A 57,431-nucleotide genomic window follows, 5' to 3' on the forward strand; every position below is an offset into this window, starting at 1 on the left:
CCGAACCCGCAGGCCGCGCCCATGGTGTGCCCGATCATCGACTTGATCGAGCTCACTGGCGGCGGGTTGGACCCGAAGACCTCCAGGATCGCCCGGCCCTCGATCAGGTCGTTGGCCACCGTCCCGGTGCCGTGCGCGCTGATGTAATCGACCTCTTCCGGTTCGATGCCGGCGTTGCGGTGCGCCAACCGCATGCACTCGGTGATGCTCGCCTGGTCCGGCGAGACCGGGTGGTTGGCGTCGCAGTTGAGCCCGTAGCCCAGCAGCTCGGCGTAGATCCGCGCGCCACGCGCCTGGGCGTGCTCGAACGTCTCGAGCATCAGGACCGCGCCGCCCTCACCGGTGAGGATCCCCGAGCGGTCCCGGTCGAACGGGGCACAGGCGGTGCCGGTGAGCGCGCCCAGCCGGAAGAATCCCGCGTGAGCCCAACGGCAAACCGAATCGGCGCCGCCGGTGAACACCACGTCGGCCTCACCGGTGATCAGCAGGTCATAGCCGTAACCGATGGCGTAGTTGCTGGCCGAGCACGCGGTGGCGATCGTCAGCGACTCGCCCTGCAGGCCGAGTTCCTCGCTGACCGCGTTGGCCAGCCGGTTGGCCGACAGCTGCCTGAGCAACGCCGGATCCTGTGACTCGAACCCGCCGTTGACCAGCTGCGCGGTCAACGCCTCGGCCACCTGCGACTCGCCGCTGGTGGTGCCGATGACCGCGTGCGCCCGGCTGGGATCCACCTGGGACAGGTCCAGGCCGGAGTCGGCCAGCGCCAGCCGCGCCGCGCTGGCCGCGAACTGGCTGGAACGTCCCCACCGGCTCGGGTCGAGCTGGCGCAGGTACTCGGCGGGCTTGAAGTCCTGTACCTCCCCGGCGTTCTGGTGAGGAAAGCCCGTCGGATCGAAACTAGTGATCGCCGAGATGCCGGACCGGCCGGTTCGCAACCCTTCAGCAAACGCCGACACGCCAATTCCGATGCTCGACACGGGGCCGAGCCCGGTGACCGCGACGCGAACCATGTCGCTCAGCCCTGGACCGAGTGCCGGGTGAGGGCGGCGTGCACGGCTTTGAGGTTGCGCAGCTCGGGCAGCTCGGCCTGCGGGATCTCGACCTTGTACATCTTGTCGATGCGGGCCAGGATCTCGATGGCGCGCAACGAATCGGCCTCGTAGTCCTCCATGAAGTCGCCGGTGTCGCTCAGCTCTTCCGGCTCCACCTCGAGCACTTCGGCGACCATGGCGCGGAGATCCTCGAGCTGCTGCTCTTCCTGATTCATAGTGATCCTTCTCATCGGCAATTCGGTGACGGGACTGTCGGTGAAACGTGTGGTGGGAAGGTCAGGCCGGCTCGAGCACCGGCCCACCGGGCTCGGACGGGCGAACCGGGCGCCGGGTGGCGACCAGGGTGGCCACGGTGGCCAGCCGGCGATCGGCGACCCAGATCTCGCCCGAGGCGAAGGCGGTGTCGGCGATCACGGAGTCGATCCGGACCTCGTGCCGAAGGACGTCACCCGGATGGGCGGTGCCCTCGAAGCTGAAATCGGTGGCCCCCACGAACATCAGCACCTGATCGTCGCCGGGAGTAGGCAGCCGCCCGTCGAGCCACAGCAACGCCGCGCTCTGCCCGAACGATTCGACGATCAACGAGTACGGGTAGCTGTAATCCTGGTTCTGCGCGCCCTCGGGCAGGTCGGCGAAGCAGGCGTCGGTTCCGGTGACCGCCTTGATGGTGCTGATCCGGCGGCCCGACTCCAACTCCAGAACCCGGTCGACGAGCAGCAGCGGAAAGCGCTGCGGCAGCACCGCTCGAACATCGGCATGTTCACGCATCGCTGGCCCGGCCCGCCGCGAAGTCGGCCCGGATCCGGGCCGCGACGGTGCCGTCCAACCGGGTGCCCACTGCCTTGGCCGACCAGCCGCCACCGGCAGCCGGCGTCACGGTGACCCGCAGGGTGAGCTCGTCCCCGTCGAGCAGCGGCGCCAGGAACCGCACCGAACGCAGGGTGCGCAGCACCGGCCGGCCAGCGGCCTCCCATCCGAAGGCGTGCGCCATCGCCTGGCACAGCGACTCGATCACGAAGATGCCGGGAAAGATGGCCAATCCGGGAAAGTGACCGCGCAGGTTCGGGTCATCGCCGTGCACCCCCACCCGGGCGGTCAGCAGCATCGCGTCCCCGTCGGGCTCGCACTGCCACTGCTCGACGGCTCGTAGCGGCGCGGCAACCCCGACCGTGTCCGGTGTCCGCACCCACCCCGCTTCGGCGGTGCGGGTCACAGCGTGATGCCCCCGTCGACGTGAAAGACCTGCCCGGTGATGTAGGAGGCGTCTTCGGACAGCAGGAACGCCACCAGCTCGGCGACATCCTCGGGTTGGCCGAATCGGCGTAACGGAATGTTGGCCATGGCCTGTGACCGCAACTTCTTGCCGAGCGTATCGGTCATGTCGGTCTCGATGAAGCCGGGGGCCACCACGTTGACCCGGATGCCGTACGAGCCGACCTCCTTGGCCAGTGACTTGCTGAACCCGATGATGCCGGCCTTGCTGGCCGCGTAAGCGGTCTGACCGGCATTGCCGTAGACCCCGGAGACCGAGGACATGTTGACCACCGCGCCGCGGCGATTCTTCATGAACTGAAAGGTCATCGCACGGCAGAAGTTCCAGGTTCCGGACAGGTTGGTGCTGATCACCGCGTTCCAGACCTCCGGAGTGCCGAGCACCAACGGGTGATCCTTGGTGATGCCGGCGTTGTTGACCAGCAGATCGATCTGGCCGATAGCCTCCCCGGCGGCGTCGACGAACTCCTGCACCGCCTTCGGGTTCGCGACGTCGCACTGGGCGAAGTAGCACTCCACGTCCAGCTTGCGCAGGTCGGCCTCGGTCTGCCGGGACGCCTCGCTCTCGTTCTGGTAGCAGCCGGCGATGGCATACCCTTGCCGCGCAAGCCGAAGCGCGACCGCGCGGCCGATCCCGCGCGAGGCTCCCGTGACTAGGGCCCGGTGCTGCTCGGCCACGCGGCCCTCCTCATCGCGAGATCACTCGCGGATCGAATGTGGATTCGTGCGACATGCACTGCGAAAAACCCTAACCGCGGGCCGAGGGTTTGATTCACTCGTCACTTGCCGGGTGATCCGCCAGGGTGTCCGAGACGGCCAGGTCATCGAGGATTTCCGCGGTGTTCGCGCCCGGCGCCGGCGCGGCATGCCGGATCCGGGTCGGGGTGCGCGAGAACTTGACCGGCGGCCCGACCAGCGGAGCCGAGGAGCCGTCGCTGAGCACCGTCTGCTGCAACATCTCGCGAGCCGCCACGTGCGGGTCGGCGACCGCTTCGGCCAGCGTCCGCACCGGCGCCACCACCAACCCGCGCTCGGCGAGCGCCGCCACTGCCTCGGCCACCGGCCGGCCGGCGCACCAGCGCGCCACCAGGCTGTTGATCGCGCTCCGGTTGGCCAGCCGCTCGGCGTTGGTGCGGTATCCCGGCGCGCTGGCCAGCTCCGGCGTGCCGAGCACCTCGGTCAGCGCGCGCCAGTGCTTGCTCAACGCCACCGCGAGGTAGAGGTGGCCGTCCTGGCAGGCATAGACATTGGACGGAACCACGAAGTCGGTCTCGTTGCCCAGCCGGGGCGGTGGCGCGCCGGTCGCCGCCAAGGTCGGCAATCCGCTGCTGCTGAACAGCAACGCGTCCATCATCGACACGTCCACCTGCTGGCCCTGGCCGGTGCGGTCGCGGTGGGCCAGCGCCGCCAGCGCGCCGATCGCGGCATGCAGGCCGACCAGGTCGTCAGCCAGGAACGTCGGCGCCCGCAGCGGCGGCCCGTCCGGCTCGCCGTTGAGCGCCATCCAGCCGGCGGCCGCCTGGATCGCCGGGTCATAGGCCGGTAGGTGCTCGTTCGGACCGTACTGGCCCCAGCCCGAGATCGAGACGAACACCAGGTCCGGACGGACCTGCCGGCAGTCGGAGTAGCCGACCTGCCAGCCGTCCAGGGTGCCGGGCTTGTAGTTCTCCACCACCAGGTCAGCGGTCGCCACCAGCCGCAGAAAGTCCTGCCGGCCGGCCGGTTCCCGCAGGTCCAGCGCGACGCTGCGCTTGTTGCGGTGCACCGTCTCGCGAAACCAGGACAGTCCGGTGCCGGGGATGTTGGGCGGCACCGCCCCGTCCCGACCCGTCGGCAGCTCGATGTCGATGACGTCCGCGCCGAGGTCGGCCAGCACGCAGGTGGCCAGCGGCCCCGACCACACCTTGGTCACCCCGAGCACCCGGATGCCGGCGAGCGGGCCGTCCGAGCCGGGCTGGGCATCGCGGTAGAAGTCCTGCTTGCGCATCCGGCGGGACTAGATCCGCTGCAGCAGCGACGCGGTGCCCAGCGAGCCGCCGCAGCACATGGTGACCAGCGCGGTCTCGGTGCCGGTGCGCTCGAGCTCGTGCAGCGCGGTGACCAGCAGCCGGGTGCCGCTGGAGCCCAGCGGGTGGCCCAGCGCGATCGCCCCGCCATTGACGTTGACCCGCTCCGGATCGGCGTCGTGAGCCGCCATCCAGTTGAGCACCACACCGGCGAACGCCTCGTTCACCTCGGTGACATCGACATCGCCCAGCTTCATGCCGGCCCGGCGCAGGATGCGCTCGGTCGCCACCACCGGGCCGTCCAGCAGGTAGTACGGATCGGCGCCGGTGACGACCTGGTGGGCCAGCCGGGCCCGGGGTCGCAGGCCGAGCGCCCGGGCCCGCTCCCACGACATCCACAGGATGGCCGACGCGCCGTCGGACACCTGTGACGTGGTTCCAGCCGTGTGCACCGCGCCCTCGACGTTGGGACGCAGCCCGGCCAGGGTCTGCATGGTGGTCTCTCGCAGCCCCTGGTCGCGGCTGACGCGGCGCAGCTCGGTGGTGGCGGCGCCGTCCGGTCCGGGCACCGGCGCCAGCACGCTGGTCACCTCGCGGTCGAAGCGGCCCTCGGCCCACGCCAGCGCGGCGCGTTGCTGGGACTGGACGCCGTAGCTGTCGGCGTCGTCCCGGCTGATGCCCTGGCGCTCGGCGATCCGCTCCGCGCCACCGAACTGCGAGTGCGGCGGGTCCTGCCAGGGGTAGTCGGCGGTCTTGTAGTGGCCGGGTCCCTGGTAGAGGTTGGCCCCCATCGGCACCCGGCTCATCGACTCGACACCGCAGGCGATCCCGACGTCCAGGACGTCGGCGGCGATCAGCGCCGAGATCAAGTGGTTGGCCTGCTGCGCCGAGCCGCAGGAGACGTCCACCGTCGAGCAGCCGACGCCAGGGTCCAGGCCGGTGCTGAGCCAGGCGTTGCGGGTGATGTTGAGGCTCTGCTCACCGGTCTGGGTCACGCAGCCGCCGATGATCTGCTCCACCTGGTCAGGATCGATGCCCGCCCGGGCGATCACCTCGAGCTGGACGTGGCGCAGCAACTCGACCGCCTTCAGGCCGGCGAGCCAGCCGCCACGCTTGCCGATCGGGGTCCGGGTCGCGGCCACGATCACCGGGCTGCGGTCGGTCAGCGGCGCCGTCAAGGCAGGTCCCGCAAGGTGATCGCCAGCTTCGGGCAGGCTCGGGCCGCTTGCTCCAGCGGGCTCCAGTCAGCCAGCTCGGCCGCCTCGGCGTGCACCACCAGCTCGTCGCGCTCGGTCAGCTCGAAGACCTCGGGCGCGATCGCGCTGCACAGCCCGGTGCTGTCGCACAGTTGGGGGTCGACGATCACCCTCGTCATGGCGCACCTTTCCGTTGTGCCACCATGGTGTCCACCTACCGTCGCGGGGTGCGCCTCCTATCGTGCCGAACGGTAGAATCTGCTTTACGAATAAGGTTCTTATCCCGGCGTGCTGATTGTCATCCGCTATCGGGACTGGCTGATGGCGTTGGGTTAACGTGCCACTATGCGCTTGGGCGACAGTCAGGACGAGGGCGAGTTCCGGACCCGGCTACGTGACTGGCTGAGCGGGCAGATACCCGCCGGCGTGCCCCAGGAGTGGGACTCCGAGCGGTTGCGGGCCTGGAGCAAGTCGCTCTACCAAGCCGGCTACGCCGGTCTCAGCTGGCCGGTCGAGCACGGCGGCCGCGGCCTGCCCGCGGCGTACCAGGCCATCTACGCCGAAGAGAGCGCGCTGGCCGGGGCCCCCGACCACGTCAACGTGATCGGGCTCAACATGGTCGGGCCGACCATCATCAAGTACGGCACCCAGGCCCAGCTGGCGGAATTCCTGCCGGGGATCCTGTCCGGCGAGACGATCTTCTGCCAGGGCTTCTCCGAACCGGACGCGGGCTCTGACCTGGCCTCGGTGCGCACCCGGGCGCGAGCCCATCCGAAGGGTTACCAGGTCGACGGCGAGAAGGTGTGGTCCTCCTACGCCCACCTGGCCGACTACTGCCTGCTGCTGGTCCGGACCGATCCCGAGGCGGTCAAGCACCATGGCCTGACCTGCCTGCTGATGGACATGCGGGCGCCGGGCGTGCAGGTCCGGCCACTGCGCGAGCTGTCCGGCGACACCGACTTCAACCAGGTGATCCTCACCGACGTGGTGGTCGGGGCCGACAGCGTGCTGGGACCGGTGGGCCAGGGCTGGCGGGTGGCGATGACGACGCTGGCCCACGAGCGCGGTACCTTCGGCATCACCCTGACCTCCCGGCTGTCGGCCGAGCTGGACCGGCTGGTCCAGACCGTGCTGACCCTGGGCGCGGGCTCCGATCCTCTGGTGCGCAAGGAGATCGCCGAACTCCACGTGCAGCTGCAGGGCCTGCGATTCACCGGCTACCGGGCCCTTGCCGAGTTGCAGCGGACCGGCGAGCCGGGTGCGGAGAGCTCGATCCTGAAGCTGGGCTGGTCGCTGGCCAACCAGCGGTTGACCGCGCTGGCGCTGCGGGTTCTCGGCCCTGACGCCGCCTTCGACGGGCCGCAGGCCTTCTGGTCGGGCTACTGGCAGCAGCAGCACCTGCGCAGCCGCACCAACAGCATCGAGGGCGGCACCTCAGAGATCCTGCGCGGGATCGTCGCTGAGCGGGTGCTCGGCCTGCCGCGAACCCGCTGACCCCACAAAGGAAAAAGGACGGCGAATGGATTTCACCCTCAACCAGGACCAGCGTGAGCTGAAGGCGGCAGCCCGTCACTACCTGAGCCAGTCCTACCCGCTGACCCTGATCGCCGAACTGTCCGACGGCGTCGGCGCCGACGGCCAGGCCTGGCCGGAACTCCTACGGCAGGGCTGGCTGGATCCGGAGCTGGAGCTGCTGGAACTGGCGCTGCTGGCCGAGGAGGGCGGTCGCGCGCTGCACCCGGTTCCGTGGTGGGTCACGGTCGCGCTGGCGCTTCCGGTGTACCAGGCGGCCGGGCTGCCGCTGCCCGGGCCGGCCACCCTCGCCGACGGCTCGACCGGTTGCCAGGCGCGCCAGCAGGCGACCGGCTGGTCGCTGACAGGGCAGGTGCCGTCGGTGTCGCAGGCCGGATCGGTCACCGAGATCGTCCTAGCCGCCAGCACCCCTGCCGGAACCGCGCTGTTCGCCGTCGAACCCGATGGTGCGGGCGTCAGCCTGACCGAGCGGGCCGGCGTGGATCCGCTGCGGATCACCGCCGGGTTGCGCCTGGTCGGCGCGCCGGCCAGGCTGCTACTCGACGCGCCGGCCACCGGGCCGGTGCTGGCCGCGATCGAGCGGCGCTGGCAGGTGTTGCTGGCATGCGAGGCGGTGGGAGTCGCTGACCGGGTGCTGGAACTGGCGGTCGACTACGCCAAGACCCGGACGCAGTTCGGCCGTCCGATCGGCTCGTTCCAGGCGGTGGCCCATCAACTGGCCGACAGCTACGCCGCGGTGGAGCTTGCCCGTTCGCTTGCCTACCGGGCGGCCTGCGTGCTCGCCGACGAGCCGGACCAGGCCGCCGAGGCGATCGCGTGCGCGGTGCACGCCGGCATCCGTGCGGCGGTCAGCGGCTGCGAGGTCGCCATGCAGGTCACCGGCGGGCTCGGGGTCACCTGGGAGTACCCGCTGCACCGCTGGTACCGCCGAGCGCTGTCCTTGCAGGCCCGGGCCGCCGCGGGGCCCGACCCGCTGGAGGTCATCGCCGGCGAGCTCTTCACCCCAGCGGCAGCCGACCGGATCGAAGGAGCACTGGCCCCAGCGTGAACGCGACACCGAACCCGCCCCTGGAACTGCACTGGTTCCTGCCCTCGCACGGCGATGGCCGGGAACTGGCCAAACCGTCGGACGGTCCGCCCGTGCCCGGCGCCCGGCGCGAACCCGACATCGACTACCTGGGCCAGGTGGCGCTAGCGGTCGACCGGTTCGGTTTCACCGGCATGCTGACCCCGTTCGGGCTGTTCTGCGAGGATCCCTGGGTGGTGGCCGCGGCGCTGGTCGCCCGAACCCGCCGGGTGAAGTTCATGATCGCGCTGCGGCCGGGCTTCGTGTCGCCGGTGCTGGCCGCCCAGATGGCCGCCACCTTCCAGCGGATCTCCGGTGACCGGTTGCAGCTCAACATCGTCACCGGCGGCGACGCCGACGAGCAACGGCGCTACGGCGACTGGCTCGAGCACGACCAGCGTTACCAGCGCACCGGGGAGTTCCTCGAGGTCTTCTTGCGGGCCTGGTCGGGCGAGCGGTTCGACTTCACCGGTGAGCATTACCGGATCGCCGCCGGCCTGCTCAGCCGGCCGCACCCGGCCAGGCCGCTGATCTACCTCGGTGGCTCGTCGGCGGCCGCGCAGCAGGTGGCCGCCCAGCACGGCGATGTCTTTCTCAGCTGGGGTGAATCGCCGCCGGCGATGGCCGAGCTGATCGGCGCCACCCGGGAGCTGGCGGCGCGGCAGGGCCGGGAGTTGAGCTTCGGCACCCGGTTCCATGTGATCAGCCGGGACACCTCCGCCGAGGCCTGGCAGGTCGCCCGGCAGCTGGTGGAGGGCATGGACCCGATGCGGATCGCCCAGGCGCAGAAACGCTTTCGCAACACCGAGTCCGAGGGGCAACGGCGGATGGCCGCCCTGCACGGCGGCAACCTCGACGCCCTGGAGATCTACCCCAACGTCTGGGCCGGCTACGGCCTGGTCCGTCCGGGTGTCGGCACCGCGCTGGTCGGCAGCCACGAGGAGGTCGCCGAGCGGATCGAGGAGTACCACTCCCTCGGGCTCAGCCACCTGATCCTGTCCGCCCAGCCCCACCTGGAAGAGGCTTACGCCTTCGGTGAAGGGGTAATGCCCCTGCTGCGCAAGCGCGGCCTGCTGGCCGAGCCGGCCGGCAGCGACCTGCGGGACTAGCGATGCGGCTAGCCCTCAACCTCGGATACCACGTCGGCCGGGGGGCCGCGGCCAATCACCTGGCACTGGCCCGGGAGGCCGAGCGGCTGGGCTTCGACTCGGTCTGGGTTGCCGAAGCCTACGGCTCGGACGCGCCCAGCGCCCTGGGCTGGCTGGCCGGCCAGACCAGCACCATCGGCCTGGGCAGCGCCATCATGCAGGTACCGGCCCGCACCCCGGCGATGACGGCGATGACCGCCGCCACGCTGGACGTGCTGTCCCAGGGGCGGTTCCGGCTCGGGCTCGGGATCTCCGGCCCGCAGGTGTCCGAAGGCTGGCACGGCGTCCGGTTCGGCCAGCCGCTGGCCCGCACCCGCGAATACGTCGAGGTGGTCAGGCTGGCGCTGAGCCGGGAGCGGGTCGTCCACGAGGGGGCGCACTACCCGCTGCCGCTGCCGGACGGGCCCGGAAAGGCGTTGCGCCTGAGCCTGCGGCCGATCCGGGACCAGCTGCCGATCTACCTGGCGGCGGTCGGGCCGAAGAACCTCGAGCTGGCCGGTGAGATCGCCGACGGCTGGCTGGCGACGTTCTTCGCGCCCGACTACGCCGCCGAGCAGCTCAGCGCCATCGAGGCCGGTCGGATCCGGGCCGGGCAGAAGCTGGCCGGCTTCGACGTGGCGCCGACGGTGCCGGTGGCCTTCGGCGACGACGTCGAAGCGTGCGCGGCGGCGGTGCGCCCGTACGCCGCGCTCTACGTGGGCGGGATGGGCAGCCGGCAGCAGAACTTCTACAACGAGCTGGCGTCCCGGATGGGCTACCGGAGCCAGGCGCGGCAGGTGCAGGAGCTCTACCTGGCCGGCCACAAGCTCGCGGCGGCCGCCGCGGTGCCGCTCCAGCTGATCGACGACACCTCGCTGCTGGGGTCACCGCACCGGGTGACCGAGCGGTTGCGGGGCTTCGCCGCGGCCGGTGTGACGACCCTGGCGGTCGGCCTGCTCGGCCGCGACGTCAAGGCCGGGCTGCACACCCTTCGGCTGCTCGCCGAGGCCTTCGACCGCTCAGGAACGGCCACCTAGCACGATCGGCGCCCGGTTCCCGACCGGCACGGCCCCGCTCGGCGGGCGCGGTTCTCTCACAGGTACAGCCGGGCCACCGTGTCCGCGACGCAGCACGGCTTGGAGGCGCCGGCGACCTCGACGGTGACCCGGGTGACCACCTGCACCCCACCGGGGCACTCGGTCACCGAGCGCAACTCCACTGCGGCGCGCACCTGGCCGCCGGCGCGCAGGGCCGCCGGAAAGCGCACCCGGTCCAGGCCGTAGTTGACCGCCAGTCGGATGCCGCGCACCCGGTACACCTGATAGACCAGCGTGGGAATCAGTGACAGCACCAGGAAGCCGTGGGCGACGGTGCCGCCGAACGGGCCGGCAGCGGCTCGATCGGGATCGAGGTGAATCCACTGCCGGTCACCGGTCGTGTCGGCGAAGTTCTGTATGACGTCCTGGTCGACCATCAGCCACCGACTGGGGCCGAGATGGCGGCCGACCGCGGCCGTGAGCTCGCCGACCGAGGCGAAGACGATCCCCGCCCCGGCCGTCGGAGAGCCCGCGGGCGAGCTGCCGGGAGCGGCGCTCATCCGCCGGTGTCCGGGTCGGACGAGGCTCAGGCCGCCAGGTCGCGCGGGCAGTTCTGGTAGACCGCGAGCAGCCACTTGCGGCCGCGCTTGACCAGGATCCAGGACGCCCGGATGGCGGCTTCGTCGGGCAGCTTGGTCTGGCCGGCCGGAATCACGCCGCCCTGGCTGATCAGCGCCACCGCCCCCGCCCTCAGCGGCTTGATCTCGACCGGGGCGCCGGTGACCGTGGTGCCCTGGTAGGCGCCCGCATACTCCGCCGCCATGTAGGCCCGGATGGCGTCCTTGCCCTTCTTGTAGACGCCCGGCAGGATCAGCGTGCCGTCCTCGGTGAACAGGTCGGCGAAGGTGTCGCTGTCGTGCGCGGCCCAGGCCGCGATCATCCGCGCGGGCACAGCGGCGATGGCGGCGTAATCGGCAGCGGTGAGGCCGCCGCCGGCCGGTGCTGCCGGCTTGGCCGGCGGCGCGGACTTCGCTGCTGCCGGCTTCGCTGCTGCCGACTTGGCGGCTGCCGGCTTCGCTGCTGCCGGCTTCGATGCTGCCGACTTGGCGGCTGTCGACTTGGCGGCTGGCGTCGACTTGGTCGCGGTCATGGGCGTTCTCGCTTTCGTTGAGTCATCGGGAAGTCGCATGAGCGCGCGCCGAGCCCCGAAGGCCCATCCGCTGGCTGCTCCCCACGACCGTCGCATTATCAGGGCATCAGGCGCACCTTCGCTGTTGCGGGCCGGCCGGTCCGCCACCCGACGGACGGCGGCCGGGCAGCGTCGAAGAGTGCCTGCCCGCGCAGCCGGTGCCGGCCTGTTCTAGGCTGACCGCGCCAGGCCCCGAACGTCGCACTCGGCGACGGCTGGAGCGGAACCCCTGAGATCACAGGAGTAAATGGATGCGCAAGTTGAAAGCTGGATTGGCCATCACGTTGGACGGGGTCGTCGATGGGGCCGAGGACTGGGTGCGGCAGGGCGAGGAGATGAACGAGGTCATCGCGGCCGGCATGGCTGAGTCCGACGCCATCCTGATCGGCCGGCGCACCTACCTCGACTACGCCGAATTGTGGCCGAACATGGAGAGCAACCTGATGTCGGACTTCATGAACGGCTCGCACAAGTACGTGCTGTCCACCACGCTCACCGAGCCGCTGGACTGGGCCAACTCCGAGCTGGTCGCCGGCGAGCTGGCCGACGTGGTCGCGAAGCTGAAGGGCAAGCCGGGCAAGGACATTCAGATTCCCGGCAGTCCCACCGTGGTGCGGGCGCTGCTGCGCGCGGGCCTGCTCGACGAGCTGGATCTGATGGTGCATCCGATCGTGCTCGGCTCGGGAGACCGGCTGTTCCCCGACGAGTCCGAGCGGCTGGACCTCGAGCTGGCCGAGTCCAAGACGTTCAGCACCGGCGTGGTCTACACCGCCTACCGGGCGCAGTCGGAGTGAGCGACAGCCTGGCCGCGCTGGGCAAACCAGCGCGGCCGGCTGTCGGCCACCACAGCCAGGCGCCGCGGCTCAGATCGGCCGGGCCTCGATGATCGGCAACGTCCGGGTGCGGAGGACGCGTACCAGCTCCAGGTCGGCCTTGGCGAACAGCTCTTGCAAGGCCTCCAGGCTGCGGCCGCCGCCGCCGGACATCACCAGCAGCAACACGTCGTAGAGCTTGCCCCAATCGAATTCATTGCCCGGCTCCAGCAACGGCTCCATCAGCAGCAGGCGGCTGCCGGCGTGCATGCCGGCGCGGATGGCGCGCAGAATCGCCAGCGAATCGCCGTCGTCGAAGGCGTACATCACCCGCTTGAGCAGGTAGGCGTCGCCGCCGGCCGGCACGGTCTGGAGGATGTCACCGCCCACCGCCTCGCACCGGTCGGCGACGCCTCGGTCGGCCAGCACCTCGCGGGCGCCGGAGACCACGTGCGGCTGGTCGAACACGATGCCGCGCACCGAGGGAAAGGCCTCGAGGATGCCGGCCAGGAACGCGCCGTTGTTGCCACCGACGTCGACGATGGTGCCGAACACGCCCCAGTCGTAGGCCGACAGCATCGCGCGCAGCTCGCGGTGGGTGACCGATCGCTGCGAGGCGTTGAACAGCTCGTTGTCGCGTGGATGCTCGGCCATGTATTCCCAGTAGCCCTTGCCGTCATGCGCGTGCTCGAAAGCGGATTCACCGGTGCGCAGGGTGTGATCCATCGCGGCCCACGCACGCACGTCGGGGGCCAGCAGCGGATAGGCCTCGCGCAAGGACGCCGGGTGGTCGCTGCGCAGCGGCTGCGCCAGCGGGGTCAGCTCGAACACCCCCGGCTCGACCTCGGCGAAGATCTCCCGGCTGGCCAGCGCCCGCAGCGCCCGGTGCAACGACAGGGCGTGCGAACCGGTCAGCTCGGCCAGCTGCTCGACCGAGCGGGGACCGGCGGCCAGATGATCGGCAACCCTCAACCCGCAGATGGCGCGCAACGTGAAGGGCACGACGTAGTCGGCGAGGTCGGCAAGCCGCGCCGTTGAGACCGTGTCCTTCACCGGTGGTGACGGTGGGCCGCCGCCAGCCATCGGGGGCTGCGCCGGCGTCGCGCCGCCGGGCGGGGTTGACTGCGTCATAGTCGGATACCTTTCGGAGTAAGGGCTTGCCCATCGTGCGCAGCCGCCGGTGGCCGCGCATCTCTTGCTATGCGCACCGGCCCGCAACCGCCGGTCCGCGGGCGCCGATCCGGGTCAGCGACCGATGGCCGGCCGGGTCAGCGCCTGAACGTCGGTGTAGCCGTACAGGCCCCACAGGCCGTTCTCAACGCCGATGCCGCTTGCCTTGTGGCCGCTGAACGGCAGGTCCGGACGGACCGCGCCGGCGTGCACGTTCACCGACACCTGGCCGGCCTCCAGCCGGGCGGCCACCGCGGCGGCCCGCTCCAGGTCCGGTGACCACACCGAGGCGGTCAGCCCGTACTCGGTGCCGTTGGCCCGGCGCACCGCCTCGTCCACGTCGCGATACGCGATCACCGGCAGTACCGGGCCGAACTGCTCCTCATCGACCACCCGGACGCCGTCGGACACCCCGGCCAGGATCGTCGGCGCGAAGAAGTAGCCGGGCCGCTCCAGCGCCGCGCCGCCGGCGACAGCCACCGCGCCCCGCGCCAGCGCGTCCCGCACCAGTTCGGCGACCCGGTCGAACTGCGCCCGGTTGCTGACCGGGCCGAGCTGGCTGGCCTTCTCGCTGCCCTCGCCCACCCGGACCGTCCGGGCCCGCTCGGCCAGCGCGGCCACCACCTCGGGGTACCGGCGCTGGGCCACGTACACCCGCTTGACCGCCATGCACATCTGGCCGTTGTTGGCGAAGGCTCCCCAGAACAGCGCGTCGGCGATCGCCTCGGGGTCGGCGTCGTCCAGCACGATCGCCGGATCGTTGCCGCCCAGTTCGAGGGTCACCCGCTTCAGGTCCGCCGCGGCGGCCGCGGCCACCAGCCGGCCGGTCGCCGCCGACCCGGTGAAGCTGATCTTCCGGGGCGTCGGATGACCCACCAGCAGGGCTCCGAGCGGATCGGGTCCGCTGATCACGTTCAGCACGCCGGGCGGCAGCACCTCGCTCAGCAACCGGCCCAGCGCCAGCGTCGCCAGCGGGGTGTAGGGCGAGGGCTTGAGCACCATCGTGTTGCCGGCGCGCAGCGCGGGCGCGATCTTCCACAGCGCCAGCGCGATCGGGTAGTTCCACGGCGTGATCGCCGCGACCACCCCGAGCGGGCGGCGGCGCACCTCGGCGTGGCCGCGCCGGTCCTCCTGCACGAGCTCGCGCGGGATCTCCAGGTCGGCGTAGTACCGCAGCCAGGAGCCGGCGACCCGGACCTCGGTGGCCGCCTCCGAACGCGGCTTGCCCTGCTCGGCGGTGAGCAACGGAGCCAGCTCGCCGACCGAGGCCAGGATCGTCGCGGCGGCCCGGCGCAGCACCGCCCGCCGCTCCTCGTCGTCCCGCCGCCAGCTCTCATACGCCCGGGCTGCCGCGGCCACCGCCTGGTCCAGCTGCTCGGGCGTGCAGGCCGGCGCGTGGGCGAAGACCTCGGCGGTGGCCGGATTGAGCACCGGCAGGCGACCGCCGGTGACCGGTGACCCGTCGATGGTCATGGCGAACTCAGCCATCGACGGTCCTCTCGCCCAACGCTCAGCAGCCCTCTCCCAACCCGGCCGGGCCCCGGTCCGCGGGCCGTCCCCATGGTGTCCGGTCCCGCGCCGGCAGCGCAGCTTCGACCGTGCGGGGCGCACGTGACGCGCTGCGCGCCCGAACCGGCTGGGATACTGGACCGGTGAGCCGTCCCCAGCCGTACCCGGTGATTCCCGCCGAGCTGCTCCCCCGGGACGGCCGGTTCGGCTCGGGGCCGTCCAAGGTCCCCGCGGACACCCTGCGGAGCTTCGGCGAGCGGGCTCACCGGGTGCTGGGCACCTCGCACCGCCAGCCCCCGGTGAAGTCGCTGGTCGGCCGGATCCGGTTCGGCCTGAGCACCCTGTTCCGGCTGCCGCCCGGCTACCAGGTGGTGCTGGGCAACGGCGGCTCGACCGCTTTCTGGGACGCGGCCGCGTTCTGCCTCGTCCGGCGCCGCAGCCAGCACGTCACGATCGGGGAGTTCTCGGCCAAGTTCGCCGCCGTCACCCGCGGCGCGCCCTTCCTGGCCGAGCCGAGCCTGCGCCCGGCCGAACCCGGCGCGGCGGCCTACCCCGAGTGCGAGGAGGGCATCGACGCCTACGCCTGGCCGCAGAACGAGACCTCGACCGGGGTGATGCTCGACGTGCGTCGGGTGGCCGGCGCCGAGCCGGCAGCGCTGCACCTGGTGGACGCCACCTCGGCGGCGGCCGGCCTGCCGGTCGATGTGAGCCAGAGCGACGTCTACTACTTCGCGCCGCAGAAGGGCTTCGCCGGCGAGGGCGGGTTGTGGATCGCCTTCTTCTCTCCGGCGGCGCTGGACCGGGCCGCTGAGCTGAGGGCGTCCGGGCGCTGGATCCCGCCGTCGCTGGACCTGGTCACCGCCATCGACAACAGCGCCAAGGACCAGACCTACAACACCCCCGCCATCGCCACCCTGTGGCTGCTGGCCCACCAGATCGAGGACATGCTGGAACGTGGCGGGCTGGCCTACACCACCGGGCGCAGCGCCGAATCCGCCGCCCGGCTGTACTCCTGGGCCGCCGACTCGGCCTTCGCCAGCCCGTTCGTCACCGACCCGGCGGTGCGCAGCTCGGTGGTGGGCGTCCTCGACTTCGCCGCCGAGGTGCCCGCCGGCCGGCTGGCCAAGGCCCTGCGCGCCAACGGCATCGTCGACACCGAGCCCTACCGGGGGCTGGCGCGCAACCAGCTCAGGATCGGAATGTACCCGGCCGTGGACCCCGACGACATCTCGGCCCTGACGTCCTGCATCGACTGGCTGGTGCCGCGGCTCGACTGAGCCGGGGCCGGTTGTTGGGCCGGTTGTTGGACCGAGCCGGCTGTGCTGTCCATCTTCGGGGCGGCCACGGCGTGGACAATCAGTTTCCGGGGCCGGTCACCGTATCGTCGCGGGCATGCGAGTGCTGCGTCTGGTCGGTCCCGGTGAGGACGGCACGTCCCTGATCGTGGAAGCGGTCGAAGCCGGCAGCCTCGAGGGTGAGCGCTTCGCCCTGTCGCTGGACGACCGGCTGCGCACCATGGCCACGGTTCAACCAGATCAGCAGACCGAGACGCCGGAATCCACGCCGGCAGAAAGCAGCGGCCCGGTGCCGACTCCCCGTGAGATCCAGGTCCGGGTGCGATCCGGCGAGAGCGCCCAGGCGGTCGCCGACGAGGCCGGCATCCCGCTGGAGCGAGTGATGCGCTTCGCCTTCCCGGTGTTGCAGGAACGGGTTCGGGTCACCGACGAGGCCCGCCGGGCGCGGGCCCGGCGGGGCGGCGACGGGCTGCTGGTGCCGTTCGGTGAGCTGATCGACAGCCGGCTCGGGCGGCACGGCGTCGACCCGGCGTCGGTGCGTTGGGACGCCTACCGGCGCGAGGACGGCGGCTGGACGGTCACCTCGAAGTTCAGCTCGCACGAGCGCGACGTGCTGGCGAAGTTCTCCTTCGCGCTGGTGAACCGCACCGTCTCGGCGCTGGACGACATCGCCGCCGACCTGCTCTCGGACCGGCCGGTGCAGGCGCTGCTGCCCCCACCGCCGGCGCCCGAGCCGGTCGCGGACCCGGCTGAGTGGGCGCCGGACTGGGACGCCGCGCCGCCGCCGCGCCTGACCGCGGTGCCCAATCCCGGCCGGGCCGACGCGCCGGCGCGCCAGCAGGAGACCGGTGGGGCAGTCCGGCCCCCGTCACGCCGGCAGAAGGCCCACACCCGACCGGTTCCGATCCACACCGAGGACGAGCTGTTCGACCAGGACGCCTTCGAGCAGCAGCCCTGGCACGAGCCGCCGTTGCCGTTCGAGGCCGGCCGCGACAAGGCGGCGACCAGCACCCCGCCGCGGCACCGGGCTCAGCGGCCCAGCGGCGAGGCCCGCGACGGCGCGAGCTCCGAGATGGTCGCGCCGGGGAGCGGTCAGGCTCCGACCACCGCGCCCGAGCCGGCCGCGCCCGAGATCACGGACTCGCCCAGCTTCGAGCAGCCGGACTTCGAGCAGCCGGACTTCGTCCCCGCCGAGGAGCTGTTCAAGCCGGCGCCTTCCGGTCGGGGCAACACCGCCACGGCGATGCCCGCGGCCGAGGACCAGAGCGCCGAGGCTGAGGACGCGGGCGGCGACAGCGACCTGGTCAGCGCGCGGACGGGCGCCGGTGACGGGCAGAACAAGCGAGGCCGGCGATCCGGCGAGAAGCCCCGGATGCCGTCCTGGGACGACATCCTGCTCGGCGTTCGGCACAAATCAGACTGACCCTTTGACTGGCTCTCTGGCTGAGGGCGGCTGAGGGGGCCTGCCGGGCACCTGAACCGGGTCTAAAACCATTGGCCCGTTGTCAGGGCGCCGTCGTAGGGTGAGTCACCGTGACATCCGCGGCGAACGAGGCACCAGCGACCGGCCTTGAGGCCGCCTCGCACGCTTCGGTACGCGGCCTGCTGCGCCTGTGGCCCTGGCTGCGCCCCTACCGCGGCTACCTGATCTTCATGCTGGTCATCGCCACCATGGCAATGGTCGTCCAGTCGATCCTTCCGATCATCACCGCCGCCCTGATCGACGGCCCGATCGCCCGCGGCGAGCCGTCCGGGATGTACCCGCTGATCGGGCTGGCGCTGCTGTTCGGGGTGCTCGAGGCGGTGCTCTTCGGTGTCCGGCGGTGGGCGATGAACGTCTCGTCACTGGCCATCGAGACCGATCTGCGCCGTGACTTCTACCAGCACCTGCAGCGCCTTCCGGTCAGCTTCCACGACCGGTGGCCCTCGGGCCAGCTGCTGTCACGGGTGACCAGCGACCTGAGCATGCTGCGCCGGTTCGTCGGCTTCATGGCCGTCTTCGTGGTGGCCAACCTGGCCGTCATCGTGGTGGTGCTGGCGATGATGATCAAGCTGCACCCGCTGCTGGGCCTGGGCGTCTGCGTGGTGATGATGCCGCTGGCCGTGGTCACCCGGCACTACGAGCGGCGCTACAACATCGAGGCCCGCAAGGCACAGGACCTGACCGGTGACCTGGCCACCGGCGTCGAGGAGTCGGTGCTGGGAATCCGGGTGATCAAGTCCTTCGGCCGCCGCGGCCAGCTGCTGCGCACCTTCACCGGCGACGCCAGCCGGTTGCGCGAGGCCGAGCTGGGAAAGAACCGGACGCTGGCCACCCTGTGGACGATCATCGGCACCTACCCGCAGTTGGTGCTGGCCGGCGTGACCTGTTTCGGGATCCTGGCAGTCGGGCGCGGCTCGCTCAGCCAGGGCGACCTGGTGGCGTTCATCACCCTGCAGTTGCGGCTGAACTGGCCGCTGATGGCGATGGGCTGGCTGATCGCCGGCACCGAGGAGACCGTCGCGGCGACCGCCCGGCTGTTCGAGGTCTTCGACACCGCCAGCGACATCACCGACCCGGCGGAGCCGGCGCGTATCAGCGCGCCGTGGAGCCAGCCGGCCCAGCTGCGCTTCGACAACGTCTGCTTCCGGTTCCCGGGCGCGGCCGCCGACACCCTGCATGAGCTGAACCTCGACATCGCGCCGGGCGAGACGATGGCCCTGGTCGGTTCCACCGGATCGGGCAAGACCGTGCTGACCTCGCTGGTCTCCCGGCTGCACGACGTGACCGGCGGCGCGGTCCTGATCGACGGCGTGCCGGTGAGCCGGCTCCGGCTGGAGGAACTGCGCCGCACCGTCAGCACCGCCTTCGAAGAGGCCACCCTGTTCTCAGCCAGCGTGCGTGAGAACCTCAGCCTCGGCCGCCCCGAGGCCACCGACGACGAGATCGCCGAGGCCATCGAGATCGCGCAGGCCGGCTTCGTCCACGAGCTGCCCTACGGCCTGGAGACCCGGGTGGGCGAGCAGGGCCTGTCGCTGTCGGGTGGCCAGCGGCAACGCCTGGCGCTGGCCCGGGCCGTGCTCGGCCGGCCCCGGGTGCTGGTGCTCGATGACCCGCTGTCGGCGCTGGACGTGCACACCGAGGCCCAGGTCGAGAAGGCGCTGCGCCGGGTGCTGGGCGCGACCACTGCCCTGGTGGTGGCCCACCGCGCCTCGACGGTGCTGCTCGCCGACCGGGTCGCGCTGCTGGACGGCGGCCGGATCGCCGCGGTCGGCACCCACAGCGAGTTGATGGCCACCAACCGGACCTACCGCAGCCTGCTGTCCCAGGACGGCTCCGTCGACCTTCCCCCGGACGCCACCCAGCACGTCGAGGAGGCCCGGGTATGAGCACCGAGCCACCCGACGCCAAGCCACTCGACGCCAAGCTGTCCGGCGCGGCGGGCGTGGAGCTGTCCGGCGCGACGGGCGCGGAGCAGCCGGCGGCGGTGCCGGTCGTGCAGTGGCGCGGCAGGTATGACCGCAAGGAGGCCGAGGACGAGCAGGTCGAGGTGCCCGAGGGCCGGCCGCGCCTGAACCCCGAGGCCCGGCGGCTGCTGTTCGAGCTGATCCGGCCCTACCGGCGCCAGGTCATCATCCTGCTGATCCTGGTGATCGGCCAGGTGCTCACCACGATGGCGGCGCCGCTGCTGATCGGGATGGCGATCGACCACGGCCTGCCCGACGCGCTGGACGGCGACTACCGGACCCTGATGCAGCTGACCGGGGCGCTGGTCACCGCCGCCACCACGTCCGGGATCCTGCAGTGGATCTTCCTGCGCCGGACCGGCGTGGTCGGCCAGGCGGTCCTGTTCGACCTGCGCCGCCGGGTCTTCGACCACACCCAGCGCTTGAGCGTCTCCTGGCACGAGCGGTTCACCTCGGGCCGGGTGATCAGCCGGCTCACCTCTGACATCGACACCCTGCGCGAGCTGCTGGACTCCAGCCTGGACGGCCTGCTGCTCGCGCTGCTGAACATCGTGGTGATCTCGATCGTGATGCTGGTGCTCGACCCCTGGCTGGCCCTGATCGCCCTGGCCGCGCTGTTCCCGCTGCTGGTGCTGTTCCGGTGGTTCTCGGCGCACTCGACGGTGGCCTTCCGCCGCACCCGCGAGACCGTGGCGCTGCTGATCGTGCAGTTCGTCGAGACCCTCAACGGCATCCGGGCGGTGCAGGCGTTCCGCCGCGAGCCCCGTAACGACGCCATCTTCGAGGGCTTGAACACCGACTACCGCGACGCCAACCGCAAGGTCTTCGACCTGCACACGATCTTCATCCCCGGAGTCACCCTGATCGGCAACGTCGCCACCGTGACGGTGCTCTTCGCGGGCGGTTACCGGGTGGCTCAGGGCGGCCTGGCGCTCGGCGTGCTGACCGCGTTCCTGCTCTACCTGCGGGAGTTCTACGGCCCCATGGAAGACGTCGCGATCTTCTACAACTCGCTGCAGTCAGCGACCGCGGCGATGGAGAAGCTGGCGCTGGTGCTGGCCGAGGAGCCGGCGGTCCCCGAGCCCGTGACCCCGGCGCCGTTGCCCCACCCCACCGCCGGCGAGGTCCGCTTCGACTCGGTCAGGTTCAGCTACGACCCGGGGGCGGAGCGGCCGGTCACCGTGCTGCACGAGCTCGACCTGTGCATCGCCAGCGGCCAGACCGTGGCGCTGGTCGGCGCCACCGGCGCCGGCAAGACCACCATCGCCAAGCTGATCAGCCGGTTCTATGACCCCACCGAGGGTCAGGTGCTGCTGGACGGGGTGGCTCTGAACCAGCTGTCGGACCTCGACCTGCACACCGCGGTCGTGATGATCACCCAGGACGGCTTCCTGTTCTCGGGTTCGGTGGCCGACAACATCGCCTTCGGCCGGCCGGACGCGTCGCGGGCCGAGATCGAGCAGGCGGCCCGGGCGGTCGGAGCCGATGAGTTCATCCGGCGGCTGCCGGCCGGCTATGACACCGACGTCCGCAAGCGCGGCGGCCGGCTGTCGGCCGGCCAGCGGCAGCTGATCGCGTTCGCCCGCGCCTTTCTGGCCGATCCGGCGGTGCTGATCCTGGACGAGGCCACCTCCAGCCTCGACATCCCGACCGAGCGGGCGGTGCAGCAGGCGCTGCGCACGGTGCTGCGCGGGCGCACCGCCCTGATCATCGCCCACCGGCTCTCGACCGTGGCGATCGCCGACCGGGTGCTGGTGCTCGACGCCGGCCGGGTCGTCGAGGACGGCACCCCGGCCGACCTGATCGCCACCGTGGACGGCCGGTACGCCGCGCTGCACACCGCCTGGCTCGACTCGCTGGTCTGAGCGGGCCGGCTGCTCCAACCTCGGGCCGGCTCCTTCCTCACTGACCGCCCAAATCCGGTTGACCGGCGCGGGACAGTCTGGGCATGACCGACGCCTTCGACCCGGTGGACGCCCAGCTCCGTTCCTGGGTCGAGGAGCGGGATTTCTCCGGCATCGCCGCGGTCCGCCGCGGCGGGGTCGTCGAGTTCGAGGGCTGCTACGGCATGGCGAACAGGTCGGACTCGGTGCCGATCACCCCGCAGACCCGGTTCGCGCTGGCGTCGGTGTCGAAGATGTTCACCGCGGCGGCGGTCGCCACGCTGGTCCGGGACGGCCGGGTCGCCTTCGACACGCCCGTGGTGTCGGTGCTGCCCGCGGACCGCCGGCCGGCCACCCTGCGGCCGGACGTGACCGTGCACCACCTGCTCAGCCACACCTCGGGCATCGCCGACTACGCCGAGGAGGAGGACGAGGACTTCGACTACGGCGCGCTATGGACGGACCGGCCGGTGGCCGCGATGCTGCGGCCGGCGGACTTCCTGCCGATGTTCGGCGACCTGGAGCCCTACCGGCCGCCGGGCGGGCCCTGGCAGTACTCGAACGCCGGCTTCATCGTCCTCGCGCTGATCGTCGAGGAGCTGACCGGGCAGCCGTTTCTCGAGGCCGTCGGCGAGCGGGTGCTCGGACCCGCGGGCATGACCGCGAGCGGCTACTTCCGCTCCGACGACGTGCGGCCCGACGTCGCCATCGGATACCTGGAGCGAGCCTCGGCCGACCAGCCGTGGCGCACCAACGTGCACGCCACGCCGGTCGTCGGCGGCGGGGACGGCGGGGCGCACTCGACCGCCGCGGACCTCGACCGGTTCCTGCGCGCCTACGACGACGGCTCGCTGTTCGGGCCCGCGCTGCGGGAGGAGATGCTGACGGCGCGCGCCACCGTCGACCCAGGGGTCGAGTACGGCTACGGCGTGTACCTGCTCGGCGGGTGCTTCGGGCACAACGGCGGCGACCCGGGCGTGACCGCGGTCGTCCAGCGGCTGTCCGCGGCGGACCTGTCCGTCGTGGTGCTGTGCAACGTGGAGGCGCCGGTCATGCAAGCCCGCACCCAGTTGCTGGCCGCGGCCACCGGAGCCTGAGCTCCCCTGCCGGAGCGTGTTGCTCCAGCCCAGGGGAGCTCAGGCGGCGGTGAGCTTCGGCGGCGCGCGCTCAGGCGGCGCGCGCTCAGGCGGCGCGCGCTCAGGCGGCGCGTGCTCAGGCGGCGCGCGCTCAGGCGGCGCGCGCTCAGGCGGCGCGCGCTCAGGCGGCGGCGTGCTCGCTGACCGCCCCGCCGACCGGCTCCAGCGCCAGCTCCAGCACCTCGCGCACGTCGCTGACCAGGTGCACCGTGAGCGCGTCGCGCACCTCGGAGGGCACCTCGTCCAGATCGGGCTCGTTGCGGCTGGGGATCAACACGGTGCTGATGCCGGCCCGGTGCGCGGCCAGCAGCTTCTGCTTCAGCCCGCCGATCGGCAGCACCCGCCCGGTCAGTGAGACCTCGCCGGTCATCGCGACATCCGAACGCACCAGCCGGCCCGACAGCAGCGAGGCCAGCGCCGTGGTCAGGGTGATCCCGGCGCTCGGGCCGTCCTTGGGCACCGCGCCGGCCGGGAAGTGGATGTGCACCCCGCGGTCGGCCAGCTCGGACACCGGCAGTCGCAGCGACGCCCCGTGCGAGCGCAGGTAGGACAGCGCGATCTGGGCCGACTCCTTCATCACCTCGCCGAGCTGGCCGGTGAGCCGCAGCTCCGTGGAACCGGTCTCGGCGTCGGCCAGCGACGCCTCCACGAACAGCACGTCGCCACCGGCGCCGGTCACCGCCAGGCCGGTCGCCACCCCGGGCACCGCGGTGCGCTCGGCGGTCTCCGGGGTGTGCCGGGGCCGGCCGAGGTAGTCGCGCAGGTCCTCCGGGCGCACCGTGACCGGCTCGCCCGACACCGCGCCGTCCTCGGCGAGCGCCGCGCGGGCGGTGATCTTGCGCAGCACCCGGGCGATCAACCGCTCCAGGTCGCGCACACCGGCCTCGCGGCTGTGCTCGCTCGCCAGCCGGCTCAGCGCCTCGTCGGTGAAGCTCACCTCGGTGGGTGTCAGTCCGGCCCGCTCCAGCTGCCGGGGCAGCAGGTGGTCCCGGGCGATGGTGACCTTCTCGGCCTCGGTGTAGCCGTCCAGTCGCACCAGCTCCATCCGGTCCAGCAACGGCCCGGGAATCGAGTCGAGCACGTTGGCGGTCGCCAGGAACAGCACGTCGGACAGGTCCAGCTCGACCTCGAGGTAGTGGTCACGGAAGGTGTGGTTCTGCGCCGGGTCCAGCACCTCGAGCAGCGCCGCGGTCGGGTCGCCGCGGTAGTCCGAGCCGACCTTGTCGATCTCGTCCAGCAGCACCACCGGGTTCATCGATCCGGACTCCTTGATAGCCCGCACGATCCGGCCGGGCAGCGCTCCGACGTAGGTGCGCCGGTGGCCGCGGATCTCGGCCTCGTCCCGCACTCCGCCCAGGGCGACCCGGACGAAGTTGCGGCCCATCGCGCGGGCCACCGACTCGCCCAGCGAGGTCTTGCCGACCCCGGGCGGCCCGACCAGCGCCAGCACCGCGCCGCTGCGCCGCCCTCCGATCACGCCGAGGCCACGGTCGGCCCGCCGGCGGCGCACCGCCAGGTACTCCACGATCCGCTCCTTGACGTCGTCCAGGCCGGCGTGGTCGGCGTCGAGCACCGCCCGCGCCTCGCTGATCTGGTACGAGTCCTCGGTCCGGGTGTTCCAGGGCAGCTCCAGGACGGTGTCCAGCCAGGTTCGGATCCAGCTCACCTCCGGCGACTGGTCGGAGGTGCGCTCGAGCTTGTCCACCTCGGCCAGGGCCGCGGCATGCACCTTCTCCGGCAGGTCGGCGGCCTCCACCCGAGCCCGGTAGTCCTGCTCCTCGCCAGCCGTCGCGCCGTTCAGCTCGGCCAGTTCCTTGCGGACCGCGGCCAGCTGCTGGCGCAGCAGGAACTCCCGCTGCTGCTTGTCCATGCCCTCCTGGACGTCCTTGCGGATGGTCTCGGCGACATCCAGCTCGGCCAGGTGCTCCCGGCCCCAGGCGAGGAGCCTGCGCAGCCTCATCGCCACGTCCGCGGTCTCCAGCAGCCAGACCTTCTGCTCGTTGCTCAGGTAGCCGGCGTAACCGGCCAGGTCCGCCAGCGCGGCCGGGTCGGTCATCGACCGCACGGTGTCGATGAACTGGAAGGCGCCCCGCTGCTGCAGGATGCTGGTCGCGATCGACTTGTAGTCGCGCGCCAGCTCGGCGAGCTCGCGCGCGTCGCCGGACGGGACCACCAGCTCGGTGGCCTCCACCCAGAGTGTCGCGCCGGGACCGGTGGTGCCGGTGCCGATCTTGGCGCGCCGGGTGCCACGGACCACGGCAGCGTGCTCGCCGCCGGGCAGCCGGCCGACCTGCTCGATCACCCCGATGGTGCCGAAGCCGGAGTACTTGCCGTCCAGCCGGGGCACCAGCAGCACCCGCGCCTGCTCGCTCGCGCCGGAGGCGGCGCCGGTGGAGGCCTGAGCGGCCTCGACCGCGGCGCGCGCCTCGGGGTCCGACATCGGAACCGGGACGACCATCCCGGGCAGCACCACCACGTCGTCCAGCGCAAGCATGGGTAGTGCGGAAGTCTCAGCCATTCTCGTCCTCACTCTGAGCGGGCCCAGGGAAAACTTGAGCCACACCGACTCAACCTGGTGAGGACGCGCTTTGTTTCGACCCGCCGTTCGCCCACAGCGATCAGTCAAGTGCGCACTACGAAAGCTGCCGTGACCTGACTGATCCGCCAGAGTCGGGACGCGACAGCATCGACCACCGGACTTGAGCATCCTGGCCGACCACGACCACGTCACCTTTTGACAGCAACGACATCAAGGCGCGCTACGAGGCGGTCGAAGCCGAGCGGCACCGGCTGCTCACCTGACCCCTGGCGCCAGCCGGACCGTCCGGCGACTGAGACAACCGAAAGAGAGTGACTATGCGCCCGTTCACCATCGAGATTCCGCAGGACGACATCGACGACCTGCACCGCCGCATCGCCGCCACCCGGTGGCCCGACGAGATCCCGGGCGCCGGTTCGGAACGCGGCGTGGAGTTGAAGCACCTGCGCGAACTGGCCGACTACTGGCGCAACGGCTATGACTGGCGCGCCGCCGAGGCTGCGCTGAACCGCTTTCCGCAGTACCTGACCGACATCGACGGGCAGACGGTGCACTACCTGCACATCGAGTCGCCGGAGCCGGACGCGCAGCCGCTGCTGCTCACCCATGGCTGGCCCGGCTCCTTCGTGGAGTTCGCCGACATCATCGGCCCGCTCACCGACCCCCGCGCCCACGGCGGCGACGCCGCGGACGCATTCCACCTGGTGGTCCCGTCGATTCCCGGCTTCGGATTCTCCAGCCCGCTCAGCGGGATCGGTTGGGACGTGCCGCGGGTCGCGGCCGCCTGGGCCGAGCTGATGGGCCGGCTCGGCTACAGCTCCTACGGCGTCCAGGGCGGCGACGCGGGCGCGGTGATCTCGACCCAGATCGGGCGCGCGTACCCGGACCGGGTGGTCGGGGTGCACGTCAACATGCTCATGACCTTTCCGTCCGGCGATCCGGCCGAGATGGTCGACCTCAGCGAGACCGACATGGCCCGGCTTGGCAGGCTGGCCCAGTTCGACGCCGACCTGTCCGGCTACATGAAGATCATGTTGACCCGGCCCCTGACGCTCGGGTACGGCCTGGAGGACTCGCCGGTCGGCCTGCTGGCCTGGATCGGGGAGAAGTTCCAGGAGTGGGTCGACCCCAACGCTCCCGGGGGCGCGGTCAGCCGCGACGCGCTGCTGACCAACGTCGCCCTCTACTGGTTCACCAAGACCGCGAGCTCGGCCGCCAACTTCTACTACGAGGGCGCCGAGGGCATTCGTCAGATGGCGGCCGGCAACGTGCCTCCGCCACCCACCGTTCCGTTCGGCGTCGCGGTGTTCCCGCACGATCTGTTCGTGCCGATCCGCCGCTTCGCCGACCGTGACCTGCCGACGCTGTGCCACTGGACCGAGTTCGACCGGGGCGGCCACTTCGCCGCCCTGGAGCAGCCGGAGCTGCTCATCGGCGACATCCGGACGTTCTTCCGGTCCCTGAAGTAGGGGGGAGCGGGAGGGACCGGCCGGAACCCCGGCCGGTCCCTCCCGTGGCTACGTCCCTGCCGTCGCTACGGGCGCACCACCAGCGCGGACCCGCCACCGAGGCGCACCGGCTCGGCCGCGGCCGTGAACCGGTTGCCCGGCAGGAACTCGATGCCGGTGGCGTTACCGATGTACTGGTCGCGCGGCAGCACCGGCCCGGTCTGCTGCCGGAACTGCTCGCCGTACCGCGCGGTCAGCTGCTGCGCCTCCGGGGTGGCCAAAAAGGCCGGCTCGGCGTCGGTCAGCGCGCCGTTGCGCTGGCTGGCCCGCGGCGCGGCGATCGCCTGCGGCAGGCTCATCCCGAAGTCGATCCGGTTGATCAGGATCTGCAGCACGGTGGTGATGATGGTCGCGCCACCCGGCGAGCCGACGGTGAAGAACGGCGCGCCGTCCTTGAGGACGATGGTCGGGTTCATGCTCGACCGCGGCCGCTTGCCCGGCGCGGGCAGGTTCGGGTTGTAGACGCCGGGCGACGACGGGGCGAAGTCGAAGTCCGTCATCTCGTTGTTCAGCAGGAAGCCACGGTTCGGCACCGTGATGCCGCTGCCGGCCAGCTGCTCGATGGTGTTGGTGTAGCTGACGATGTTGCCCCACTTGTCAGCGGTGACCAGGTGGTTGGTCTGGGTGCCCTCGTGCACCGGGTGCTGCGCGGCGGTGGGGGCCGAGCAGCCGGTGTAGGGCGGGAACGGCTTGCCCGGCGCGACCGGTGAGGTCAGCGCGGTCTCGCCCACCAGGCAGCTGCGGGTGGCGGCGTAGGCCGGGTCGAGCAGGCCGGCCTGCGGGACGGGCTCGTAGTCGGCGTCGCCGATGTAGGCGTTGCGGTCGGCGAAGGCCAGCCGGGACGCCTCCAGGTAATGGAACAGCGCCCGGGCCCGTGGCTCGGTGGACAGGTTCCAGGTGCTGAGGATGTTGAGCGCCTCGCCGGTGGTCAGGCCACCGCTGGACGGCGGCGCCATGCCGTAGACGTCCAGGCCCCGGTATTTGACGTGGGTCGGCGTCCGCAGCTTGGCGACGTAGTTCTCGATATCGCGCTCGGTCATGATGCCCGGGCGGACGGTGACAGGCGTGCCGGGGTGGACCGGCGGCCGCTGCACCGTGCGGGCGATCTCCTCAGCCAGCCGGCCCTCGTAGAAGTAGTCCGCACCGTGACTGGCCAACCGCTGGTAGGTGCGGGCCAGGTCGGGGTTGCGGAACCTGGACCCGACCGGCAGCGGCTGGCCCTCGGGGGTGAGGAACAGCTTGCGGCTGCTGGTGAAGGACTGCAGCGCGGTCAGCGCCTTCTGCTCCTGCTGGTGGAAGTCCAGGGTGACCGGGAAGCCGCGCTTGGCGATCTCGATGGCGGGCTTGAGGTTGGCGCGCAGGCTCTTGTTGCCGTAGTCCTCGACCGCCTTGGCCCAGGTGGCGACCATTCCCGGCACGCCGACCGACAGCCCCGAGATGCGGGCGTCCTGGAAGGGGTACGGCTTGCCGGTGCTCGGGTCGATGAACAGGGTCGGGGTGCAGGCCGCCGGGCAGGTCTCGCGGCCGTCGATGGTGATGATCTCCTTGGTCTTGGCCAGGTAGATCATCATGAACCCGCCGCCGCCCGGGCCGGCCACGAACGGCTGGGTCACCCCGAGCGTGCTGGCCACCGCGACCGCGGCGTCGACGGCGTTGCCGCCGGACTTCAGGATCTCGATGCCCGCCTTGCTTGCGTTGAACTCGGCCGAGGCGACCGCTCCGCCGCTGCCGGTGGCCACCGGCATCTTGGAGTAGCTGGGCTTGGACGGCTTGGCGGTGGCCGTCGAGCCGGTGGAGACGAGTGCGGTGGCGGTCAACGCCGTGACCGCCACCGCTGTCGTGAGCAGACGAGAATTCACTTCGGGACCCCCAGGGGTGAGCAGTAGGCCCCACAACCCGTACTCGGCCGGTCGCCGGGTGTCAACGGTGTCGACAGAAAGCGAGGGCGGGTCCGCTACCCGTGTGAGCTATGGACAACCAGGTGCGGAGGGAGTAAATATCCTAATCCCCTGATTCGTCCTTAAGGAGATCCTATGGTGCGTAAGTTGCTGGTCTCGCTCGCTGCGCTCGTAGCGACCCTGGGGTTGATGGTGCCTTCGGCCACCCACGCCTCGGCATTGGGTGAAGAGTGGCTCGGCTGCTGGGTCACCCCCGGCGAGGACTCGTACTGGGCTCCCGAATGCTGGGGCGGCGCCACTGGCGGCTATGTCAACGTCGAGTTCTCGGTAAGAGGCGAGACCAGCCCTTCGACGTACGACTGGGCGGTGCCAGCGCTCTATCAGAGCAGGATCTACGCGGGATGCGGGCCGACCCAGAGCTTCTGCAAGGTGCGAGTGCAAGCCAGCTCGCACCAGATCACGGTGTCGGTCACCCTCACCCAGGACGGGGCCACCGCGACCCACACCGCGGCCGCCTACGTCGACCGTTGGTGCGGCTGGTGGTGCTGACGGCACAGCCGTCCGGACGATACGTACCTTCAAACGCCTGACCGATCGCGGCCGGTGAAGCGCTGAGGCGCCGGAGCTGATCCGTCGGCCTCAGCCGGTCAGCTGCGCCAGCGCCACCGCGCCGGCCGTCGCCACGTTGAGCGAGTCCACCCCGTCCGCCATCGGGATCCGGACCCACTCGTCGGCGGCGGCCAGCGCGGCCTCCGACAGCCCCGGGCCTTCGGCGCCCAGCAGCAGCGCCCAGCGATCCGGGACCGCCACCCGGCTCAGGGCAATGGCCGCCGGCCGCGGCGTCATCGCCAGCAACCGCACGCCGGCGCCGCGCAGCAGTCCCAGCGAGGCCGGCCACGGCTCGCCGAGCACCGCGAAGCCGACCCCGAAGACGTGACCCATCGAGACCCGGACGCTGCGCCGGTACAGCGGGTCGGCGCAGCGCGGGTCCAGCAGCACCGCGTCGACACCGAACGCGGCGCAGTTGCGAAAGACCGAGCCGAGGTTCTCGTAGTCGTTGATCGACTCCAGCACCACGAACCGGTTGCCGGCGGCGATCAGGGACTCGGCGGCCACCGGCGGGGGCCGGTCCACCGCGGCCAGCACGCCCCGGGTCACCCGGAAGCCGACCACGTCCGACAGCGTCCACTTGTCCAGCTCGTACACCGCGACGCCCAGCCCGGCCAGCACCGGCGCCAGCGCGTCGAGCTTGGCCGGCACGCCGACCACGGCCCGGATCCGGTAGCCCGACCGGGCCAGCCGCTGCACCACGTTGACGCCCTCGGCGATCACCACGCCCCGCCGCAGCGCCGAGCCGTCGGCCTGCATCAGGTCCCGGAAGTCCGCCAGCCGCGGATCGGCCGCGTCGGAGATCAGCACCCGGTCCGGCCCTGAGCCGCTCATCCTGAACCGCTCATCCTGAACCGCTCATCCTGAACCGGACGCGGCACCGGCAGCCGGTTCGGCCACCTCATCCGAGCCGTTCCGGCGGCGGAGCAGGTAGCCGGCCACCACCAGGGTGGCGACCAGGCAGACCAGGGCGCCGCCCAGCATCCCCCAGCGCGGGCCGAACAGCTCGGCGATCCAGCCCACGAAGGGCGCGCCGATCGGGGTGCCGCCCATGAAACACAGGATGTAGAGGCCCATCACCCGGCCGCGCACGGTCGGCTCGACCCCCAGCTGCACGGTGGCATTGGCCGACTGGGCCAGGACGATCATGGCGAAGCCGGCCGGGACCAGCGCCACCGCCGTCAGCTCGAAGCTCGGCATCAGCCCGGCCAGCAGCTCGGCCACGCTGAAGGCCAGCGCGGCGCCGATCAGGAACCGTGGGGTCGGCCGGTTGCGGCGGGTGGCCGAGACCAGCGCTCCGAGGGTGGCGCCGACGGCCAGCATCGTCGACAGCAGCCCGAACGAGGCGGCGTCGCGAGCGAACACCTGCTTGGCCAGCAGGGCGATGTTGATCTGGAAGTTCATCCCGAAGGTGCCGACGATGAAGATCAGCAGCATCGGCAGCATCAGGTCGGCTCGGGTGCGCACGTAACGGACCGCCGCCCGGTACTGCCCGGGGCGGCGCCGCACCGGCTCGCTGGAGATCAGCTCGGCCGACCGCATCAGGGCCAGCCCGAGCAACACCGCGATGCTGGACACCGCGTTGAGCAGGAACGCCCAGCCGGTGCCGAACGCGGTGATCACCAGGCCGGCGACCACCGGGCCGATCATCCGGCCCAGGTTGAAGTTCATGGAGTTCAGCGCCACCGCGTTCGGCAGGTCGGCAGGTCCGACCATCTCCACCACGAAGGCCTGCCGGACCGGCCCGTCCAGTGCTGAGAACACTCCCAGCAGCCCGGCCAGCGCGAAGACATGCCAGAGCGCCACGACGCCGCCGACATCGAGCAGCCCCAATGCCAGCGCGGTGAGTCCCATCCCGGCCTGGGTGGCCAGCATCAGCTTGCGCTTGTCGAGCCGGTCGGCCAGCGCTCCCCCGTAGAGGGAAAGCAGCAAAGCGGGCAGGAACTGCAGTGCGGTGACGATCCCCAGCGCAATTCCCGAGTCGGTCAGCTGCAGCACCAGCCAGTCCTGCGCGATCATCTGCGCCCAGGTGCCGGTCAGCGAGATGAACTGGCCGAAAAAATACAACCGGTAGTTGTGGACCGCCAGCGAGCGCAACGGGCTCGGCCAGTTACCCCGGCGCGTCGGAACCGGAGCGGCCGGGGCCGGGCTCACCGGCGCCAGGCCCACCTCGGCGGCGGGCTCGTCGGCATCGGCGCCTGGAACGCGCGCCGCCGTCACTCAGAGCCCAGCCTGTCCAGGACTTCGACCGCCTCACCGAGCTTGCGCAGGTCCTCGGCCGAGAACTCGACCAGCCGGTTGGCCAGCCACTCGTCCCGGGCCCTGGTCTCCTCGGCCAGCAGGTCGCGTCCGGCCGGGGTGATAGCGATGATCGACTGCCGCCGGTCCTCCGGCTGGGAGGTGCGCTCGATCCAGCCCGAGTGCTCCAGCGAAGCCAGGATCTTGGTCATCGACGGCGGCTGGACCCGCTCGATCGCGGCGATCTCGCCGGCGCTGAGCGGACCGGACTTGCAGATGGTGGCCAGCGCCGAAAGCTGGGACAGCGTGGCGGCGGTGTTCACCCGCTGGGCGCGGAGCCGGCGGGCGGCGCGCAGCAAGGACAGTCGCAGCGCGGAGGCGAGCTGGGCATGGTCGGGCAGCGTCTGACTCACATTTTTAGCCTAGCTAACAAAAATGGCAGTCACCACCGCCCGCCCGGCTCAGCTGATGCCGAACAGCGTCTTGAGCGGCTCAAGTGCGAAGTAGACCGCGAAGAAGGCCGCCACCCCCCACATCAGCGGGTGCACCACCCGGGCCTTGCCGACGGCGGCCTGCAGCACCACGTAGCTGACGAAGCCGGCGCCCACCCCGTTGACGATCGAGTAGGTGAACGGCATCAGCACGATGGTGAGGAAGGCCGGCACCGCCAGCTCCACGGCGTGGAAGTCGATGTTGCGCACCTGGCGCATCATCAGCACGCCGACCACCACCAGCGCCGGCGCGGCCGCCTCGGACGGCACGAACTGGGCCAGCGGCGACAGGAACACCGTGACCAGGAACAGCAGCCCGGTGACCACCGAGGCGAGCCCGGTGCGCGCCCCGTCGCCGATGCCGGCGGCCGACTCGATGTAGGTGGTGGCCGAGGACGCTCCGGTCACACCGCCGGCGATCGCGGCGACACCGTCGACCAGCAGCACCGGCTGCAGGTTGGGCAGCTGGCCGTTCTCATCGAGCAGCTCGGCCTCCTGCGCCAGCCCGATGGTGGTGCCCATCACGTCGAAGAAGTCGCTCAGCACCAGGGCGAACACGATCACCACGGCCGCGACGATCCCGACCGCGGAGAACCCGCCGCCGAGCGAGAACTGCCCGATCAGGCCGAGGTCCGGCATGCCGAAGTCCTTGCCCTGGAAGGACGGCACGTTCAGCGCCCAGCCCTTGGGATTGACCACCTTGCCGGTGGCGTCGGTCTGCGAGCCGATGTCGCCGACCGCCTCGACGATGACCGCCAGCACGGTGCAGACCACGATGCCGATCAGGATCGCGCCGCGGACCTGGCGGGCCATCAGCACGGCGGTCAGCAGCACGCCGATCACGAACACCAGGGTCGGCCAGCCATTGAGGTGCCCGCTGATGCCGATCTCGACGGGGGTACCCGCTCCGCGCCGGACGAAACCGGCGTCGACCAGCCCGATCAGCGCGATGAACAGCCCGATCCCGACGGCGATAGCGCTCTTGAGCTGAGCCGGGATGGCCCGGAAGACCGCCACCCGGAAGCCGGTCAACACCAGCACGGTGATCACCAGGCCCTCGATCACCACCATGCCCATCGCGGCAGGCCACGACATCTGGGTCGCCACCTGGAAGGCCACGAAGGCGTTGAGCCCCAGCCCGGTGGCCAGCGCGAACGGATAGCGCCCGATCAGCCCCATCGCGATCGTCAGGACGCAGGCCACCAGCGCGGTCACGGCCGCCACCGCCGCCAGCGCCGGCGCCTGGCCGCCGCCGAGGTAGTTGCCGTTGACGTCCTTGACGGTGCCGATGATCAGCGGGTTCAGCACCACGATGTAGACCATCGCCACGAAGGTCACGATGCCGCCGCGAACCTCCCGCGAAACCGTCGAGCCCCGTTCGGTGATGGAGAAATAGCGGTCCAGGCCGGAGCTCGGCCGGGTGGTGCTCGATGCGGTGGTCGGCATGCTGCTCCAGGTGTCGGGGGGCTCGGGATGAGGCGCAATGTGCCCGGTCACGATTGGGGGTCGGTGGCGTAGCCTGCCCAATTGTGAGCAGGACTGGCAAGCCCCGATCACCGGCTGCCACTTCGACGACCCCTCCGGCTCCGCCATACCCGGCCCAGCCGGAGCAGGCCGAGCCGCGGCCGGTCCCGAGCAGCGTGGACGGCACCAAGATGATGGCCGTCGACGCCCGCCGGGTGGTGCTGGCCGGCACCGTCGCGTTCGGCCTGGCCTTCGTCGTCCTGCTGCCGTTCTGGTCCTGGCTGGGTGAGCACGGGCACCGGGTCTGGCTGTGGACCGCGCTGGCCGGAACGGTGCTCGGCCTGGTGGCGCTGCCGCTGGTCCGCAAGCACACCGGTGAAGGCCGGCTTGGCTGAACTGGTCCTGCGCCGGCTGCGGCTGCGAGCGGCCCCCGGGAACCTGCTGCGAGCACTGGCAGCCGCCGGTGACCTGGACACCAGGGTGCTGGTCTGCCTGGCCGGCCGCTGGGCCGGGCAGGCTCCCCTGATCTGCTGGAACCCGACCCGGGTGGTCACCGATCCTCGGCTGATCGGCGGTGCCGCTGAGCCGTCCGGTGAGAAGCTGTCCACTGGCGAGTCGTCCGCGGGCGAGTTGGGCGAGCTGTCCGCGGGCGAGCTGGGCGCCGTCGGGGGCGGCTGGTTCGGCTGGTGGAGCTACTCCGGCCCGTCCTGGTTCGGACTCTTCGAGCAGGTGCTGCGCCGCGACGCCGGCGGTGACTGGTGGCTCGAGTCGATCGCGGGCGGCTCCGCCGAACGGCTGGCCGAGCAGGCCGCCGTGATCGAGCGGATCGGCGACACCGCGCCGCCGCCGGTCCGGCTACCACCGGCGATCAGCTGCCTCACCGGCACCTCGCGGCAGCGCCACCTCGCCGCGGTGGAGCAGGCCATCGCCGCGATCCGGGCCGGTCAGCTGTACCAGGTCAACGTGTGCGCCCGGTTCCAGGCGCGACTGACCGGCTCGCCGGTCGAGCTGTTCGCGGCCGGGCTGGACCGGCTGGCCCCGGGCTACGCCGCCTTCGTGCGGACGCCGGACCGGACCGTGGTGAGCTTCTCGCCGGAGCTGTTCCTGCGCCGGGAGGGCGACCTGGTGCGCACCGCGCCCATCAAGGGCACCCGGCGCAGGCTGGGCTCGGCCGCCGATCAGGCGGTCACCGATCACGCGGTCACCGATCACGCGGTCACCGATCAGCAGACGGTCGATCAAGCGGTCACCGATCACGCGCTGGCCGATCAGCTGATGGCCCGTGACCTGGCCCAGTCGGCCAAGGACCGCGCCGAGAACGTGATGATCGTGGACCTGATGCGCAACGACCTGTCCCGGGTCTGCCTGCCCGGCAGCGTCGACACCCCCACGCTGCTCAGCGTCCGGCCCGCTCCCGGCGTCTGGCACCTGGTCTCGGAAGTGACCGGCCGGCTGAGCCCCGGTGCCACCGACTCCGACCTGTTGACGGCCTGCTTTCCGCCCGGCTCGGTCACCGGGGCGCCGAAGATCCGCGCGCAGCAGCTCATCGAGGAGCTCGAAGGCGTCGACCGCGGCGTGTTCACCGGCGCGGTCGGCTATCTGAGCCCGCTGCCGGCCCGATCCGCCGGCCTGCCGGGCCGGGCGGAGTTCAACGTCGCGATCCGGACGTTCGAGATCTCCGGCGACCGGGTGGAACTCGGCGTCGGTGGCGGGATCACCGCCGATTCGGTGCCGATGCAGGAATGGCAGGAATGCCTGGTGAAGGCGGCGCCGCTGCTGGCCCTCGGTGGCGCGGCGGTGACCGAGGACCGGCCGCTGCCGGCGCCATCGGTGGTGCGGGCCGAGCACGGCGTCATCGAGACCATGCTCGCGGTGGACGGCCGGATCGTGGCGCTGGCCGATCACCTGTCCCGGCTGCAGGCATCCTGCCTGGAGCTGTACCGGCTCGGGCTGCCTGCTGAGCTGCCCCGTCACCTGCACCAGGCGGTGGCCGGGCGCACCGGCCGGCAGCAGGTGCGGTTGCGTTTCGGCCCCGGCCTGCGCGCTGCCGAGATCGAGGTGGCTGCCGCGCCGCGGGGCTTCCATCCGGTGTCGCTGCGGCGCCAGGCCGGGCGCACCGGCAGCTGGCGGCACAAGTGGGCCGACCGCGACTGGCTCAGCGGGCTGGAGCGCGCGGGCAGCTGGCCGCTGTTCACCGAGCCCGGCCCGGACGGCGCCGAGCTGGTGCTGGAGACCAGCCGCGGCAACGTCGCCGTGATCTGCCAGGACGGCGTGCTGCGAACCCCGGTGCTAGGAGAGAACGTCCTGCCCGGAATCACCCGTCGGCGGCTGCTGGACGCCGCCCTGGACCGCGGCTGGCCGGTCGCGCTGGAGCCGGTTCCGCTAGTCGCGGTCCGCCGCGCCCGGCTGGTGCTCAGCCTGTCCAGCATCCGGGGGGTCGCCGCCGTCGAATTCCTGGACGGCGCCCGCCTCGACGTCGACGAGGCCCTGCTCGCCGAGCTCGGCGGCTGGCTCGGCTGACGGGCCGCCTTCGACGCCGTCGAGGTCCTGAGAACCGTCAGAGTCCCGGGGCAGCAGGTCGATCAGATCGTCCTCGAAGACCTCGCCCAGCTCGTCGGCTGCCGGCTCGAGCACCACCTCTGAGTGCGCCCCGCAGCCGTACTCGACCGACACCACCTGCCCGTCGGCCTCGACCACCTCGTTGCCGCACACCCCAAAGGCGGCTTGCAGCGAACCTGCCAGCGGCAGGAAGAACCCGCAGGTGCCACAGTTGCCCGGCGCCTGCTTGGCCATCGGGTTGTCCGGGCCGTGCGAGCCGGCGAACCAGCGCTCGGCAGCCTCCAGCCGTCCCAGCCGGGACAGCACCCGGACCCGGCCCAGGCCCAGCTCGAAGGACACCTGCTCGACCTGGGGATCGTCGGAGAGCAGGTAGGCCGGCGCCAGCCGGGGGTCATCAGGAGCGGTCGGCAGCAGGTCACCGGGGCTGAGGTCACCGGCTTGCACCCGCTGGCTCCACGGCACCCACTCCGGCGCGCGCAGCGAGTTCTCACCCGGCAGCAGCACCACCTCGGCGACCGTCGGCTCGCAGTCGGGCGCCCGCACCACGGTGACGGCCCAGAACCAGCCGACATAGCCGGGCAGCGAGGCGGCGAAGGCGTGGGTGGCGGCCAGCTCACCTTCGGGGTGCACGCCGAGGTGCTCGCCGACGTCGGAGCCGGCCATCTCGACGGCGGCAGCCCGCGCCAGCTCCACCGCCGCGGCGGTGGCGGGGTCAACGGTCTGAGGTTGACTCGACGGGCTCGGAGCGGTCACCCACCTATTGTCGCACCACGACGGGCAGCTGAGCACATTGCCGGGGCATCGACCGGTGCGGTGGGGCAGGATATAACCGTGACGGTGGGAGACGGTTCGTCCTGGGCCGGGCAGGCGGGTGGGGACGGCTATTCCGCCCCCACCTACTCCGATGCCGCCGCTCGCTCAGGGGCTCCTCACGAGCCCGCCCCGCACCCCGATTCCCGCGGCGGCCCCGATCCCCGCGGGCGCGAGTCCGATGAGCCCGATCCCCGCGGCGCCTCCCGTGAGTCCGATGACTCCCATCCCCGCCGCCGGGTGAACAGCCCGCCCGCTGCCAGAAGGGGCCGGCGATCCGCGCCCCGGGTGTCGGTCCGGCCGGTGAACACCGGCAACGTCACGGTGACCCGGGCGGTGCTGGCCCGCAGCAGCTACCTGTCCCGGCTGGTCACCCACAAGGTGATCTCGGCCAGCCAGGCCGACGGCGCCCGCGAGTCCGGCCTGACCGCGCTCATCTGGAACCAGGTGATGTCCTACGGCTCCGACGCGATGGTCACCGTCGCGTTGGCCGGCACGGTGTTCTTCTCCGCGCCGTCCGAGGCCCAGCGCGGCAACGTGCTGCTCTACCTGCTGATGACGATGGCCCCGTTCGCCCTGGTGGCGCCGGTGATCGGGCCGGCGCTGGACCGGGTGCAGCACGGGCGGCGCTGGGTGATGGCCGGCACCGCGTTCGGCCGGGCGGCCCTGGCGATCGTGATGGCGATGCACTTCACCGACCTGCTGCTGCTGTTTCCGGCCGCGCTGGGCTCGCTGGTGCTGTCCAAGGCCTACGCGGTGATCAGGTCCTCGGCCGCGCCGCGGCTGGTGCCGAGCAACCTGACCCTGGTCGAGGCCAACGCCCGGCTGTCGATCTTCGGCCTGGCCGCCGCGCTGCTCGGCGGTGGGCTGGTGGGTGTGGTGATCAAGGTCACCGGCTCCTACTCGCTCGGCCTGTGGATCACCGCCACCGCCTTCACGCTGACCGGCATCTCGGCGTTGCGGCTGCCCAAGATCGTGGACGCGCTGCCCGCCTCGCTGCGGATGAAGGGCGACCTGCGCGCCGCCCGGGCCAACCGGCGCCGGCCGCACGGGCTGTTCGGCCGGCTGCTCGAGTGGAGCCGGCGCGGCTTCGCCCCGCCGGTGATCGTGGCGCTGCAGGGCGAGTCGACGCTGCGCTGGCTGGCCGGCTTCCTGACCATGTTCCTGGTCTTCTACATCGAGTCGGTGTCACACGGCTGGCAGGCGGTGGCCAGCCTGGGAGCGCTGGGGGCGGCCAGCGGGTTCGGCACCTTCGTCGGCACCGGCATCGGCACCCGGCTGCGGATGGCCCGTCCGGACCTGATCATCCTGGTGTGCACCTCCGCCGCGGCTATCGGCTGCCTGGCCACCGCGGTGCTGTTCAGCTTTCCGGTGGCGATCGCGGCGATGCTGGTCAGCGCGGTGTCCAACGCGCTGTCCAAGCTGTCGCTGGACGCGATCATCCAGCGGGACGTGGCCGAATCGCTGCGGTCCTCGGCGTTCGGGCGTTCGGAGACCTTCCTGCAACTGTCCTGGGTGCTGGGAGCGACGATCGCGCTGCTGTTGCCGGCCGGCAACGGCCGGCTCGGTTTCGTGGTGGCGGCCTGCGTGCTGATGTTCGTGGCGATCACCATGGCGCTGCACGAGCGGGCGCTCAGAGGGCACCGGTCCACGCCAGCCGGAACCCCGCTGACCGCCGAAGGTAATCTCGGCGAGTGAGTGTGCCGCGCCCGACCAACCAGCTCACCACCTGGTTGCTCGGCGTCCAGCTGCGGCAGCGATGAGCGCCTCGCTCAGGATCCTGGTGGTGACCGCGGTCGAGGCCGAGCGCGACGCCGTGCTGGCCGGGCTGGCCGGGCAACCGGCCGTCGGCGACGTGCACGGCCTGCGGGTGCACCGCGCGCTGACCTCGGCCGGCCTGCTCGACGTCGTCAGCGGCGGTGTCGGCCCGGTGGCGGCGGCGGTCAGCACCGGCTGCCTGCTGCGCCAGCCCTATGACCTGGCGGTGTCGGCAGGCCTGGGCGGCGGCTTTCCGGCCGCCCCGGTCGGCGCGGTGGTGGTCGCCGACGCCGTGGTGCACGCCGACCTCGGCGCCGAGACCGCCGACGGCTTCGTCTCGATGGCCGACCTCGGCTGGGGTGCGGTCTGGCATCCGGTGCGGGCAGGCCTGGCCGCCGAGATCAGCCGCCGGACCGGCGCGATCACCGGGACGGTGCTGAGCGTCTCGACGGTGACCGGCAGCCGGCGGCGCGCCGATCAGCTGCTGGCCCGCCATCCCGACGCGGTCGCCGAGGCGATGGAAGGTGTCGGGGTGTGCCTGGCCGCCGACCGGGCCGGGGTGCCGTTCGTCGAGCTGCGCGCCATCAGCAACCCGGTCGGCCCGCGTGATCGCGAGTCCTGGCAGATCCCCGACGCGCTGGCCGCGTTGGGGGCCGCCTTCGGCCGGCTGCTCGCCGAGCCGCTGGACATCCGCGCCCTGGACATCCGGGCCGACGGCTCGTCGCCGGGGGCCGGCCGGTGACCGCGCTGAAGCTGGCGTTCTCGCCGTGCCCGAACGACACCTTCATCTTTCACGCCTGGACGCACGGGCTGATTCCGGGCGCTCCGGCCACCGAGGTCACCTTCGCCGACGTGGACGTGACCAACACCGCCGCCGAGCAGGGCCGCTTCGACGTCGTCAAGGTCTCCTACGCCGCGCTGCCCTGGCTGCTGGCCGACTACCGGCTGCTGCCCTGCGGCGGCGCGCTGGGCCGGGGCTGCGGCCCGCTGGTGCTGGCCGCCGACGACCGGACCGACCTGGACGGGGCCCGGCTGGCGGTGCCGGGCGAGCGCACCACCGCCTACCTGCTGATGCGGCTGTGGGGCGCCGGGCAGTCCCCGGCCTCGATCGAGGTGGCGCCGTTCGCCGAGATCATGCCGGGGGTGCGCGACGGCCGCTTCGACGCCGGCCTGGTGATCCACGAGGCCCGCTTCACCTACCCGCGTTACGGGCTGCGGGCGCTGGCCGATCTGGGGCAGTGGTGGGAGCAGAGCACCGGGCACCCGATTCCACTCGGCGCCATCCTGGCCCGGCGCGAGCTCGACGCCGCCGCGCTGACCGACGTCCTGCGCCGCTCGGTGGACTACGCCTTCGCCCATCCCGACGCCTCGGCGGCGTTCGTGGCCGAGCACGCCGACGAGCTCGACCCCGACGTCCAGCGCCAGCACATCGAGCTCTACGTCAACTCCTTCAGCCGGGACCTGGGCGAGGAGGGTTACGCCGCGATCGAGCTGCTGCTGGGACGGGCGCGCCAGGCCGGACTGGTGCCGGCCTTCGGTCCGCTGCGCTGAACCCTTCGGCGCTGCCCCACTCGCCGCCCGGACGCGACCTCGGCTCGCCGCCGTCGTTGGCCGCTGAGCAGGGTGCTGATCGGCGTGTCGCCCTGCTAGACGGCCACCGATCAGGGTGGCTCGCCGCCGGACCTACCGATCCGGAGGGGCTCGCCGCGAGCAACTCGCAGATCCGCCTCAGCTCTCCAGGTTGTCGGCCACCGCCCGCAGCAGGGTGGCGACCTTCTTGCCCTCGGCCCGGTCGGGATAGTGCCCGCGGCGCAGGCCGTTACCCACCTTGTCGAGCAGCTTGATCAGGTCCTCGACGATCGGCGTCATCTCTTCGGCCGGCCGGCGGGTGGCCTTGACCACCGACGGCATCGGCTCGAGCAGCCGGACCTGCAGCGCCTGGTTGCCCTTGCGCCCCTGCACGATCCCGAATTCGACCCGTTGGCCGGGCTTGAGCTCGGGAACCCCCGCCGGGAGGGCGTCCTTGTGCACGAACACGTCGGCGCCCTCGTCGTCGGCAAGAAAACCGAAGCCCTTTTCGGCGTCAAACCACTTCACCTTGCCGGACGGCATGACTCCAACACCCCATTACTTCTGTCAAAGATGAAACGCACTGGCAGTACACACACTGCCAGTACCAGATTGTCTCAGTGCAAACGATTGACGCCCACACGTCGTGCGGGCGTCAAGGTCACAGGCTAGCGCGAGCCCGACGACGACCGCACCGGAGATAGCAGAACCCATGCCCGCAGCCGCTCGCCGACCGGTCTCGGCGCGCCTCGGCTGAGGCGTGGCGCCAGCCGGCTAGCGGGACTCAGCGGCCGCTGAGCGCTCGGCCGCGGCGAGCCACTTACGGGCCGACCGGTGCACGTCCTCGGGCAGTTCGGGGGCGGCGAGCAGCCTCGGGGCCAGGCTGCGGTCACCGGTCAGCGCCCGCAGCGTCTGCACCAGGGTCAGCCCGTGCGCCGGCCGGTCCAGCACCGCGACCTCGTCACCGGCGGCCACCTCACCCTCGGTCAGCACCCGCAGGTACGCCCCGACCCGGCCGGACTGGGTGAACCGCCTGACCAGCCGGTCGACGTTCCAGTAGCTGGCGAAGGTGGAGCACGGGATCCGGGGCGCCGCCACCTGCAGGATCGCCCCGCCTACCCGCCAGCGCTCGCCGATCACCGCGTTGGTGACGTCCACGCCGCGCAACGTGAGGTTCTCACCCAGCGAGCCGGGGCCCAGCTCGAAGCTCAGCTCGCCGGCCAACTGCTGCTGCCACCACTCGGTGTCCTCGCTGGCGTAGGCGTACACCGCCTGGTCCAGGCCGCCGTGGTTGCGGGTGTCGCAGATGGTGTCGCCGGCCAGCCCGAGCCGGCGCACCATCACCGGCTGACTCACCGGGCGCTTGTCGATGCCGGTCCTGGCGGGCTTCTTGTTGGGCCGGGTCCCGGGACGCACCGGCGGCGTGTCGATCACGTGCGCCAGGTTGACCGCGACGACCCGTGAGTTCACGGCTGCCACGGCGTACACCCTAGTCACGTGGCACACTGATCCTTTGGCCTATTTATCCGGGCATCCCTTCGCGGGCGTCCGGTCCGGGTAGGGCGAGGTAGCCGAACAGGCAGCGCGAGCAACGCAGAGGGTGACGCAGATGGCAGGCATTACGCCGCAGAACCAGCCGTACAACCAGCCCCAGCACACCTGGGACGATGCCTACCCCGAACACCCGGTGAACGAGCTGCTCTCCGACAAGGCCGGGTCACAGAGCCCGTTCGGCGACGACCTGAGCTTTCCGCTGCCCGTGGAGGAGCTCTACTACCGGCACCCGGGTCCCGAGAACCGGCCCTACCTCGCTGGCCGCTGAGCCCTCACCCGCTGAGTGACCGCACAACCGCAGGCTCTGGCGCGCTCCGGCGCGCCCCAGTCCCTGACCGACTGGCTCCGGGGCTGGAGTGACGCGCAGCTGGTGACGCTGCTGCGCCGGCGTCCCGACCTCGCGCTGCCGGCGCCGGTCGACCTCAGCACGCTGGCCAGTAGAGCCAGTGTCCGCACTTCCATCTCGCGCGCCCTGGACGGCCTGGACGCCTTCACCCTGCGGACCCTGGAAGTGCTGGTCTGCGCCGGCCCGGACGCCTCGCTGAGCACGGTGCGGGCCTGGTTCGAGCCGGCGCTGGGCGCCGACGTCGCGGCCGCGGTGGACCGGCTGCGGGAGTGGGCGCTGGCCTGGGGCCCGGCCGAGCGGCTGCACCCGGTGGGCACCGTGCGCGAGGTGCTCGGGCCGTATCCGGCGGGTCTGGGACGTAGGGCGGCCGACCTGTACGCCTCGGTCAACGACATCGCGCTGGCCCCGCTGCTGCGCCGGTTGGGGCTGCCGCCGGCGACCCAGCCGCGCTCGGGCAGCTCGGCCGCGGCCACCATCGAGGACCAGCTCGATCAGCTGCTGGCCGACTGCTCGCCGGCCGAGCGCTCGGTCCTGGACCGGCTCGCGGCCGGGCCGCCGATCGGGGCACTGCGCAACGCCCTGACCGGCCGGCAGTCCAGCGTCGACGCCGACAACCCGGCCCGCGGCCTGGTCGAGCGGGGCCTGCTGGTGCCGATCGACAACCACACCGTCGAGCTGCCGCGCGAGATCGGGCTGGCCCTGCGCTCCCAGCCGGCCGGCGCGGCGACGCCCCGGCCGCCTGAGATCGAGGTGCTCGAGCGGGGCGCCCCGGTGATCGACGGCGGTGGCTGCACCCAGGTGCTCGAAACCGTCCGGCTGGTCGAACTGCTGCTCAACGAGATCGCTGCCGACCCACCCGGGCTGCTGCGCGCCGGCGGCCTCGGGGTGCGCGAGCTGCGCCGGCTGAGCCGCGCCGTGGATGCCGGCGAGCCGGTCACGGCGCTGCTGACCGAGGTCGCCTTCGAGGCCGGGCTGCTGTCCAGCACCACCACCGCCGACCCGGTCTACCTGCCGACCACCGAGTTCGACGGCTGGCTGCGGCAGGGCACGGCCGAGCGCTGGGTGCGGCTGGCGACCGCCTGGCTGTCGATGACCCGGTTACCGAGCCTGGTCGGCGCCCGCGACGACCGTGACAAGACCATCGCGGCGCTGTCGGCGGACGCGGAGCGGCACAGCGCCCCGGCGTTGCGGCTGCAGTTGCTGGGCCTGCTTGCCGAGCTGGCCCCGGGGCTGGCGCCGGCCTCCGACGAGCAGGTGCTCGCCCGGCTCAGCTGGCAGGCGCCGCGACGGGCCTCGGTCAACCGCAAGAGCGCGGCGAGCATGCTCGGCGAGGCTGCGACCCTGGGGATGACCGGGTACGGCGCCATCACCGGCTACACCCGGGCGCTGTTCGACGGCGCCGGCACCGGGGCGGCGCAGGCCGAGGCCAACGCGGTCCATGCCCTGACCGCGGCGCTTCCCGAGGCAGTCGAGGAGTTCCTGCTGCAGCCGGACCTGACCGCGGTCGTTCCCGGCCCGCCCGGGCCGGAGCTGCAACGCGAGCTGAACCTGGTGGCCGACCTGGAGTCCACCGGCGGCGCGGCGGTGTACCGGATCTCCCCGGTCAGCCTGCGGCGGGCCCTGGACGCCGGGCGCACCGGTTCGGACCTGCAGCAGTTCTTCACCAGCCGCTCCCGCACCCCGGTGCCCCAAGCCCTGCACTACCTGATCAACGACGTGGCCACCCAGCACGGCCGGCTGCGGACCGGCACCGCCACCAGTTACCTGCGCTGTGACGACGAGGCGCTGCTGAGCCGGGTGCTGGCCGAACCGGGGCTGGAGTCCCTGGGGCTGGTGCGGATCGCCCCGACGGTGCTGATCTCGCCGGCGGCGATCTCCAGCGTGCTGGACCGGTTGCGCCGCGCCGGCTTCGCGCCGGCCGCCGAGTCCGCCGACGGGGCGATGCTCAGTTTCGCGGCCGACGCGCCGCGGGTGCCGGCCCGCCAGCATTCGCGGATCTCGCGGGCCCGGGGCAACTCGATCAGCGAGAGCCAGCTGGTCGAGGTGGTCACCCGGCTGCGGGCGAGCGAGCGGTTGGCCGTGGCCATCACCAACTCCACCAGCCGGGTCTCCCAGCAGGTGCCGGGAGTGACCTCGGCCTCGATCCTGGAGCTGCTGCGCACCGCCGTCCGCGAGGAGCTGCTGATCGCGATCGGCTACGTCGACGACACCGGCACCCTGTCGCAGCGCACCATGCTGCCGATCTCGGTGGGCGGCGGCATGGTGCGCGGCTACGACCCGTCGGACAGCCGGTTGCGCAGCTACCCGCTGCAGCGGATCACCACCGTCAGCGTGCTGGCCGACTGAGCCGCACCGGGCCGGCAGCCGCCGTCGGGGGTCGGGCCGGCAGCCGTCGTCGCGGGAACATCCGGACGCCTGAGATCCTTGGCACAATGGAGCACTTGGGCCGGAGTGCGGCAGGCCAGCCGGACCTGCCGGGCCCGCTAGGCCCCCGAACCGCCAGCCAGCTTTGAGGAGCACACCCGGGTGACCGACGGACCCCTGATCGTCCAGTCCGACAAGACGCTGCTGCTCGAGGTCGACCATCCCATGGCCGGCGACGCCCGCGCGGCCATCGCGCCGTTCGCCGAGCTGGAGCGATCCCCCGAGCACGTGCACACCTACCGGCTGACGCCGCTGGGGCTGTGGAACGCGCGCGCCGCCGGCCATGACGCCGAGCAGGTCGTCGACGCCCTGGTCCGCTTCTCGCGCTACACGGTGCCGCACGCGCTGCTGGTCGACGTCGCCGACACCATGGACCGCTATGGCCGGCTGCAGCTGGTCAAGCACCCGGTGCACGGCCTGGTCCTGATCAGCCTGGACCGCGCGGTGCTGGAGGAGGTGCTGCGGCAGAAGAAGATCGCCCCGATGCTGGGCGAGCGGATCGACGCCGACACCGTGGCGGTGCACCCGTCCGAGCGTGGCCGGCTCAAGCAGGCGCTGCTCAAGGTCGGCTGGCCGGCCGAGGACCTGGCCGGCTATGTCGACGGCGAGGCGCATCCGATCGAGCTGGACAACGCCGACTGGACGCTGCGGCCCTACCAGCAGCAGGCGGTGGACTCGTTCTGGGCCGGCGGCTCGGGCGTGGTGGTGCTGCCCTGCGGCGCGGGCAAGACCCTGGTCGGCGCGGCGGCGATGGCCGAGGCCAAGGCGACCACCCTGATCCTGGTCACCAACACCGTCTCCGGACGGCAGTGGAAGCGGGAGCTGCTGGCCCGCACCAGCCTGACCGAGGAGGAGATCGGCGAGTACTCCGGCGAGCGGAAGGAGATCCGGCCGGTCACCATCGCCACCTACCAGATCATGACGACCCGGCGTAAGGGCGAGTACCGGCACCTGGAGCTGTTCGACTCCCGGGACTGGGGGCTGGTGATCTATGACGAGGTGCACCTGCTGCCGGCGCCGATCTTCCGGCTGACCGCTGACCTGCAGTCGCGCCGGCGGCTCGGCCTGACCGCGACGCTGGTCCGCGAGGACGGCCGGGAGGGCGACGTGTTCTCCCTGATCGGGCCCAAGCGCTATGACGCGCCGTGGAAGGACATCGAGAACCAGGGCTGGATCGCCCCGGCGGACTGCTCCGAGGTGCGGGTGACCCTGACCGACGCCGAGCGGATGGCCTATGCCACCGCCGAGCCCGAGGACAAGTACAAGCTGGCTGCCACCGCGCGCACCAAGTTGCCGGTGATCAAGGCGATCGTGGACCAGCACCCCGATGACCAGGTGCTGGTGATCGGCGCCTACCTCGACCAGCTGGAGGAGATCTCCGAGCATCTGGGCGACATCCCGATCATCCAGGGCTCCACGCCCAACCGGGAGCGCGAGCGGCTCTATGACTCCTTCCGGGCCGGCGAGACCCGGGTGCTGGTGGTCAGCAAGGTGGCCAACTTCTCCATCGACCTGCCCGAGGCGGCGGTGGCGGTCCAGATCTCGGGCACCTTCGGCTCCCGCCAGGAGGAGGCGCAGCGGCTGGGACGGGTGCTGCGGCCCAAGCACGACGGCCGGCAGGCGCACTTCTACACCGTGGTCAGCCGCGACAGCCTGGACGCCGACTACGCCGCCCACCGGCAGCGGTTCCTGGCCGAGCAGGGCTACGCCTACACGATCATCGACGCCGACGACCTGCTCCGTCCGCTGTAGATCGTCTCTTCTCCCAGCAGGGTTCTGGCTGGCTCGGCAACAGTCTGGCGACGCGCCCTGCTCTGACCCGCCCAACTTGTCCTAGACTGGCACCAGGTGAGCAGCCTACCTGTGCGATGTTGTTGACTTATGTTGTGGATTGATCAATCCTGGACTTAAGTGATGCGAACCAGCGACACGCCACTCCAGCACCACAGGACGGTATCGATGCTCGCTCGCCAGCGTCAGGCGCGGATCCTCGATGAGGTACGCCGAGCCGGCGGAGTGCGGGTCTCCGAGCTGACCCTCCTGCTGGGCGTCTCGGACATGACGATCCGCCGCGACCTCGACCAGCTGTCATCCGACGGCGCCATCCAGAAGGTGCACGGCGGCGCGGTGCTCGGCAGCCACGTCACCGAGGAGCCCGGCTTCGAGGTCAAGAGCAACCTGGCGCAGCCGGCCAAGCAGGCGATCGCGGCCCAGGCCGCCCGGATGATCGCCCCCGGCACCGCCGTCGCGCTGTCGGCCGGCACCACCACCTGGGCGCTGGGCCGCCACGTCGCCTCGATCCCGGGGCTGACAGTGGTGACCAACTCGACCGCGGTCGCCGACACCATCTGCTCGTCGGAGAGCACCAAGCTGACCGTGATCCTCACCGGCGGCGTCCGCACCCCGAGCGCGGCGCTGGTCGGGCCGGTCGCCGACAGCACCATCCGGTCGCTGCATTTCGACCAGCTGTTCCTCGGCGTGCACGGCATGGACGCCGTCGCCGGCTTCACCACCCCCAACCTGGCCGAGGCCGAGACCAACCGGGCGTTGATCGACCGGGCCCAGGTGGTGATCGTGATGGCCGACTCGTCCAAGTGGACGACCGTCGGGCTGGCCGATTTCGGACCGCTGTCGGCCGCCGACGTCCTGATCACCGACGATGGCCTGTCCGACGAAGCCCGGGCCGTGCTGAAGGAGTCGGTCGGCGAGCTGGTCGTGGTACCGGCCGCCACTGAGGGCAGCAGAGAAGGTGCCAGGGCATGACCCACCGGCAGCACAGCAGCCTGGCCGACGGCCGGGACCTGTTCTACTACGACCTGAAGCCGGGCAACGACCGGTCCGCCCCGGACACCCGCGAGCTGCCCGAGACCGCCACCTCGTCCCAGATCCGCTGGGACCCGCTGTTCAGCGAGTGGACGGTGATCGCCGGGCACCGGCAGTCGCGCACCTACAAACCGCCGGCCAGCCTGTGCCCGCTGTGCCCGAGCACCGAGGGCAAGGCCACCGAGATCCCGGCCGCCGACTACGACGTGGCGGTGTTCGAGAACCGGTTTCCCTCACTTGCCGTCGAGGCCGCCGACGCCTTCGGGGTCGTCGAGGAGTTCCCGTTCCGATCCGGCCCGGGCACCGGGCGCTGCGAGGTGGTGTGCTTCACCAGCGACCACAACACCTCCTTCGCCCAGCTCAGCCAGCAGCATGCCCGGACGGTGATCGACGCCCTGGCCGACCGGACTGCCGAGCTGAGCCGGCTGCCCGAGGTGGAGTACGTCTTCTGCTTCGAGAACCGGGGCGAGGAGATCGGCGTGACGCTGTCGCACCCGCACGGCCAGATCTATGGCTACCCATTCGTGCCGCCGCGGATGCTGCGGGCGGCCCAGACCGCCGCCGCCTACTCCGACGAGCACGGCCAGTGCCTGCGCTGCGAGCTGCTACGCCGCGAGGTGGCCGCCGGTGAGCGGATCATCAGCCGCGGCGAGCACTGGACGGCGCTGGTGCCGTTCGCGGCCCGCTGGCCCTACGAGGCCAGGCTGGTCGCCAACCGTCACGTCGCCAGCCTGCCGGAGCTGACCGAGGACGAGCGCGACGACCTGGCCAGCAGCTACCTGGACCTGCTGCAGCGTTTCGACCGGCTGTTCGACACCCCGACGCCCTATATCGCAGGCTGGCACCAGGCGCCGGTCCGGCAGTTCGCCGACAGCTGGCACCTGGGCACCGAGGTCTTCACCATCCGGCGGGCCGCGGGCAAGCTGAAGTACCTGGCCGGCTCGGAGTCCGGGGCCGCGGTGTGGGTCAACGACATCACCCCCGAGAACGCGGCTGCCCAGCTGCGCGGCGACTGAGCCGCACCTGCGCGACCGGCTGCTGCGCCGACCGCGCCCTGGCCGGATGCGCCTTGCCAGGCAACGTCTCCTTCGGCAGCGGCTCCGCAGGCAGCACCTTGGCAGGGACAGCCTTGGCAGGGACAGCCTTGGCAGGGACACCCTTGGCGGGAACATTCCTGGCAGGGGCAGTCTTGGCAGGGACACCTTTGGCAGGCACTGCCTTCTCCGGAACAGCCTTCGCGGCTCGTCCCTTCACCGGTGACTTCTTCGCCGGCGACTTCTTCGTCGCCGATTTCTTCGCGGGCTGCCGCGTCGCGGGCGGTTCCTCCGAGGACGGCTCCTCCGAGGACGACTCCTCCGGGCCGAACCGAGCCAGGCTGACCGCCTCCTGCGCGGCCAGCCGCAGCTGGGTCAGCAGCTCTCCGTAGATCACCGTGCCGACGGCGACGGTGTGGGCCGCCTCGGCGCGCGGAGCATGGACCGGGATGTGATCCATCTCGACCTCGGCCACCGCCAGGGCGGCATCGGCCCACGGCCGGAGGCTCTCGGCGTCCACCGGCTCGCCCTCGCCACGCAGCACGTCCAGCACCCGGGCCAGCGAGTCGAGCAGCGGCGAGTCATCGGTGAGTGTCCAGTCCAGGCCCGCCAGCAGCTCGGCGGCGAGCTCGAGACCGTCTTCGGTGGCCGAGGTCGAGCCCTTGAAGCCGGCGACCGCCAGCTGGGTGACACCCAGCAGGTCCAGCAGTGGAAGCTCCTCGTCGTCGACGGCAGCCAGCACGGTCCCGACGGTCGCGACCGGCAGGTCGGCTATGTCCCGCAATGCCCTGATCAGGCGGAGGCGTTCCAGGTGTGAGTCGCTGTACTCGGCCTGGGTCCGTGAGATCGGCGTGCCAGCCGGCAGCAGGCCTTCGCGCAGGTAGAACTTGATCGTCGCGACCGGCAGGCCGCTCAGTTCGGCCAGCTCCGAAATCCGCACCGGGTCGCCCCTTTGAAAAGACTGGATAGCAGCGCTATCCTAGTATTGAACAGTGACACTATCTAAGGAGCACCAGGTGCCCTCCAAGCCAATCGCCGAGTCCATTACAGCCGATCATGACGCCGATGTGGTGGTGTTCCTGATCGGCATGCGGATCAACCGCTGGCGCAGCGTTCGATACTGGGCCCCAGTTCTACTCGCCTTCCTGCCGATGGTCCGGGAACTGCTCAGGGAGCCGGCCTCCGGTTGCCGCTCGGTCCAGACCTTCTGGTCCGGACGCACCATCCTGACGGTGCAGTACTGGGACTCGGTGGACCAGCTGATCAGCTATGCCCACGATCCCCAGGCCAAGCACCGGCCGACCTGGCGGGCATTCAACCGCAACGCCGCCAAGACCACCGCCGTCGGCATCTTCCACGAGACCTACTCCGTCCAGTCAGGACACTACGAAACCATCTACCGGTCGATGCCGCCGTCCGGACTCGCCGCCGCCACTGACAGCGTGGTGCCGGTCGCCCGTCGCGGGATCACCGCCCGGGACCGGCTGGCCACCGGCGCCCGACGGCCGGCCCCGGACCGCAGGGTGGCGGCTGAGTACCCGGCGACGCCTGCCCACACCCCGCTCGGCTGCCCGCACGCGGCCACCGATACGGACCGGCTGGCCGACGCGGTCAGCGGGTGAGCCGACGCGGTCAGCGGGTGAGCCGGCGGCCTCAGCGGTTCTGGCGTACCCAGTCCTGACCCACTCGCTGTTCGATGCGCAGCGCGGCTTCGATCACCTTCACGATCTCGGGCTCGATCTGGCGGCCCAGGAACGGGATGCTGACCTTGACCTCGCCGCTCACCAACTCGGTCGAGCCCTCCGGCGCCGGCGACAGCACCATCGACCCGGTCATGCTGGCCGGTTGCCCCTTGACGGTCACGTCGACCACCGCGGTGCGGACGCCGGTCGGCCCCGGCGCGCTCCACTGCTCCACCTGGGTGATCGAGATGCTCTCACCGACGAACCTGCGGATGTAGTCAGGCACCTTCGGCGCCATCTCCCGCTGCACCCGGACCCGGGCGCCGCCATCGGCCGACTGCTCGATCAGGACGTCGTAGGACAGCGCGCCGGACTCCCGGCAGGCCTGCTCCCGGACGCTCTGCTCGACCCGGCTGGCGAAGATCTGCTCGACGGTGGCCGGCGCTGAGGTCTCGACACGCAATTTCATAGGCGCATCATCGCCGATGACGCGCCTCGGCGTGCCCACCGGGTCACGTCCGGCGCTGCTACCGTTGCCAGGATGCGGCAGTATCTGGATCTCCTCGACACCGTCCTGCACAAGGGCGTGCGCAAGGGCGACCGGACCGGCACCGGCACCCTGAGCGTGTTCGGGCATCAGATGCGCTTCGACCTCGCCGACGGCTTTCCGGTGGTCACCACCAAGAAGCTGCACCTGAAATCGGTGGTCGGCGAGCTGATCTGGTTCCTGCGGGGCTCCACCAACGTCAGGTGGCTGCAGCAGCAGGGAATCAGCATCTGGGACGAGTGGGCCGACCCCGACGGCGAGCTGGGCCCCGTCTACGGGTATCAGTGGCGCTCCTGGCCGGCTCCGGACGGCCGCCGGATCGACCAGATCGCCAACCTGGTCGACTCGATCCGGACCAATCCCGACTCCCGGCGCCACATCGTCAGCGCCTGGAACGTCGCCGAGGTGGAGCAGATGGCCTTGCCGCCATGCCACACGATGTTCCAGTTCTACGTCGCCGAGGGCCGGTTGTCCTGCCAGCTCTACCAGCGCTCGGCCGACGTCTTTCTCGGCGTGCCGTTCAACATCGCCTCCTACGCCCTGCTGACCCACCTGATCGCCCAGGTCACCGACCTGCAGCCGGGCGAGTTCGTACACACCCTGGGCGATGCCCACCTCTATCTCAACCACGTCGAGCAGGCCGAACTGCAGTTGAGCCGCGAGCCGCGGCCGTTGCCCACCCTGCGACTGAACCCGGCGCGCCGGCAGCTCGACGAGTTCGAGATCGCCGACGTCGCGCTGGAGGGCTATGACCCGCACCCGTCGATCAAGGCGCCGATCGCGGTCTGAGCCCCGCTCCCGGGCTGTCAGGTGGTCAGGTGGTCAGGCGCCGGGTCCGGCGCCAGGTTCTCCTGCCACGGCCGGATCGTGTACGACTTGATCACGCCGTTCAGCACGAACGGGTCGCCGGCCGCGAACTCTTCGGCCGCCTCGCGACTGGGGAACACGCCCAGCGCCTCGCCGTTGAAAGGCTCCTGGAGGGGCCCCATGAGCAGCACCAGGCCCCGCTCGTGGCAATCCTTGAGGTAGGCCAGGTGCGCTGGGAAATGTTTATCGGCCAGCGGGCCGAAATCCGGCACGCTCTGCATGGTCATCACATACTTCATCGACTGCTACCCCCGAGCCCGTCGCGGGACCACGGACGGTCACCGGCTTTCGGCGGACCGTTCCAATTTCTACGACTCGGTTGCGTAGGCCAACCGCCCACTTGCGCAGCTGGCGAAACGGCGAACGGGAAAAGGGATGGGCGGCCCCGCCGAAGCGGGACCGCCCATCTGAGATAGCGCAGGCAGGACGAGGTCTAGAAGTCCATGCCACCCATGTCCGGAGCGCCACCGCCGGCAGCGGCGCCGGCCTTCTCCGGCTTGTCAGCCACCACGGCCTCGGTGGTGAGGAACAGCGCCGCGATCGAGGCGGCGTTCTGCAGCGCGGAGCGAACCACCTTGGCGGGGTCCGGCACGCCGGCAGCCAGCATGTCGCCGTACTCGCCGGTCGCGGCGTTCAGGCCGTGACCCTGGGGCAGGCCCGCGACCTTCTCGGCCACAACGCCGCCTTCGAGGCCGGCGTTGATCGCGATCTGCTTCAACGGAGCAGACAGCGCGACCCGGACGATGTTGGCGCCAGTGGCCTCGTCGCCGGAGAGCTCGAGCTTGTCGAACGCGGTGACGCCGGCCTGCAGCAGCGCGACGCCGCCACCGGCGACGATGCCCTCTTCGACGGCGGCCTTCGCGTTGCGAACGGCGTCCTCGATGCGGTGCTTGCGCTCCTTGAGCTCGACCTCGGTCGCGGCGCCGACCTTGATGACCGCGACGCCGCCGGCCAGCTTGGCCAGCCGCTCCTGCAGCTTCTCGCGGTCGTAGTCGGAGTCCGAGTGCTCGATCTCGGCGCGGATCTGGTTGACGCGACCCTGGATCTGGTCGGCGTCACCGGCGCCCTCGACGATGGTGGTCTCGTCCTTGGAGATGACCACCTTGCGGGCCCGGCCCAGCAGCTCCAGGCCGGCGGTCTCGAGCTTGAGGCCGACGGTCTCGGAGATGACCTGGCCGCCGGTCAGGATCGCGATGTCCTGCAGCATGGCCTTGCGGCGGTCACCGAAGCCCGGGGCCTTGACGGCGACGGACTTGAAGGTGCCCCGGATCTTGTTTACGACGAGGGTGGAAAGCGCCTCGCCATCGACGTCCTCGGAGATGATCGCCAGCGGCTTGCCCGACTGCATGACCTTCTCCAGCAGCGGCAGCAGGTCCTTGACGTTGGAGATCTTGGACTCGACGATCAGGATGTACGGGTCCTCGAGCTGAGCTTCCATCCGCTCGGTGTCGGTGACGAAGTAAGCGCTGATGTAGCCCTTGTCGAAGCGCATGCCCTCGGTGAGCTCGAGCTCCAGACCGAAGGTGTTGCTCTCCTCGACGGTGATGACGCCTTCCTTGCCGACCTTGTCCATCGCCTCGGCGATGAGCTCGCCGACCGTGGTGTCAGCGGCCGAGATCGAGGCGGTGGCAGCGATCTGCTCCTTGGTCTCAACCGGCTTGGCGACGTTGAGCAGGTGCTCGGTGACCGCGACGACCGCGGCCTCGATGCCCCGCTTGAGGCTCATCGGGTTGGCGCCGGCCGCGACGTTGCGCAGGCCTTCGCGCACCAGGGCCTGGGCGAGCACGGTGGCCGTGGTGGTTCCGTCGCCGGCGACGTCATCGGTCTTCTTGGCGACCTCCTTGACCAGCTCGGCGCCGATCTTCTCGTACGGGTCCTCGAGCTCGATCTCCTTGGCGATCGAGACACCGTCGTTGGTGATCGTGGGGGCGCCCCACTTCTTCTCCAGCACGACGTTGCGACCCTTCGGGCCCAGCGTCACCTTTACTGCGTCGGCAAGGGTGTTCATGCCGCGCTCGAGGCCGCGACGGGCCTCTTCGTTGAACGCGATCAACTTAGCCATTCGTGTCGTCCTTTACTTGTCTTGTGCTGATTCAGCACTGACCAGCTATTGACCGACCTGAGATGCCCGCGACGGCCGGCGCCCGTATCGGAGAGCGCCTCATCACGATCGGCTTAGCACTCACAGTACCCGAGTGCTAAGTCAGGTTTAGCACTCGGACCCCTCGAGTGCAAGGCGCGGGGCGGCCCTGCGGGTACTCACCCCCCGCTGGCAGGGGGTTGCGCCGACCGCCTACCGTTTCTCGAATGAGCTTTCCCGAGACCCGCACGGTGGACCAGGTCGATGACTTTCACGGCACCCCGGTAGCCGACCCGTACCGCTGGCTGGAGGACCAGACCAGCTCCGAGGTCAACGACTGGGTCCGGGCGCAGGCCCAGGCCGCCGAGCGGTACCTGCAGGACCTGCCCGGACGGTCCGAGCTCGCGGCCCGCCTCGGTCAGCTGTCGACGCTGCCCAGCTCGAGCGCTCCGTCGCTGCGCGGCGGGCGGTGGTTCCGGCTGACCAATGACGGCAGCCAGCAGCAGTCGGTGCTGCGGGTGGCCGACGAGCCGATGGGGACCGGCCAGGTGGTGCTGGACCCGAACCCGGCGGCGGCCGATGGCAGCACCTCGCTGGCCGCCGCGGTCGCCGACCACGACGGCGCCCTGGTCGCCTGGTCCTACCAGGAAGCCGGCAGCGACTGGTGCCGCTGGCGGGTGCGGTCGCTGCGGACGGGTGCGGACCTGCCCGACGACGTCCGGTGGGCCAAGTTCGTCGAGCCGTGCTGGCTGGGCGACTCCAGCGGCTTCGTGTACGCGATGTACCCGCCGACCGACCCCGACGACATGTACTCCTCGGTCGCCGGGTCGCCGCGGCTGATGCTTCATCGGCTCGGCACCACCCAGGAGCAGGACGAGCTGATCCTCGAACTGCCCGACCAGCCCGCCGCCATTCAGATGCCCTGGATCGACCACCAGGGCCGCTGGCTGGTGATCGGGGTCCACGACGCCCCGTCCGACACCCGCGCGATCCGGGTCCGCGACTTGAGCCAGCCGGGCAGCGAACCGCGCCAGATCATCGAGCCGACCGGCGCCTGGTGGGATTTCGTCACCGCGCTGCCGGACGGGCTCGTGTTTCGTACCGACTTCGAGGCCGACCGCGGCCGACTGGTGCTGGTCGATCCGGAGTCGGGTGAGATCAGCACCCTGGTCGCCGAGCGGGAGCACCTGCTGCTCAGCGCCGCGGCCGGGGTCAACGCTCTGGTGGTGTGCTGGCTGGCCGACGCCCGGGCGGTGGTGACGGTGCACGGCCTGGACGGCGACCAGACCGGCGTGATCGACCTGCCCGGCCTGGGCAGCGTCAGCGAGCTGACCGCCGATCCGGACTCCGACCTGGTACACCTGACCTTCTCCTCCTTCCAGGCGCCGCCCCGCATCCTGCAGTACCAGCTCGGTACCGGGCGCACCTCGGTGGTCTTCGACGCGGCCGCCGGGGCCACTCCGCCGGACATCGTCACCGACCAGATCTGGGTCACCAGCGCCGACGGCACCAGGCTGCCGGCCTTCGTGGTGCACCGGGCCGACGTGACGGCCGACAACGGCCCGCACCCGTGCACCCTGTACGGCTACGGCGGCTTCAAAGTCAGCCTGACCCCTGAGTTCTCACCCACCATCGCGACCTTCGCCGAGGCCGGCGGGGTGTGGGTGGTGGCGACCCTGCGCGGTGGCGGCGAGTACGGCGCCGGCTGGCACGACGCCGGCAAGCTGGACCGCAAGCAGAACGTCTTCGACGACGCCATAGCCACCGCCGAGCACCTGATCGCCACCGGCTGGACGGCGCCGGACCGGCTGGCCGTCAACGGCGGTTCCAACGGCGGGCTGCTGGTGGGCGCGCTGATGACTCAGCGCCCGGAGCTGTTCGCAGCGGCCGTCCCCCAGGTCGGGGTGATGGACATGCTTCGCTTCGAGCGGTTCACCATCGGCTGGGCCTGGACCTCGGACTACGGCATCGCCAGCCGCAGCCGCGAGGAGTTCGACGTCCTGCACGCCTACTCGCCCTATCACCGGCTGCGCCCCGGCACCCGCTACCCGGCGACGCTGGTGACGACCGCCGACCATGACGACCGGGTGGTCCCGGCGCACAGCTTCAAGTTCGCCGCCCGGTTGCAGGCTCTCAGCCCGCCGGACGCGGTTGCCTACCTTCGGGTGCAGTACAGCGCCGGGCACGGCCAGGGCAAGTCGCGCTCGACGCTGATAGCCGAGCGAACGGACCTGCTGGCCTTCCTCGGCCGCCACACCGGCCTGAGCTACGACCAGCTGGCCGATTAGCCCTCCCAGGACGGGGGTTCACACCGCAGCTCGTCAGCCGTCTGATGTCAGGCGTCTGATGACAGGCGTCTCAGGCGACGCCGACGAGCCGCGGCTGTGACCAGGCCTAGGCGTTGACCACCTTCACGGAGTCGGCCTGCGGACCCTTCGGCCCCTGGGCCACCTCGAACTCCACTCGCTGGCCCTCTTCCAGTGACCGGTAACCGTCACTCTGGATGGCGCTGTAGTGGACGAAGACGTCCTGGCCGCCGTCTACGGCGATGAAGCCGTAGCCCTTCTCGTTGTTGAACCACTTCACGGTGCCCTGTGCCACGCTGCACTCCTTGCTGGCTGCCGACCGGGCCGCCACACCCCGTGGCGTCCGGGGTCTTCGTTACACGGTCCCGGCAGCTCAGTGCGCACAGTGGCGGAATCCACCGCCCCCGTGGTCCTTCGTTGGCGAAACGCCCGTCACTCGACCATGCGGGAAATTACCGGCTGGCGACCCACCCCGCCACCGGATCGGCTCTTTTTCTAGCCGCTCAAGCCCCACAGCAGGCTCAGCAACGCTTCACAGCAGCCTCAGCATGGCCTCACAGCAGACCGGCGGCTCGCATCCCTTTGAGCGTCGGGGCGATCACCGCGGTCGGCGCCAACCGGCCGGCCACCGCGTCCAGGGTCTTCAGGCCGTCGCCGGTGTTGTAGATGACCGTCTCCCGGCCCGGGTCCAGCCGGCCGGTCTCGACCAGCTTCTTGCACACCGCGGTGGTGACCCCGCCGGCGGTTTCGGCGAACACCCCGGTGGTCCGGGCCAGCAACTCGATGCCGGCCCGGATCTCCTCGTCATCGACGTGGGCCATTGCCCCGCCGGTGCCGCGCACCGCGTCCAGGGCGTACGGCCCGTCGGCCGGGTTGCCGATGTTGAGCGATTTGGCGATACCGCTCGGGCGCACCGGCAGCACGGTCTCGCTGCCGGTCTCGAAGGCGTGCGCGATCGGCGAGCAGCCCGAGGACTGCGCGCCGTAGACCCGGTAGTCCGACGGCTCGACCAGCCCGATGCCGGCCAGTTCCTTGAAGGCCTTGTGCACCTTGGTCAGCAGCGAGCCGGACGCCATCGGGACCACCACCTGTTGCGGCAGCCGCCAGCCGAGTTGCTCGGCGACCTCGTAGCCCAGGGTCTTGGAGCCCTCGGCGTAGTAGGGCCGGACGTTGACGTTGACGAACGCGGTGTGCTCGAACTCATCGGTCTCGGCCAGCTCGCTGCACAGCCGGTTGACGTCGTCGTAGGAGCCCTCGACGGCGACCAGGGTTCCGCCGTACACCGCCGTCTGGGTGATCTTGGCCAGCTCCAGGTCCGCGGGCACGAACACGATGGACTCCATGCCGATCCGGGCCGCGTGGGCGGCGACCGAGTTGGCGAGGTTTCCGGTGGAGGCGCAGGCGATCCGACGAAAGCCCAGCTCGCGAGCGGCGGTGATGGCCACCGAGACCACCCGGTCCTTGAACGAGTGGGTGGGGTTGGCCGAATCGTCCTTGACCCACAGCGGCGCGGTGAAGCCGAGCCGGTCAGCCAGCCGGTCGGCCCGGATCAGCGGCGTCATGCCGGTGCCGGAGTCGACCCTGGTGGCTGGATC

Annotated in this window: 50 protein-coding genes and 2 pseudogenes (2 of these 52 only partly in view); 25 read left to right on the forward strand and 27 right to left on the reverse strand. The window is 71.2% G+C overall.

Features of this window, described 5'->3' with window-relative positions; translation table 11 throughout:
• The 8 genes from VF557_01050 to VF557_01085 form a co-directional block, all read right to left on the reverse strand.
• Positions 1-1,010: the 5' portion of a beta-ketoacyl-[acyl-carrier-protein] synthase family protein gene (locus VF557_01050; GenBank protein ID HEX8078776.1), read on the reverse strand. It extends 196 nt beyond the left edge of the window; the window shows 1,010 of its 1,206 coding nt (coding positions 1-1,010); the start codon lies at positions 1,008-1,010; its stop codon lies beyond the left edge, outside the window.
• Positions 1,011-1,015: 5 nt separating this feature from the next.
• Positions 1,016-1,267 (reverse strand): acyl carrier protein, encoded by a 252-nt coding sequence (locus tag VF557_01055; GenBank protein HEX8078777.1) that lies wholly within the window; start codon positions 1,265-1,267, stop codon positions 1,016-1,018.
• A gap of 61 nt (positions 1,268-1,328) precedes the next feature.
• Positions 1,329-1,820: a hypothetical protein gene (locus tag VF557_01060; GenBank protein ID HEX8078778.1), complete on the reverse strand. Its 492-nt coding sequence runs from the start codon at positions 1,818-1,820 to the stop codon at positions 1,329-1,331.
• Positions 1,813-2,265: a hypothetical protein gene (locus tag VF557_01065; protein ID HEX8078779.1), complete on the reverse strand. Its 453-nt coding sequence runs from the start codon at positions 2,263-2,265 to the stop codon at positions 1,813-1,815. Before VF557_01065 ends, VF557_01060 begins: the two co-directional genes overlap by 8 nt.
• Complete coding sequence (gene fabG / locus VF557_01070; protein ID HEX8078780.1) at positions 2,262-3,002, reverse strand: 3-oxoacyl-[acyl-carrier-protein] reductase; 741 nt, start codon at positions 3,000-3,002, stop codon at positions 2,262-2,264. Before fabG ends, VF557_01065 begins: the two co-directional genes overlap by 4 nt.
• Positions 3,003-3,096: 94 nt before the next feature.
• A complete protein-coding gene (locus VF557_01075; protein HEX8078781.1) occupies positions 3,097-4,311 on the reverse strand; it encodes a CoA transferase in 1,215 nt (404 codons plus the stop codon).
• A gap of 9 nt (positions 4,312-4,320) precedes the next feature.
• A complete protein-coding gene (locus VF557_01080; protein HEX8078782.1) occupies positions 4,321-5,508 on the reverse strand; it encodes a steroid 3-ketoacyl-CoA thiolase in 1,188 nt (395 codons plus the stop codon).
• Complete coding sequence (locus VF557_01085; GenBank protein ID HEX8078783.1) at positions 5,505-5,705, reverse strand: ferredoxin; 201 nt, start codon at positions 5,703-5,705, stop codon at positions 5,505-5,507. The genes VF557_01080 and VF557_01085 overlap by 4 nt, the downstream gene beginning before the upstream one ends.
• A gap of 166 nt (positions 5,706-5,871) precedes the next feature.
• Between VF557_01085 and VF557_01090 the strand changes: the two genes are divergently transcribed.
• The 4 genes from VF557_01090 to VF557_01105 are packed head-to-tail and all read left to right on the forward strand — an operon-like array spanning position 5,872 to position 10,289.
• On the forward strand, positions 5,872-7,020 hold the full coding sequence (locus VF557_01090; protein ID HEX8078784.1) for an acyl-CoA dehydrogenase family protein: 1,149 nt from the start codon (positions 5,872-5,874) through the stop codon (positions 7,018-7,020).
• A 25-nt stretch (positions 7,021-7,045) separates the two neighbouring features.
• Positions 7,046-8,107 carry an acyl-CoA dehydrogenase gene (locus VF557_01095; GenBank protein ID HEX8078785.1) on the forward strand — a complete coding sequence of 354 codons (1,062 nt, stop codon included), beginning with the start codon at positions 7,046-7,048 and terminating at the stop codon, positions 8,105-8,107.
• Positions 8,104-9,234 (forward strand): LLM class flavin-dependent oxidoreductase, encoded by a 1,131-nt coding sequence (locus VF557_01100; GenBank protein ID HEX8078786.1) that lies wholly within the window; start codon positions 8,104-8,106, stop codon positions 9,232-9,234. Before VF557_01095 ends, VF557_01100 begins: the two co-directional genes overlap by 4 nt.
• A 2-nt stretch (positions 9,235-9,236) precedes the next feature.
• The gene (locus VF557_01105; protein HEX8078787.1) at positions 9,237-10,289 is read left to right on the forward strand and encodes an LLM class F420-dependent oxidoreductase; all 1,053 of its coding nucleotides are present in this window, start codon (positions 9,237-9,239) and stop codon (positions 10,287-10,289) included.
• 56 nt (positions 10,290-10,345) lie between these two features.
• Here VF557_01105 and VF557_01110 read toward each other — a convergent pair whose 3' ends face one another.
• Both VF557_01110 and VF557_01115 read right to left on the reverse strand, forming a co-directional pair.
• Entirely contained in the window at positions 10,346-10,849 is a 504-nt protein-coding gene (locus tag VF557_01110; protein HEX8078788.1) for a MaoC family dehydratase, read from the reverse strand.
• A gap of 26 nt (positions 10,850-10,875) precedes the next feature.
• Positions 10,876-11,439: an SgcJ/EcaC family oxidoreductase gene (locus VF557_01115; GenBank protein HEX8078789.1), complete on the reverse strand. Its 564-nt coding sequence runs from the start codon at positions 11,437-11,439 to the stop codon at positions 10,876-10,878.
• Between the two features lie 290 nt (positions 11,440-11,729).
• Between VF557_01115 and VF557_01120 the strand changes: the two genes are divergently transcribed.
• Positions 11,730-12,272 (forward strand): dihydrofolate reductase family protein, encoded by a 543-nt coding sequence (locus VF557_01120; protein ID HEX8078790.1) that lies wholly within the window; start codon positions 11,730-11,732, stop codon positions 12,270-12,272.
• Positions 12,273-12,341: 69 nt separating this feature from the next.
• Here the strand turns inward: VF557_01120 and VF557_01125 are convergent, their stop codons facing one another.
• Both VF557_01125 and VF557_01130 read right to left on the reverse strand, forming a co-directional pair.
• Complete coding sequence (locus tag VF557_01125; GenBank protein HEX8078791.1) at positions 12,342-13,421, reverse strand: methyltransferase; 1,080 nt, start codon at positions 13,419-13,421, stop codon at positions 12,342-12,344.
• 114 nt (positions 13,422-13,535) lie between these two features.
• The gene (locus VF557_01130; GenBank protein ID HEX8078792.1) at positions 13,536-14,948 is read right to left on the reverse strand and encodes an aldehyde dehydrogenase family protein; all 1,413 of its coding nucleotides are present in this window, start codon (positions 14,946-14,948) and stop codon (positions 13,536-13,538) included.
• Positions 14,949-15,112: 164 nt separating this feature from the next.
• Here VF557_01130 and serC point away from each other — a divergent pair, with 164 nt between their 5' ends.
• From serC to VF557_01155, 5 genes are all read left to right on the forward strand, one after another.
• Positions 15,113-16,246: a phosphoserine transaminase gene (serC, locus tag VF557_01135; GenBank protein HEX8078793.1), complete on the forward strand. Its 1,134-nt coding sequence runs from the start codon at positions 15,113-15,115 to the stop codon at positions 16,244-16,246.
• Between the two features lie 115 nt (positions 16,247-16,361).
• A complete protein-coding gene (gene sepH, locus VF557_01140; protein HEX8078794.1) occupies positions 16,362-17,687 on the forward strand; it encodes a septation protein SepH in 1,326 nt (441 codons plus the stop codon).
• A 110-nt stretch (positions 17,688-17,797) separates the two neighbouring features.
• Positions 17,798-19,633 (forward strand): ABC transporter ATP-binding protein, encoded by a 1,836-nt coding sequence (locus VF557_01145; protein HEX8078795.1) that lies wholly within the window; start codon positions 17,798-17,800, stop codon positions 19,631-19,633.
• Complete coding sequence (locus VF557_01150) at positions 19,630-21,576, forward strand: ABC transporter ATP-binding protein (GenBank protein ID HEX8078796.1); 1,947 nt, start codon at positions 19,630-19,632, stop codon at positions 21,574-21,576. Before VF557_01145 ends, VF557_01150 begins: the two co-directional genes overlap by 4 nt.
• A gap of 83 nt (positions 21,577-21,659) precedes the next feature.
• Complete coding sequence (locus VF557_01155) at positions 21,660-22,691, forward strand: serine hydrolase domain-containing protein (protein HEX8078797.1); 1,032 nt, start codon at positions 21,660-21,662, stop codon at positions 22,689-22,691.
• Positions 22,692-22,851: 160 nt separating this feature from the next.
• Here VF557_01155 and lon read toward each other — a convergent pair whose 3' ends face one another.
• Positions 22,852-25,248 carry an endopeptidase La gene (gene lon, locus VF557_01160; GenBank protein ID HEX8078798.1) on the reverse strand — a complete coding sequence of 799 codons (2,397 nt, stop codon included), beginning with the start codon at positions 25,246-25,248 and terminating at the stop codon, positions 22,852-22,854.
• Positions 25,249-25,586: 338 nt separating this feature from the next.
• Here lon and VF557_01165 point away from each other — a divergent pair, with 338 nt between their 5' ends.
• Positions 25,587-26,738, forward strand: a complete 1,152-nt coding sequence (locus tag VF557_01165; GenBank protein ID HEX8078799.1) for an epoxide hydrolase — start codon at positions 25,587-25,589, stop codon at positions 26,736-26,738.
• A 65-nt stretch (positions 26,739-26,803) separates the two neighbouring features.
• Here VF557_01165 and ggt read toward each other — a convergent pair whose 3' ends face one another.
• Entirely contained in the window at positions 26,804-28,636 is a 1,833-nt protein-coding gene (ggt, locus tag VF557_01170; GenBank protein ID HEX8078800.1) for a gamma-glutamyltransferase, read from the reverse strand.
• 174 nt (positions 28,637-28,810) lie between these two features.
• Between ggt and VF557_01175 the strand changes: the two genes are divergently transcribed.
• Positions 28,811-29,224, forward strand: coding sequence for a hypothetical protein (locus VF557_01175; protein HEX8078801.1), 414 nt, complete (start codon positions 28,811-28,813; stop codon positions 29,222-29,224).
• A gap of 90 nt (positions 29,225-29,314) precedes the next feature.
• On the opposite strand, the gene VF557_01180 is transcribed toward VF557_01175, so the two are convergent.
• Genes VF557_01180 through VF557_01195 form a run of 4 tightly spaced genes read right to left on the reverse strand, consistent with a single transcriptional unit; the run spans position 29,315 to position 33,459 of the window.
• A complete protein-coding gene (locus VF557_01180) occupies positions 29,315-30,118 on the reverse strand; it encodes an RNA methyltransferase (GenBank protein HEX8078802.1) in 804 nt (267 codons plus the stop codon).
• A gap of 24 nt (positions 30,119-30,142) precedes the next feature.
• Positions 30,143-31,504 (reverse strand): MFS transporter, encoded by a 1,362-nt coding sequence (locus tag VF557_01185; GenBank protein ID HEX8078803.1) that lies wholly within the window; start codon positions 31,502-31,504, stop codon positions 30,143-30,145.
• Positions 31,501-31,935: a MarR family transcriptional regulator gene (locus tag VF557_01190; protein HEX8078804.1), complete on the reverse strand. Its 435-nt coding sequence runs from the start codon at positions 31,933-31,935 to the stop codon at positions 31,501-31,503. Before VF557_01190 ends, VF557_01185 begins: the two co-directional genes overlap by 4 nt.
• A 48-nt stretch (positions 31,936-31,983) precedes the next feature.
• Positions 31,984-33,459, reverse strand: coding sequence for an NCS2 family permease (locus VF557_01195; GenBank protein ID HEX8078805.1), 1,476 nt, complete (start codon positions 33,457-33,459; stop codon positions 31,984-31,986).
• Between the two features lie 83 nt (positions 33,460-33,542).
• On the opposite strand from VF557_01195, the gene VF557_01200 reads away from it, so the two are divergent.
• Positions 33,543-33,872 carry a DUF2530 domain-containing protein gene (locus VF557_01200; protein ID HEX8078806.1) on the forward strand — a complete coding sequence of 110 codons (330 nt, stop codon included), beginning with the start codon at positions 33,543-33,545 and terminating at the stop codon, positions 33,870-33,872.
• Positions 33,873-34,290: 418 nt separating this feature from the next.
• Positions 34,291-35,865 (forward strand): annotated as a pseudogene (locus VF557_01205) (bifunctional anthranilate synthase component I family protein/class IV aminotransferase).
• On the opposite strand, the gene VF557_01210 reads toward VF557_01205, so the two are convergent.
• Positions 35,860-36,789: a DUF3027 domain-containing protein gene (locus tag VF557_01210; protein HEX8078807.1), complete on the reverse strand. Its 930-nt coding sequence runs from the start codon at positions 36,787-36,789 to the stop codon at positions 35,860-35,862. The pseudogene VF557_01205 and the gene VF557_01210 overlap by 6 nt on opposite strands.
• Positions 36,790-36,867: 78 nt before the next feature.
• On the opposite strand from VF557_01210, the gene VF557_01215 reads away from it, so the two are divergent.
• From VF557_01215 to VF557_01225, 3 genes are all read left to right on the forward strand, one after another.
• Positions 36,868-38,544, forward strand: coding sequence for an MFS transporter (locus VF557_01215; GenBank protein ID HEX8078808.1), 1,677 nt, complete (start codon positions 36,868-36,870; stop codon positions 38,542-38,544).
• A gap of 61 nt (positions 38,545-38,605) precedes the next feature.
• Positions 38,606-39,346, forward strand: a complete 741-nt coding sequence (locus tag VF557_01220) for a futalosine hydrolase (protein ID HEX8078809.1) — start codon at positions 38,606-38,608, stop codon at positions 39,344-39,346.
• A complete protein-coding gene (locus VF557_01225) occupies positions 39,343-40,155 on the forward strand; it encodes a 1,4-dihydroxy-6-naphthoate synthase (GenBank protein HEX8078810.1) in 813 nt (270 codons plus the stop codon). The genes VF557_01220 and VF557_01225 overlap by 4 nt, the downstream gene beginning before the upstream one ends.
• Before the next feature lie 369 nt (positions 40,156-40,524).
• Here VF557_01225 and VF557_01230 read toward each other — a convergent pair.
• Together VF557_01230 and VF557_01235 are read right to left on the reverse strand one after the other, a co-directional pair.
• A pseudogene (locus VF557_01230) lies at positions 40,525-40,716 on the reverse strand (cold-shock protein).
• 231 nt (positions 40,717-40,947) lie between these two features.
• A complete protein-coding gene (locus VF557_01235) occupies positions 40,948-41,652 on the reverse strand; it encodes an MOSC domain-containing protein (protein ID HEX8078811.1) in 705 nt (234 codons plus the stop codon).
• A 130-nt stretch (positions 41,653-41,782) separates the two neighbouring features.
• Between VF557_01235 and VF557_01240 the strand changes: the two genes are divergently transcribed.
• The 5 genes from VF557_01240 (at position 41,783) to galT (ending at position 48,336) form a co-directional block, all read left to right on the forward strand.
• A complete protein-coding gene (locus tag VF557_01240) occupies positions 41,783-41,995 on the forward strand; it encodes a hypothetical protein (GenBank protein ID HEX8078812.1) in 213 nt (70 codons plus the stop codon).
• 15 nt (positions 41,996-42,010) lie between these two features.
• A complete protein-coding gene (locus VF557_01245; protein HEX8078813.1) occupies positions 42,011-44,419 on the forward strand; it encodes a helicase-associated domain-containing protein in 2,409 nt (802 codons plus the stop codon).
• 180 nt (positions 44,420-44,599) lie between these two features.
• Positions 44,600-46,249: a DNA repair helicase XPB gene (locus VF557_01250; GenBank protein ID HEX8078814.1), complete on the forward strand. Its 1,650-nt coding sequence runs from the start codon at positions 44,600-44,602 to the stop codon at positions 46,247-46,249.
• A 207-nt stretch (positions 46,250-46,456) separates the two neighbouring features.
• Complete coding sequence (locus tag VF557_01255; GenBank protein ID HEX8078815.1) at positions 46,457-47,260, forward strand: DeoR/GlpR family DNA-binding transcription regulator; 804 nt, start codon at positions 46,457-46,459, stop codon at positions 47,258-47,260.
• Entirely contained in the window at positions 47,257-48,336 is a 1,080-nt protein-coding gene (galT, locus tag VF557_01260) for a galactose-1-phosphate uridylyltransferase (GenBank protein ID HEX8078816.1), read from the forward strand. Before VF557_01255 ends, galT begins: the two co-directional genes overlap by 4 nt.
• Here galT and VF557_01265 read toward each other — a convergent pair.
• On the reverse strand, positions 48,296-49,294 hold the full coding sequence (locus tag VF557_01265; protein ID HEX8078817.1) for a MerR family transcriptional regulator: 999 nt from the start codon (positions 49,292-49,294) through the stop codon (positions 48,296-48,298). The genes galT and VF557_01265 overlap by 41 nt on opposite strands.
• Positions 49,295-49,370: 76 nt before the next feature.
• On the opposite strand from VF557_01265, the gene VF557_01270 reads away from it, so the two are divergent.
• On the forward strand, positions 49,371-49,976 hold the full coding sequence (locus tag VF557_01270; protein ID HEX8078818.1) for a DUF4188 domain-containing protein: 606 nt from the start codon (positions 49,371-49,373) through the stop codon (positions 49,974-49,976).
• Between the two features lie 31 nt (positions 49,977-50,007).
• On the opposite strand, the gene VF557_01275 is transcribed toward VF557_01270, so the two are convergent.
• On the reverse strand, positions 50,008-50,505 hold the full coding sequence (locus VF557_01275) for a DUF2505 domain-containing protein (protein HEX8078819.1): 498 nt from the start codon (positions 50,503-50,505) through the stop codon (positions 50,008-50,010).
• A 72-nt stretch (positions 50,506-50,577) separates the two neighbouring features.
• Here VF557_01275 and VF557_01280 point away from each other — a divergent pair, with 72 nt between their 5' ends.
• On the forward strand, positions 50,578-51,372 hold the full coding sequence (locus VF557_01280) for a thymidylate synthase (GenBank protein HEX8078820.1): 795 nt from the start codon (positions 50,578-50,580) through the stop codon (positions 51,370-51,372).
• Positions 51,373-51,389: 17 nt separating this feature from the next.
• On the opposite strand, the gene VF557_01285 is transcribed toward VF557_01280, so the two are convergent.
• Together VF557_01285 and groL are read right to left on the reverse strand one after the other, a co-directional pair.
• On the reverse strand, positions 51,390-51,677 hold the full coding sequence (locus VF557_01285) for a YciI family protein (protein ID HEX8078821.1): 288 nt from the start codon (positions 51,675-51,677) through the stop codon (positions 51,390-51,392).
• A 206-nt stretch (positions 51,678-51,883) separates the two neighbouring features.
• A complete protein-coding gene (gene groL, locus VF557_01290; protein HEX8078822.1) occupies positions 51,884-53,512 on the reverse strand; it encodes a chaperonin GroEL in 1,629 nt (542 codons plus the stop codon).
• A 245-nt stretch (positions 53,513-53,757) separates the two neighbouring features.
• Between groL and VF557_01295 the strand changes: the two genes are divergently transcribed.
• On the forward strand, positions 53,758-55,818 hold the full coding sequence (locus VF557_01295) for a prolyl oligopeptidase family serine peptidase (protein ID HEX8078823.1): 2,061 nt from the start codon (positions 53,758-53,760) through the stop codon (positions 55,816-55,818).
• 106 nt (positions 55,819-55,924) lie between these two features.
• Here the strand turns inward: VF557_01295 and VF557_01300 are convergent, their stop codons facing one another.
• Positions 55,925-56,131, reverse strand: coding sequence for a cold-shock protein (locus VF557_01300; GenBank protein HEX8078824.1), 207 nt, complete (start codon positions 56,129-56,131; stop codon positions 55,925-55,927).
• A gap of 259 nt (positions 56,132-56,390) precedes the next feature.
• A protein-coding gene (gene thrC / locus VF557_01305) for a threonine synthase (GenBank protein HEX8078825.1) crosses the window boundary here: on the reverse strand, positions 56,391-57,431 show its 3' portion. The gene runs 234 nt beyond the window's last position; the window shows 1,041 of its 1,275 coding nt (coding positions 235-1,275); the start codon falls outside the window, past its right edge; the stop codon is at positions 56,391-56,393.

Origin of the sequence: Jatrophihabitans sp., assembly GCA_036389035.1 — a bacterium.
Classification (GTDB): domain Bacteria; phylum Actinomycetota; class Actinomycetes; order Mycobacteriales; family Jatrophihabitantaceae; genus Jatrophihabitans_A.

Excerpts from the sequence above, each read along its gene's own strand:
- VF557_01055 (HEX8078777.1), bottom strand. The coding sequence starts at position 1,267 with ATGAATCAGGAAGAGCAGCAGCTCGAGGATCTCCGCGCCATGGTCGCC.
- VF557_01060 (HEX8078778.1), bottom strand. The coding sequence starts at position 1,820 with ATGCGTGAACATGCCGATGTTCGAGCGGTGCTGCCGCAGCGCTTTCCG.
- VF557_01075 (HEX8078781.1), bottom strand. The coding sequence starts at position 4,311 with ATGCGCAAGCAGGACTTCTACCGCGATGCCCAGCCCGGCTCGGACGGC.
- VF557_01085 (HEX8078783.1), bottom strand. The coding sequence starts at position 5,705 with ATGACGAGGGTGATCGTCGACCCCCAACTGTGCGACAGCACCGGGCTG.
- VF557_01090 (HEX8078784.1), top strand. The coding sequence starts at position 5,872 with ATGCGCTTGGGCGACAGTCAGGACGAGGGCGAGTTCCGGACCCGGCTA.
- VF557_01095 (HEX8078785.1), top strand. The coding sequence starts at position 7,046 with ATGGATTTCACCCTCAACCAGGACCAGCGTGAGCTGAAGGCGGCAGCC.
- VF557_01105 (HEX8078787.1), top strand. The coding sequence starts at position 9,237 with ATGCGGCTAGCCCTCAACCTCGGATACCACGTCGGCCGGGGGGCCGCG.
- VF557_01110 (HEX8078788.1), bottom strand. The coding sequence starts at position 10,849 with ATGAGCGCCGCTCCCGGCAGCTCGCCCGCGGGCTCTCCGACGGCCGGG.
- VF557_01115 (HEX8078789.1), bottom strand. The coding sequence starts at position 11,439 with ATGACCGCGACCAAGTCGACGCCAGCCGCCAAGTCGACAGCCGCCAAG.
- VF557_01120 (HEX8078790.1), top strand. The coding sequence starts at position 11,730 with ATGCGCAAGTTGAAAGCTGGATTGGCCATCACGTTGGACGGGGTCGTC.
- VF557_01125 (HEX8078791.1), bottom strand. The coding sequence starts at position 13,421 with ATGACGCAGTCAACCCCGCCCGGCGGCGCGACGCCGGCGCAGCCCCCG.
- VF557_01130 (HEX8078792.1), bottom strand. The coding sequence starts at position 14,948 with ATGGCTGAGTTCGCCATGACCATCGACGGGTCACCGGTCACCGGCGGT.
- sepH (HEX8078794.1), top strand. The coding sequence starts at position 16,362 with ATGCGAGTGCTGCGTCTGGTCGGTCCCGGTGAGGACGGCACGTCCCTG.
- VF557_01150 (HEX8078796.1), top strand. The coding sequence starts at position 19,630 with ATGAGCACCGAGCCACCCGACGCCAAGCCACTCGACGCCAAGCTGTCC.
- VF557_01155 (HEX8078797.1), top strand. The coding sequence starts at position 21,660 with ATGACCGACGCCTTCGACCCGGTGGACGCCCAGCTCCGTTCCTGGGTC.
- lon (HEX8078798.1), bottom strand. The coding sequence starts at position 25,248 with ATGGCTGAGACTTCCGCACTACCCATGCTTGCGCTGGACGACGTGGTG.
- VF557_01165 (HEX8078799.1), top strand. The coding sequence starts at position 25,587 with ATGCGCCCGTTCACCATCGAGATTCCGCAGGACGACATCGACGACCTG.
- VF557_01175 (HEX8078801.1), top strand. The coding sequence starts at position 28,811 with ATGGTGCGTAAGTTGCTGGTCTCGCTCGCTGCGCTCGTAGCGACCCTG.
- VF557_01180 (HEX8078802.1), bottom strand. The coding sequence starts at position 30,118 with ATGAGCGGCTCAGGGCCGGACCGGGTGCTGATCTCCGACGCGGCCGAT.
- VF557_01195 (HEX8078805.1), bottom strand. The coding sequence starts at position 33,459 with ATGCCGACCACCGCATCGAGCACCACCCGGCCGAGCTCCGGCCTGGAC.
- VF557_01220 (HEX8078809.1), top strand. The coding sequence starts at position 38,606 with ATGAGCGCCTCGCTCAGGATCCTGGTGGTGACCGCGGTCGAGGCCGAG.
- VF557_01240 (HEX8078812.1), top strand. The coding sequence starts at position 41,783 with ATGGCAGGCATTACGCCGCAGAACCAGCCGTACAACCAGCCCCAGCAC.
- VF557_01255 (HEX8078815.1), top strand. The coding sequence starts at position 46,457 with ATGCTCGCTCGCCAGCGTCAGGCGCGGATCCTCGATGAGGTACGCCGA.
- galT (HEX8078816.1), top strand. The coding sequence starts at position 47,257 with ATGACCCACCGGCAGCACAGCAGCCTGGCCGACGGCCGGGACCTGTTC.
- VF557_01275 (HEX8078819.1), bottom strand. The coding sequence starts at position 50,505 with ATGAAATTGCGTGTCGAGACCTCAGCGCCGGCCACCGTCGAGCAGATC.
- VF557_01280 (HEX8078820.1), top strand. The coding sequence starts at position 50,578 with ATGCGGCAGTATCTGGATCTCCTCGACACCGTCCTGCACAAGGGCGTG.
- VF557_01285 (HEX8078821.1), bottom strand. The coding sequence starts at position 51,677 with ATGACCATGCAGAGCGTGCCGGATTTCGGCCCGCTGGCCGATAAACAT.
- groL (HEX8078822.1), bottom strand. The coding sequence starts at position 53,512 with ATGGCTAAGTTGATCGCGTTCAACGAAGAGGCCCGTCGCGGCCTCGAG.
- VF557_01295 (HEX8078823.1), top strand. The coding sequence starts at position 53,758 with ATGAGCTTTCCCGAGACCCGCACGGTGGACCAGGTCGATGACTTTCAC.